This window comes from Amorphoplanes friuliensis DSM 7358 (genome assembly GCF_000494755.1).
Classification (GTDB): Bacteria; Actinomycetota; Actinomycetes; order Mycobacteriales; family Micromonosporaceae; genus Actinoplanes; species Actinoplanes friuliensis.
In genome coordinates this window covers 1,880,687-1,936,165 of record NC_022657.1, presented here as the reverse complement: position 1 = coordinate 1,936,165, position 55,479 = coordinate 1,880,687, and the positions used below count along the sequence as shown (strand labels likewise).

Annotated in this window: 61 protein-coding genes, 1 tRNA gene and 1 other RNA gene (2 of these 63 only partly in view); 29 read left to right on the top strand and 34 right to left on the bottom strand. The window is 70.5% G+C overall.

The genetic code is table 11. The features are described from left to right. The 3 genes in view from AFR_RS09055 to AFR_RS43475 are tightly spaced (at most 54 nt apart) and all read right to left on the bottom strand, a layout consistent with a single transcriptional unit that may run on beyond the window. Positions 1-1,215 carry the 5' portion of a sensor histidine kinase gene (locus tag AFR_RS09055; protein WP_023359612.1) on the bottom strand. It extends 822 nt beyond the left edge of the window, so only the first 1,215 of its 2,037 coding nucleotides appear in the window; the start codon lies at positions 1,213-1,215; its stop codon lies off the left edge, out of view. After that, positions 1,212-1,571 carry a response regulator gene (locus AFR_RS09050; protein ID WP_041840718.1) on the bottom strand — a complete coding sequence of 120 codons (360 nt, stop codon included), beginning with the start codon at positions 1,569-1,571 and terminating at the stop codon, positions 1,212-1,214. Before AFR_RS09050 ends, AFR_RS09055 begins: the two co-directional genes overlap by 4 nt. A 54-nt stretch (positions 1,572-1,625) precedes the next feature. Then, a complete protein-coding gene (locus AFR_RS43475) occupies positions 1,626-2,243 on the bottom strand; it encodes a glycine-rich domain-containing protein (RefSeq protein ID WP_148307912.1) in 618 nt (205 codons plus the stop codon). 64 nt (positions 2,244-2,307) lie between these two features. Here AFR_RS43475 and AFR_RS09040 point away from each other — a divergent pair, with 64 nt between their 5' ends. Then, complete coding sequence (locus tag AFR_RS09040) at positions 2,308-2,559, top strand: hypothetical protein (RefSeq protein ID WP_023359609.1); 252 nt, start codon at positions 2,308-2,310, stop codon at positions 2,557-2,559. 22 nt (positions 2,560-2,581) lie between these two features. Here AFR_RS09040 and AFR_RS09035 read toward each other — a convergent pair whose 3' ends face one another. The 4 genes from AFR_RS09035 to rnpB all read right to left on the bottom strand — a co-directional run bounded on the left by AFR_RS09035 (position 2,582) and on the right by rnpB (position 4,034). Further along, the gene (locus AFR_RS09035) at positions 2,582-2,989 is read right to left on the bottom strand and encodes a YkvA family protein (protein ID WP_041841939.1); all 408 of its coding nucleotides are present in this window, start codon (positions 2,987-2,989) and stop codon (positions 2,582-2,584) included. A gap of 17 nt (positions 2,990-3,006) precedes the next feature. Further along, positions 3,007-3,222 (bottom strand): hypothetical protein, encoded by a 216-nt coding sequence (locus tag AFR_RS09030; protein WP_148307911.1) that lies wholly within the window; start codon positions 3,220-3,222, stop codon positions 3,007-3,009. Positions 3,223-3,270: 48 nt separating this feature from the next. Further along, positions 3,271-3,549 carry a hypothetical protein gene (locus AFR_RS09025; RefSeq protein ID WP_023359606.1) on the bottom strand — a complete coding sequence of 93 codons (279 nt, stop codon included), beginning with the start codon at positions 3,547-3,549 and terminating at the stop codon, positions 3,271-3,273. Between the two features lie 85 nt (positions 3,550-3,634). After that, positions 3,635-4,034: RNase P RNA component class A (gene rnpB / locus AFR_RS44450), an RNA gene on the bottom strand. Between the two features lie 53 nt (positions 4,035-4,087). On the opposite strand from rnpB, the gene AFR_RS09020 reads away from it, so the two are divergent. Further along, complete coding sequence (locus tag AFR_RS09020; RefSeq protein WP_023359605.1) at positions 4,088-4,840, top strand: sulfite exporter TauE/SafE family protein; 753 nt, start codon at positions 4,088-4,090, stop codon at positions 4,838-4,840. 73 nt (positions 4,841-4,913) lie between these two features. Next, positions 4,914-5,375 carry a MarR family winged helix-turn-helix transcriptional regulator gene (locus AFR_RS09015; protein WP_023359604.1) on the top strand — a complete coding sequence of 154 codons (462 nt, stop codon included), beginning with the start codon at positions 4,914-4,916 and terminating at the stop codon, positions 5,373-5,375. 68 nt (positions 5,376-5,443) lie between these two features. Here AFR_RS09015 and mctP read toward each other — a convergent pair whose 3' ends face one another. The 8 genes from mctP to AFR_RS08975 form a co-directional block, all read right to left on the bottom strand. Further along, a complete protein-coding gene (gene mctP, locus AFR_RS09010) occupies positions 5,444-7,090 on the bottom strand; it encodes a monocarboxylate uptake permease MctP (protein WP_023359603.1) in 1,647 nt (548 codons plus the stop codon). Beyond that, positions 7,083-7,319 (bottom strand): DUF3311 domain-containing protein, encoded by a 237-nt coding sequence (locus tag AFR_RS09005; protein ID WP_023359602.1) that lies wholly within the window; start codon positions 7,317-7,319, stop codon positions 7,083-7,085. Before AFR_RS09005 ends, mctP begins: the two co-directional genes overlap by 8 nt. Before the next feature lie 163 nt (positions 7,320-7,482). Continuing rightward, entirely contained in the window at positions 7,483-8,772 is a 1,290-nt protein-coding gene (locus AFR_RS09000) for a glycoside hydrolase family 18 protein (RefSeq protein WP_023359601.1), read from the bottom strand. Positions 8,773-8,872: 100 nt separating this feature from the next. Further along, positions 8,873-9,985, bottom strand: a complete 1,113-nt coding sequence (locus tag AFR_RS08995; RefSeq protein WP_023359600.1) for a bifunctional RNase H/acid phosphatase — start codon at positions 9,983-9,985, stop codon at positions 8,873-8,875. After that, on the bottom strand, positions 9,982-10,716 hold the full coding sequence (locus AFR_RS08990; protein ID WP_023359599.1) for a zinc ribbon domain-containing protein: 735 nt from the start codon (positions 10,714-10,716) through the stop codon (positions 9,982-9,984). Before AFR_RS08990 ends, AFR_RS08995 begins: the two co-directional genes overlap by 4 nt. A gap of 12 nt (positions 10,717-10,728) precedes the next feature. Continuing rightward, positions 10,729-11,574, bottom strand: a complete 846-nt coding sequence (locus tag AFR_RS08985; protein WP_023359598.1) for a Nif3-like dinuclear metal center hexameric protein — start codon at positions 11,572-11,574, stop codon at positions 10,729-10,731. A gap of 21 nt (positions 11,575-11,595) precedes the next feature. Then, positions 11,596-12,180 (bottom strand): flavoprotein, encoded by a 585-nt coding sequence (locus AFR_RS08980; protein ID WP_023359597.1) that lies wholly within the window; start codon positions 12,178-12,180, stop codon positions 11,596-11,598. Positions 12,181-12,196: 16 nt separating this feature from the next. Further along, a complete protein-coding gene (locus AFR_RS08975) occupies positions 12,197-13,426 on the bottom strand; it encodes a helix-turn-helix domain-containing protein (RefSeq protein WP_023359596.1) in 1,230 nt (409 codons plus the stop codon). Positions 13,427-13,671: 245 nt separating this feature from the next. On the opposite strand from AFR_RS08975, the gene AFR_RS08970 reads away from it, so the two are divergent. From AFR_RS08970 to AFR_RS08960, 3 genes are all read left to right on the top strand, one after another. Beyond that, positions 13,672-14,367, top strand: coding sequence for a bifunctional DNA primase/polymerase (locus tag AFR_RS08970; protein WP_052359346.1), 696 nt, complete (start codon positions 13,672-13,674; stop codon positions 14,365-14,367). 211 nt (positions 14,368-14,578) lie between these two features. Further along, positions 14,579-15,085 carry a GNAT family N-acetyltransferase gene (locus AFR_RS08965; protein WP_023359594.1) on the top strand — a complete coding sequence of 169 codons (507 nt, stop codon included), beginning with the start codon at positions 14,579-14,581 and terminating at the stop codon, positions 15,083-15,085. Between the two features lie 26 nt (positions 15,086-15,111). Next, positions 15,112-15,945, top strand: a complete 834-nt coding sequence (locus tag AFR_RS08960; protein WP_023359593.1) for a class I SAM-dependent methyltransferase — start codon at positions 15,112-15,114, stop codon at positions 15,943-15,945. Here the strand turns inward: AFR_RS08960 and AFR_RS08955 are convergent. Further along, positions 15,942-16,523, bottom strand: coding sequence for a helix-turn-helix domain-containing protein (locus tag AFR_RS08955; RefSeq protein WP_023359592.1), 582 nt, complete (start codon positions 16,521-16,523; stop codon positions 15,942-15,944). The two genes, AFR_RS08960 and AFR_RS08955, sit on opposite strands and share 4 nt — an antisense overlap. A 47-nt stretch (positions 16,524-16,570) precedes the next feature. On the opposite strand from AFR_RS08955, the gene AFR_RS08950 reads away from it, so the two are divergent. Beyond that, positions 16,571-17,509, top strand: coding sequence for an NAD(P)/FAD-dependent oxidoreductase (locus tag AFR_RS08950; RefSeq protein WP_041840717.1), 939 nt, complete (start codon positions 16,571-16,573; stop codon positions 17,507-17,509). 244 nt (positions 17,510-17,753) lie between these two features. On the opposite strand, the gene AFR_RS08945 is transcribed toward AFR_RS08950, so the two are convergent. The 3 genes from AFR_RS08945 to AFR_RS08935 all read right to left on the bottom strand — a co-directional run bounded on the left by AFR_RS08945 (position 17,754) and on the right by AFR_RS08935 (position 20,476). Beyond that, positions 17,754-18,617, bottom strand: coding sequence for a hypothetical protein (locus AFR_RS08945; RefSeq protein ID WP_023359590.1), 864 nt, complete (start codon positions 18,615-18,617; stop codon positions 17,754-17,756). Positions 18,618-19,020: 403 nt separating this feature from the next. Beyond that, positions 19,021-19,608: a hypothetical protein gene (locus AFR_RS08940; protein ID WP_023359589.1), complete on the bottom strand. Its 588-nt coding sequence runs from the start codon at positions 19,606-19,608 to the stop codon at positions 19,021-19,023. A gap of 232 nt (positions 19,609-19,840) precedes the next feature. Beyond that, positions 19,841-20,476, bottom strand: coding sequence for a maleylpyruvate isomerase family mycothiol-dependent enzyme (locus tag AFR_RS08935; protein ID WP_023359588.1), 636 nt, complete (start codon positions 20,474-20,476; stop codon positions 19,841-19,843). Between the two features lie 41 nt (positions 20,477-20,517). On the opposite strand from AFR_RS08935, the gene AFR_RS08930 reads away from it, so the two are divergent. Genes AFR_RS08930 through AFR_RS47240 form a run of 3 tightly spaced genes read left to right on the top strand, consistent with a single transcriptional unit; the run spans position 20,518 to position 22,639 of the window. Further along, entirely contained in the window at positions 20,518-20,979 is a 462-nt protein-coding gene (locus AFR_RS08930) for an NUDIX domain-containing protein (RefSeq protein WP_023359587.1), read from the top strand. 2 nt (positions 20,980-20,981) lie between these two features. Then, positions 20,982-21,791 carry a TIGR02569 family protein gene (locus AFR_RS08925; RefSeq protein WP_023359586.1) on the top strand — a complete coding sequence of 270 codons (810 nt, stop codon included), beginning with the start codon at positions 20,982-20,984 and terminating at the stop codon, positions 21,789-21,791. Beyond that, entirely contained in the window at positions 21,788-22,639 is an 852-nt protein-coding gene (locus tag AFR_RS47240) for a class I SAM-dependent methyltransferase (protein ID WP_023359585.1), read from the top strand. Before AFR_RS08925 ends, AFR_RS47240 begins: the two co-directional genes overlap by 4 nt. On the opposite strand, the gene AFR_RS08915 is transcribed toward AFR_RS47240, so the two are convergent. Continuing rightward, the gene (locus tag AFR_RS08915) at positions 22,612-23,112 is read right to left on the bottom strand and encodes a ribonuclease FAU-1 family protein (RefSeq protein ID WP_023359584.1); all 501 of its coding nucleotides are present in this window, start codon (positions 23,110-23,112) and stop codon (positions 22,612-22,614) included. The two genes, AFR_RS47240 and AFR_RS08915, sit on opposite strands and share 28 nt — an antisense overlap. A gap of 30 nt (positions 23,113-23,142) precedes the next feature. Between AFR_RS08915 and AFR_RS08910 the strand changes: the two genes are divergently transcribed. Beyond that, positions 23,143-23,436: a barstar family protein gene (locus tag AFR_RS08910; protein ID WP_023359583.1), complete on the top strand. Its 294-nt coding sequence runs from the start codon at positions 23,143-23,145 to the stop codon at positions 23,434-23,436. A gap of 1 nt (position 23,437) precedes the next feature. Here the strand turns inward: AFR_RS08910 and AFR_RS08905 are convergent, their stop codons facing one another. From AFR_RS08905 to AFR_RS08880, 6 genes are all read right to left on the bottom strand, one after another. Beyond that, positions 23,438-24,187, bottom strand: coding sequence for an SDR family oxidoreductase (locus tag AFR_RS08905; protein ID WP_023359582.1), 750 nt, complete (start codon positions 24,185-24,187; stop codon positions 23,438-23,440). Continuing rightward, positions 24,184-24,888 carry a class I SAM-dependent methyltransferase gene (locus tag AFR_RS43470; protein ID WP_148307910.1) on the bottom strand — a complete coding sequence of 235 codons (705 nt, stop codon included), beginning with the start codon at positions 24,886-24,888 and terminating at the stop codon, positions 24,184-24,186. The genes AFR_RS08905 and AFR_RS43470 overlap by 4 nt, the downstream gene beginning before the upstream one ends. A 145-nt stretch (positions 24,889-25,033) precedes the next feature. Beyond that, positions 25,034-25,105: transfer RNA gene (locus AFR_RS08895), tRNA-Val, on the bottom strand. A 70-nt stretch (positions 25,106-25,175) separates the two neighbouring features. Then, a complete protein-coding gene (locus tag AFR_RS08890; protein ID WP_023359580.1) occupies positions 25,176-25,640 on the bottom strand; it encodes a peroxiredoxin in 465 nt (154 codons plus the stop codon). A 91-nt stretch (positions 25,641-25,731) separates the two neighbouring features. Continuing rightward, positions 25,732-26,163, bottom strand: coding sequence for a DUF3052 domain-containing protein (locus AFR_RS08885; RefSeq protein WP_023359579.1), 432 nt, complete (start codon positions 26,161-26,163; stop codon positions 25,732-25,734). A 110-nt stretch (positions 26,164-26,273) separates the two neighbouring features. Beyond that, positions 26,274-28,556 carry a thiamine pyrophosphate-dependent enzyme gene (locus tag AFR_RS08880; RefSeq protein ID WP_023359578.1) on the bottom strand — a complete coding sequence of 761 codons (2,283 nt, stop codon included), beginning with the start codon at positions 28,554-28,556 and terminating at the stop codon, positions 26,274-26,276. 131 nt (positions 28,557-28,687) lie between these two features. On the opposite strand from AFR_RS08880, the gene AFR_RS08875 reads away from it, so the two are divergent. From AFR_RS08875 to AFR_RS08835, 9 genes are all read left to right on the top strand, one after another. Continuing rightward, positions 28,688-29,155 (top strand): GbsR/MarR family transcriptional regulator, encoded by a 468-nt coding sequence (locus AFR_RS08875; protein WP_023359577.1) that lies wholly within the window; start codon positions 28,688-28,690, stop codon positions 29,153-29,155. Next, complete coding sequence (locus tag AFR_RS08870; protein ID WP_023359576.1) at positions 29,148-30,062, top strand: ABC transporter ATP-binding protein; 915 nt, start codon at positions 29,148-29,150, stop codon at positions 30,060-30,062. The genes AFR_RS08875 and AFR_RS08870 overlap by 8 nt, the downstream gene beginning before the upstream one ends. Further along, on the top strand, positions 30,049-30,846 hold the full coding sequence (locus AFR_RS08865) for an ABC transporter permease subunit (RefSeq protein WP_023359575.1): 798 nt from the start codon (positions 30,049-30,051) through the stop codon (positions 30,844-30,846). The genes AFR_RS08870 and AFR_RS08865 overlap by 14 nt, the downstream gene beginning before the upstream one ends. Positions 30,847-31,015: 169 nt before the next feature. Then, complete coding sequence (locus tag AFR_RS08860) at positions 31,016-31,420, top strand: YjbQ family protein (RefSeq protein WP_023359574.1); 405 nt, start codon at positions 31,016-31,018, stop codon at positions 31,418-31,420. A 149-nt stretch (positions 31,421-31,569) separates the two neighbouring features. Beyond that, positions 31,570-34,308, top strand: coding sequence for a pyruvate dehydrogenase (acetyl-transferring), homodimeric type (gene aceE / locus AFR_RS08855; RefSeq protein ID WP_023359573.1), 2,739 nt, complete (start codon positions 31,570-31,572; stop codon positions 34,306-34,308). Between the two features lie 95 nt (positions 34,309-34,403). Then, a complete protein-coding gene (locus AFR_RS08850) occupies positions 34,404-36,515 on the top strand; it encodes a methyl-accepting chemotaxis protein (protein WP_023359572.1) in 2,112 nt (703 codons plus the stop codon). A 76-nt stretch (positions 36,516-36,591) separates the two neighbouring features. After that, positions 36,592-37,188, top strand: a complete 597-nt coding sequence (locus AFR_RS08845; RefSeq protein WP_023359571.1) for a CGNR zinc finger domain-containing protein — start codon at positions 36,592-36,594, stop codon at positions 37,186-37,188. After that, positions 37,185-38,177, top strand: coding sequence for a winged helix DNA-binding domain-containing protein (locus AFR_RS08840; RefSeq protein WP_023359570.1), 993 nt, complete (start codon positions 37,185-37,187; stop codon positions 38,175-38,177). The genes AFR_RS08845 and AFR_RS08840 overlap by 4 nt, the downstream gene beginning before the upstream one ends. Positions 38,178-38,212: 35 nt before the next feature. Continuing rightward, on the top strand, positions 38,213-39,466 hold the full coding sequence (locus tag AFR_RS08835) for an MFS transporter (protein ID WP_023359569.1): 1,254 nt from the start codon (positions 38,213-38,215) through the stop codon (positions 39,464-39,466). A gap of 20 nt (positions 39,467-39,486) precedes the next feature. Here AFR_RS08835 and AFR_RS08830 read toward each other — a convergent pair whose 3' ends face one another. Beyond that, positions 39,487-40,857 (bottom strand): glycosyl hydrolase family 18 protein, encoded by a 1,371-nt coding sequence (locus AFR_RS08830; RefSeq protein ID WP_041840716.1) that lies wholly within the window; start codon positions 40,855-40,857, stop codon positions 39,487-39,489. Between the two features lie 144 nt (positions 40,858-41,001). On the opposite strand from AFR_RS08830, the gene gltX reads away from it, so the two are divergent. Next, a complete protein-coding gene (gene gltX, locus AFR_RS08825; RefSeq protein ID WP_084297946.1) occupies positions 41,002-42,411 on the top strand; it encodes a glutamate--tRNA ligase in 1,410 nt (469 codons plus the stop codon). A 363-nt stretch (positions 42,412-42,774) separates the two neighbouring features. Further along, a complete protein-coding gene (locus AFR_RS08820; RefSeq protein WP_041840714.1) occupies positions 42,775-43,434 on the top strand; it encodes a hypothetical protein in 660 nt (219 codons plus the stop codon). 146 nt (positions 43,435-43,580) lie between these two features. On the opposite strand, the gene AFR_RS08815 is transcribed toward AFR_RS08820, so the two are convergent. The 4 genes from AFR_RS08815 to AFR_RS08800 form a co-directional block, all read right to left on the bottom strand. Further along, positions 43,581-44,345, bottom strand: a complete 765-nt coding sequence (locus AFR_RS08815; protein WP_148307909.1) for a hypothetical protein — start codon at positions 44,343-44,345, stop codon at positions 43,581-43,583. A gap of 82 nt (positions 44,346-44,427) precedes the next feature. Next, positions 44,428-44,886, bottom strand: a complete 459-nt coding sequence (locus tag AFR_RS08810; protein WP_023359564.1) for a SigE family RNA polymerase sigma factor — start codon at positions 44,884-44,886, stop codon at positions 44,428-44,430. A gap of 47 nt (positions 44,887-44,933) precedes the next feature. Next, positions 44,934-45,497: a TetR/AcrR family transcriptional regulator gene (locus AFR_RS08805; RefSeq protein ID WP_023359563.1), complete on the bottom strand. Its 564-nt coding sequence runs from the start codon at positions 45,495-45,497 to the stop codon at positions 44,934-44,936. Between the two features lie 107 nt (positions 45,498-45,604). Continuing rightward, positions 45,605-45,823, bottom strand: a complete 219-nt coding sequence (locus AFR_RS08800; RefSeq protein WP_023359562.1) for a hypothetical protein — start codon at positions 45,821-45,823, stop codon at positions 45,605-45,607. 268 nt (positions 45,824-46,091) lie between these two features. Between AFR_RS08800 and AFR_RS08795 the strand changes: the two genes are divergently transcribed. The 5 genes from AFR_RS08795 to fabF all read left to right on the top strand — a co-directional run bounded on the left by AFR_RS08795 (position 46,092) and on the right by fabF (position 50,928). Next, positions 46,092-47,288, top strand: a complete 1,197-nt coding sequence (locus AFR_RS08795; protein ID WP_193786357.1) for a PucR family transcriptional regulator — start codon at positions 46,092-46,094, stop codon at positions 47,286-47,288. Positions 47,289-47,463: 175 nt separating this feature from the next. After that, on the top strand, positions 47,464-48,423 hold the full coding sequence (locus AFR_RS08790; protein ID WP_023359560.1) for an ACP S-malonyltransferase: 960 nt from the start codon (positions 47,464-47,466) through the stop codon (positions 48,421-48,423). A 31-nt stretch (positions 48,424-48,454) separates the two neighbouring features. Continuing rightward, a complete protein-coding gene (locus tag AFR_RS08785) occupies positions 48,455-49,405 on the top strand; it encodes a beta-ketoacyl-ACP synthase III (RefSeq protein WP_023359559.1) in 951 nt (316 codons plus the stop codon). Between the two features lie 52 nt (positions 49,406-49,457). Then, positions 49,458-49,700, top strand: a complete 243-nt coding sequence (locus tag AFR_RS08780; RefSeq protein WP_023359558.1) for an acyl carrier protein — start codon at positions 49,458-49,460, stop codon at positions 49,698-49,700. 1 nt (position 49,701) lies between these two features. Next, positions 49,702-50,928 (top strand): beta-ketoacyl-ACP synthase II, encoded by a 1,227-nt coding sequence (fabF, locus tag AFR_RS08775; protein ID WP_023359557.1) that lies wholly within the window; start codon positions 49,702-49,704, stop codon positions 50,926-50,928. Between the two features lie 46 nt (positions 50,929-50,974). Here the strand turns inward: fabF and AFR_RS08770 are convergent, their stop codons facing one another. Next, positions 50,975-51,790 (bottom strand): NADP-dependent oxidoreductase, encoded by an 816-nt coding sequence (locus AFR_RS08770; RefSeq protein ID WP_023359556.1) that lies wholly within the window; start codon positions 51,788-51,790, stop codon positions 50,975-50,977. A 122-nt stretch (positions 51,791-51,912) separates the two neighbouring features. Here AFR_RS08770 and AFR_RS08765 point away from each other — a divergent pair, with 122 nt between their 5' ends. Continuing rightward, complete coding sequence (locus tag AFR_RS08765) at positions 51,913-52,827, top strand: AraC family transcriptional regulator (protein ID WP_023359555.1); 915 nt, start codon at positions 51,913-51,915, stop codon at positions 52,825-52,827. Here the strand turns inward: AFR_RS08765 and AFR_RS08760 are convergent. After that, positions 52,780-54,510 (bottom strand): glycoside hydrolase family 3 protein, encoded by a 1,731-nt coding sequence (locus AFR_RS08760; RefSeq protein WP_438829925.1) that lies wholly within the window; start codon positions 54,508-54,510, stop codon positions 52,780-52,782. The two genes, AFR_RS08765 and AFR_RS08760, sit on opposite strands and share 48 nt — an antisense overlap. A gap of 61 nt (positions 54,511-54,571) precedes the next feature. Further along, entirely contained in the window at positions 54,572-55,063 is a 492-nt protein-coding gene (locus AFR_RS08755; RefSeq protein ID WP_023359553.1) for a DUF3145 domain-containing protein, read from the bottom strand. Positions 55,064-55,328: 265 nt separating this feature from the next. Here AFR_RS08755 and AFR_RS08750 point away from each other — a divergent pair, with 265 nt between their 5' ends. Further along, on the top strand, positions 55,329-55,479 hold the start of the coding sequence (locus AFR_RS08750) for a hypothetical protein (protein ID WP_023359552.1). Its footprint extends 179 nt past the window's final position; only the first 151 of its 330 coding nucleotides appear in the window; it begins with the start codon at positions 55,329-55,331; its stop codon lies beyond the right edge, outside the window.

The following is a 55,479-nucleotide window of genomic DNA, read 5'->3' as shown; positions in this document are numbered from 1 at the left end:
CCGCCCCTCGGGCAGCTCCGCGTTGCGGACGAGATAGTCGGCGTTCTGCACACCGGTACCCCCGAACGCCAGATGGTGCGGCATGTCCGCCTCACCGACCGGTGTGCCGTCGGCGTGGAAGAGGCCGTAGTAGCCGGGGTCGCGTACCTGTCCGGAGGGGTTGGGCCGACCGCCGAGCAGGCTCGTGGCCGCGGGATTGCGCAGCAGGAAGCCGCCCTTCTCGTCGATCACCCCCAGCCCTTCGGACATCGAGTCGATGATCGTGGTGAGCAGCTGCGCCTGCTCGGTGGCGGCGCGCTCGGACGCCATCAGCCGGTCGAGCAGCGCGACCCGCTCGTCCCGGCCGAGCGCGAGCGCCAGCCCGACGATGGCGATCGTCCCGACAAAGAGCTGCGCGACCAGCGCCCGCATCGGCAGGGAGTCGATCTGCGCGAACGGCCCGGACCCGTGCAGCGTGAACAGCACCGCGAGCGTCCCGAAGGCCAGATCGTGCAGGATGACAAAACTCGTGTGCAGCCGCAGGGCCGCCCACGCCGTCAGCCCGATCAGCGCGAACGCCACCGGCAGCCCGTCGACGACCAGGAACGCGAAGTAGTACGCGCAGGCCGAGCAGAGGACCACTGCGGCGTACTCGAAGCGGAACTTGACCTTGATCTTGGTGATCCGGTCCCGGCCCAGCAGACCGTCGAACCGCCGCGCGGCCACACCGATGAGCAGAATGCTGACGGTGTTGCGGGCGAGCCACACCGCGGCCGAGGTCCACGAGTAGTGCCCGCTGTCCAGCCAGATCCCGGTCGGACCGATCAGCGCGCTCGCCGTGGTGCTCACCGTCGCGGCCCCGACCAGTCCCCAGAGCTCGGAGAGCCGGGCGAGCGGGCGCCCGCCGGTGCTCCACAACCCGGGCACCCACCGTTCGAGCAGGTGAGCGAAGACCAGCGCCTGCACCAGATTGGCGACCACGAACACCGCGGCCAGCCGGGCCGGCGCACCCGTCTGCGTGTTGACGACCATCGTGATGACGGCCAGAACGGCGACATCGAGCCACTTCCAGCGCGACGTCCGCTGGGCCACGAACCAGAGCGCCAGCACCCCGGCGGCCGGCCACACCAGGCTGAGGCTGGTGCCGTCCATGACCGTCAGCCGCCCCAGATAGGTGGCCAGGAGATAGACAAGACCGAAGCCTGCCGTACGCGAAAGAGCCTGCCGGAAAGTCATGCCGCCAGAGCCTCACGGACCACGGCCTTGAGCCCGGCACCGGTGAACGGCTTCGCGACATAACGGGCAGCAAACTCCTCGATCCGCCCGAGAACATCCTCTATCCAGAGCGCGGTGATGAACACGGCGCGCAGCCCGGGACCGTCCTGCCGCAGCAGGCTCAGCAGCTGAAAGCCGTCCAGGCCAGGCAGGTCGACGTCGAGCACCACCGCATCCGGAAGCCCATGGGCCCGAACGAGCGCCAACGCGGTGTCCGCACTGTCCGCGGACAGCACTTCATGACCGTCTTCGCGCAACCTGCGCGCCAGAAGGTCAAGAATGTCCCGTTCGTCGTCGACAACAAGCAGACGTGCCACGTCATAAGAATCGGCAGCGGAGGGCGCGGCTTGAACACCGGCTTCTGCCGGGTCTCAGTTACCGCCTCCGCAACCCCCTCCGCAGCCCCCGCCCGGGTCGCCGCCGGCCTGCGACATGCCGCCGTCCGGAGCGTTGCGCTTGAAGTCCCAGCCACCCCCCGGTCGCTTGCCCGGACCAGCGAGGTGCTCGATGCAGACGGTGCCCTTCAGCTCGTAACAGAGGCCCCGCCCGCCGCAGTCGGCCAGATAGTGCCGCCCACCCGGTACGCCCAGGTCATGATCAACGCGGAAGATCAGCGGCAGGACGGCACCTTCCTCGTCCTGCTTCGCCAGCCTGAACGTCTCCTTCAACCCACCACTCGTGGACGCCTCAGGTGTGTGGTGCAGGAACCGCCCGAAGGCGGCATCGCAGAACTCCGCATACTCCCGTGTGTGCAGCACCAGCTCGTGCCACAGGTCGTCCACAACAACGGACGGCATCGCGAGCCGCGCCTTGGGATGCCGCGCGGCCAGGCGGAACCACTGCCGCGTACCGGCCTCGACGGTCTTGATGGTGTCGGCGGTCAGAGCAGGATGCTCGGAAGCGAACCGCTGCCGCACACTGCCCGGGAACTGGTAGGCGTCGACAACGGTGACCCGTCGCCCGCCCTGCCGTAATCGAAAAAGAGCCATCGTCACAGCGTGCGAGCCCCATCACCGAGCGTCAACACCTGTGCCAGGGTTATACAGTCCGGCCATGAGCGCTACCGAGCTGCAACTTCTCGAGGCCAAGCTGCTGGCCGCCACCTGGGCGAGCGAAATCGCCGCCATCGCCCAGCAGGCACCGACCGCGAAGGCAGCCGTCGAGGAGCTGATGACCCGCTACTCCCTGCACGTGGACCAGGCCGTCACGATCATGGACTCGCCGTTCCGCTTCGTCACCGCCGACGTCCGCGAACGCCTCGAAGCGGAAATCGCCGTCTCCAAAGCAGCACACCCAACCGAGTGACCCGCGCTCTGGGCGAGCCCGCTCAGCGGCCCAGCCCGGCGAGACGACTCAACGCGGCAAATCCCTCTTCGGTACCCGGCCAGTGGCCCCGCACCGCCTCGATCCCGGCCCGCCGCACAGTCGACCGAAGCACCGCAATCACGATGATCGCGTCGTCGGCGTAACCCAGCACCGGCACAAAGTCCGGAATCAAATCGAACGGCATCGCCAGATAAGCCAGCAACAACCCGAGCCGAACCCGTACGCCCCGGGGCAGCGCCCGATCAGCGGCCAGACGCCGCAGCAGCCGCAACAGGTCGGGCAGGAGCCGCAACGCCTCCTTCAACCGCCCGGCATCAGGCTTGACGACCAGCAGCGCAATCACCAGGGCGACCCAGGCAAGCAGAAGCGCAACCCCGACGCTGATGAGCGCCTGCCACCACCAGGCCATCCCGACTCGCCCCTCCGCTACGGCCCCACCCGCCCACGCGCCGGCACGGCGGGCCGCCCCAGTCGCCGCCACAGCAACACTCGTCCCAACCCGACCGCGTAGGCGAGGCTCACCAGGACGAGAAAGGCGGCGCTCCAGTGGCCGTCCAGCAGCAAGAACACTATGCCGAAACTCGGAAACAGAACGACCGCCACCACATACACAACCAGCGGAATCCTCAGCGTGTTGTCCACCCCGGCATCCTCCGCCAACACCACCCGACCGCGCTGCCCCGGACAGCGTCAGGCCGTAAGCGCACGCATGCCGAAGAGCAGCGCCGTCCCGGCGATCACGATCATGCTTCCGATCGCCAGGAGCCGGACCGACCGTTCCCGCTGCCCGGCGACCATGCTGCGAACGACAAACACCACCCCGACGACGTTGACGGGGCCGGCGATGAACAGCGGAACGGCCGTGCCTCCGTCGGTCACCAGCAGCGTCACCATCAACAACGGGGCGAGGGCGACAAAAACCAGTCCCAAGCCCAGGTACCAGCGCAGCTGCCGCGTCTCATCGATCACTCCGTGGCCCTGCTCCCTGATCGCGTGCCCTGGGAGGCAGCCAGCAATCGGGCAACCGATTGCTGGGCATCGCCGAGGTGGGCGACGGACGAGTCGACCTGTACGCCGGATTCTGTGTGCGGCGGCCTTGCGGTCGCCGGTGGCGGCCATCCATCTAGGCTTGCCGTTGCCGGCAAGCTCGTGCGGCCTACCCGCAGACTCGGGCGAGCAGCCCTCGAGTGCCTGCGCCGGCTTCGGTCTTGCGACGTCAGCCTTGCTTGGCCTTGCTCCGGGTGGGGTTTACCGAGCCACCCCGGTCGCCCGGGGTGCTGGTGGGCTCTTACTCCACCGTTTCACCCTTACCGGCCGTGGCCGGCGGTCTTTTCTCTGTGGCACTTTCCCGCGGGTCACCCCGGGTTGCTGTTAGCAACCACCCTGCTCTGTGGAGTCCGGACGTTCCTCGGCGGTGTTCCTGGGAACACCGACGCGGCCGCCCGGTCGACTCGTCCGTCGCGCCGTCATCTTACGTGGGGGTGGGGGACGTAGATTCTTCGGCATCATGGATGTCGGAGAGATTTTGCTGCTGGTGGGGGCGGGGCTGGCCGCCGGGGTCGTCAATGCGATCGCCGGGGGTGGGTCGCTGATCACGTTTCCTACGTTGATTGCGGTCGGGTTGCCGTCGGTGGATGCGAACGTCACCAACTCGACGGCGGTTTTTCCCGGGTACGTGTCGTCGGTGGTCGGGAGCCGGGCGGATCTGGCCGGGCAGGGGCGGCGGCTGGCGGTGATCGTGCCGACGAGTCTTGTGGGGGCGGCGCTCGGGTGTGCGTTGCTGCTGGGTACGCCGGCACGGGCCTTCGAAGTTGTTGTGCCTTTCCTCGTGCTGGGGGCGGCGGCGACGCTGTTCTTCCAGGAACGGTTGAAGGCGCTGGTCGGGTCGTCGACGCGAGACAGGACGGCGACGCTGCATGTTGTGGTGTTCGTGGGGGCGATCTACGGCGGGTATTTCGGGGCCGCGCTCGGTGTCATGTACGTGGCGGCGCTCGCGTTGGTGCTCGACGAGACGCTGAACAGGATCAACGCGCTGAAGAACGTGCTGTCCGCCTGTGTCGGGCTGGTCACCGTGGTGGTCTTTGCGATCTTTGCGCCGGTGCACTGGGGTGCGGTGCTGGCGGTGGCGCCGGCGACCGTGGTCGGTGGTTATGTGGGGGCGCGGCTGGCTCGGCGACTGCCGGCGAAGGTGCTGAAGGTTCTCATCGTCACGTTCGGGACGGCGATCGGGCTCTTACTGCTGTGGCGGGCGTTCCGATGAAGGAAACTTTCAGGAAGCCTTCAGCATCGGGCGGCAAAATGCTGCAAAAGCATAGCGACCAGGGGAAGGGCAGATGGCGGACGACGACGCGGCACTGGGCATGATCGAGACGAACGTGGCCATGCTGATGCGGCTGGGTGAGGCGACCCGGCGCTCCTCGCCGCGCCCGCACCGGGCCCTGGACCGGGCCGCCTACGTCATCCTGCGGTTCCTGCAGGAGGCCGGCCCGCAGAACGTCTCGGCGGTCGCGACCCGGCTCAACCTCGACGGGTCGACGGTGACCCGGCAGGTCGGCGCCCTGCACCGCGACGGGCTGGTGGAACGCAGCGCCGACCCCGAGGACGGCCGCGGCACGGTCATCGCCGCCACCGATAAAGGGCTGAGCCAGGTCGACAAGGTCAGCCAGGCCCGGCGAGAGCTTTACGGCAGCGTGCTCAAGGACTGGTCGCCCAAGGAACGCCGCGAGCTCGCCGTGACCCTGGAACGCCTCATCCACGACATGGACGCCTACCTGAAAGGCCGCGGCCCCGGATAACCAGGCCGGGACGGGCCGCGGCCCCGGATAGGACGTCCGGGGCCGCGGTACTCAGAGCGGGTCGAGGGTCAGGTCGAGGACGTGATCTCGTCCGGGGTGGTGCGGGCTTTCTCCAGGCGCGGGTCGCCCTCGTCGGCGAAGTAGTCGTCGGCTTCGGTGCCGTCGACGCCCTCGGGGGTCTTCATCGCTCGCAGGATCAGCGTGACGATGACCGCGACCAGCAGGTTGACCGCGACAGCGACGAAGCCGACGTAGATCGTCTTCGGGGTGTCGAAGCCGAACTTGGTCAGCGGGAACGCCGAGCCGCCGAAGTGGGCGCGGCCGGTGGCGGCGTTGGGGATCTGGTAGAGCATCCAGAAGCCGAGGCCCATGCCGGCGATCCAGCCGCCGATGAGGCCGCCGCGGTGCAGCCACCGGGTGTAGAGGCCCAGCGCCACGGCCGGGGCCGTCTGGAGGATGATCACGCCGCCGATGAGCTGCAGGTCGATGGAGAACTGCGGGTCGAGGAAGATGATGAACGCGACCGCGCCGACCTTGACCACCAGGGACGCGATCTTGGCGACGCTGGCTTCCTGGGCGTGGGTGGCGTCCTTGCGGAAGTATTCCTTGTAGATGTTGCGGGTGAACAGGTTCGCCGCCGCGATCGACATGATCGCCGCCGGGACCAGTGCGCCGATGCCGATGGCCGCGAAGGCGACACCCGCGAACCAGGACGGGAACTGCTGGTCGAAGAGCAGCGGCACCACGGTGTTGGTGTCGAGGCTGCCTTCCTTGGCGCCGGGCAGGGGTTTCACCCCCGCCGAGATCGCCATGAACCCGAGCAGGGCGATCAGGCCGAGCAGGAAACTGTACGCGGGCAGCGCCGACATGTTGCGCTTGATCACGTTGCGGTTCTTGCTGGCCAGTACGCCCGTGATGCTGTGGGGGTACAGGAAAAGGGCCAGCGCCGAACCGAGGGCGAGGGTGATGTACTGGATCTGGTTGTTGGCGTTGAGGGTGATGCCGTCACCGGGGTTGGGCGACGCGGCAAATTTGGCGCTGGCGTCGTCGAAGATGGAGCCCCAGCCGCCGAGCTTGTACGGCAGGTAGAGCACCGCCACGATGATCACGATGTAGATCAGGGTGTCCTTGACGAACGCGATCAGCGCCGGTGCCCGCAGCCCGGACTGATAGGTGTACGCCGCGAGGATGGCGAACGCCACGATGATCGGCGCGTGCCGGGCGAGCACGCTGTCGCCGGTCACGCCCATCGTCTTGAGCACGGCCTCGATGCCGACCAGCTGCAACGCGATGTACGGCATGGTCGCGACGATGCCGGTAATCGCGATCAGCAGCGCCAGCAGCGGTGAGTCGAAGCGGGTGCGGACGAAGTCGGCCGGGGTGACAAATCCGTGGCGGTGCGACACCGACCAGAGGCGGATCAGGATCAGGAAGAACAGCGGGTAGATCACCACGGTGTACGGGACCGCGAAGAAGCCCGCCGCACCCGCACCGAAGATCAGTGCAGGGACCGCGACGAAGGTGTACGCGGTGTAGAGGTCGCCGCCGACGAGGAACCAGGTGACCCAGCCGCCGAAGCTGCGGCCGCCGAGGCCCCATTCGTCGAGGTGGGCCATGTCCTTGGGCGCACGCCACTTGGCCGCGACAAAACCCATGGCGCTGACCAGCAGGAACAGCAGCGTGAAAACGACGATCTCGGTGATGTGCTCACTCATCGGTGGCCGCCTCCGATTTGACAGCCTCGCGCGGGCGGCGGGTCATCTGGTAGACGATCGAGGTCGTGGCGACGCCGACGAGGATGAACGCGAACTGCAGCCAGTAGAACGCCGGGAAGCCCCACAGCCGGGGCGAGTCGAAGTTGTACAGCGGGGTCAGCAGCGGAAGCACGATCGGGACGATCAGCAGCCAGTTCCACGGGCTGCGATCACTGCGCGGTGAAGACAATGCCGTACCTCCTCATCGGAGCGCAGACGAGGTGGTGACCGTGGTCACGGCCATCGGCCGCAGGTTACCGAGAGGTTTCGCGCCCGATGCGCCCGGGTGTGATCACCCTGCGCCGAACGGCCAGGGTGGTGCGCCGAACGGCGCACCACCCATGATCGAACAGTTACCGCCAGGGGGTCCAGAGACCCGCCGAGATCGTACGGGTGAGAGACGCCTTCTCGTCGTCGCCGTCGAGCGACCACATCATCGCGCCGCCGAGACCCTGCGACCGGATGTACGTCGTCTTCTGCAGGATCTGCGCCGGGTCGTCGTACGTCCAGAAGGTGGTGCCGTCGGTGAGCCACGAGTGGCCCGACCGCCAGTCGCGGTGCAGCTTGAAGCCCTGCGACTTCAGGTTCTTGAGCACCTTGTAGTCCTCGGTGCCGACCGCGAACTTGCCGGGGGCGCCACCGGTGGCCGGCGCGAACAGATCGCCGGTCGTGCCGGTCCAGCCCTGGCCGTAGTACGGGATGCCGAGCACGAGCTTGTTCTTCGGCGCCCCCCGGTCCTTCCAGGTGTTGATCGCGACCTCGACCGAGAAGTCCGGGTTGTCGGGCGCACCGGCCGGCACGCGCAGCGCGGACTGCTGGTTGGTGCGGGCCTCCCACGAGCCGTGGAAGTCGTAGCCCTGGACCGTACCGAAGTCGAGGTACTTGAAGATCTTCTTGGCCTCGAAGCCGGCGTCGATCTTGGCCGGGGCGGCCGGCAGGAACGCGGTGAGGTCGTAGTGCTTCCTGGTCTTGCGGCTCAGCGCGTCGAGCTGCTTGCGGAACTCGGCGGTGAGCAGCGTGAAGTTCTGCTTGTCCTCGGGGCGGATGACGTTGCCGACGTTGCCGTCCGAACCGGGCCACTCCCAGTCGAGGTCGATGCCGTCGAAGACACCGGCGGCGACACCCGTGGTCAGGCCGGGCAGGTTGCCCTTGATCCACAGGTCGACACAGGAGGTGACCAGCTTCTTGCGCGAGGCGTCGGTCAGGGCGGCGTCCGAGAAGAACGCCGAACCGGTCCAGCCGCCGAGCGAGATCAGCACCCGCAGCTTCGGGTTCTTCTTCTTGAGCTCGGCGAGCTGATTGAGGTTGCCGGAGTAGGGCTGACCGGCGACGTCGGCCACACCGTCGACGCTCTGCGCGTCGGAGAACGGCACGCCCCAGTCGGCCCAGCTGTCGGCCGAGTCGCAGACGCCGGCCGCGGTGACCGGGCCGAACGCGTAGTTGAGGTGGGTGAGCCCGGCGGCCGCGCCGGACTGCTGGACCTTCGCCAGCTGGAAGTCACGACCGTAGATGCCCCACTGCGTGAAGTATCCGACCTTGACGTACGACTTCTTCGGATGTGCCTGTGCGGCGGTGGGTGCGGCCGTGACACCGACCAGTACGGCAGCGCCGACAGCCAGCAGACGGCGGGAGAATCCGCGCATGAGCCCTCCAGGGGCGGACGGAAGTTTTATCGACGAGGAATGGTGAAGAAAGTTTCCTAATCGAGGAAGCTAAACGTCCGCACCCGGCGGGGTCAACCCTTCAGCGCAGGTGTGCCGTCTCGTTGACCGAGCGCACGGCGATGCCACCGTCGGGCCACATGTCCATGGTGGAGACGCCGGCCGCGTCCAGGAAGAGCCGGTGCAGGAAGGCGTCGCTCGCCGCGAGCGCGTCCCGCAGGATCAGCTTGATGGGCGAGACGTGCGAAACCACCACAACCGTTCCTGACGGGTACGCCGATTGCAGCGTTGCCAGCGCGCCGCGTACCCGTTTGGCCACGACCTGGAACGACTCGCCACCCGGCGGCGCGACGCTGGTCGAGTCGAGCCAGCGGTCCAGCTCGTCGGGCCAGCGCTCGCGCACCTCCGCGAAGGTCAGGCCCTCCCAGTCGCCGAAGTCGCACTCGATCAGTTCCGGCAGCACGGTCACCTTGACGTTGCCCAGCTCGGCCGCGATGAACTCGGCGGTGCGCATACACCGCAGGAGGGGTGAGGAGACGACGGCCGCGACGTCGCGGGAGATGCCGGCCACGCGCCCGGCCGCGGCCATGGCCTGGGCCTCACCCTGCTCGGACAGCGGGACGTCGCCGCGGCCGGAATAACGGCCCTGCGAGGTCATCGCGGTCTCGCCGTGCCGGACGAGGATGAGCCGGGTCGCCGTGTCGAGCGACGGCGGCGCCCAGTTCTTCGGCGCCTTGGGCTCACGGCTCTCGAACGCGGGCGTGTCCGCCGGGACCTTCTTGCCCGCGGCCTCGTCCATCGCCCGGTTGGCCAGGGCGTCCGCGAGCTTGTTGCGCTCGCGCGGGATCCAGTCGAACGTCACGGTGGTGAACCCGTCGACCAGCTTCGCCGCCTCCGCGGCGAGCGGCCGCAAACCCGGATTCTTGATCTGCCAGCGACCGGACATCTGCTCGACCACCAGCTTCGAGTCCATCCGTACGTCCACACGGGTGGCGCCCAGCTCGGCGGCGGCACGCAGGCCCGCGATCAGGCCCGAGTATTCGGCGACGTTGTTCGTGGTGGTGCCCAGGGACGCGTACCGCTCGAGGAGGACCTGGCCGGTGCCCTCCTCGAGGACCACCGCGCCGTAACCGGCCGGTCCCGGGTTTCCCCGCGAACCACCGTCGGCCTCGACCACCACCCGCAGCTCCGTCACAGGCCGGACTCCGCGGTGCGGACCATGATGCGGCGGCATTCCTCGCAGCGGACCACCTCGTCGGCCGGGGCGGACTTCACACGGTTGAGGTCGGCGCCGTAGAGCTCGATGCGGCAGCCACCGCAGCGACCGGCCCGGAACAGCGCGGCGCCCAGACCGGAGTCGGCGCGGATCTTGTCGTACAGGCCGAGCAGGTCGCCGGGCAGGTCACCGGCCAGCGGCGCCCGCGCCTGGGTCTTGAACTCCTGCTCCTTGGTGATGTCCGCGAAGGCCTCGTCACGGCGGGCCTCGGCGGCCGCACGGCGCTCGCTCGCCTCGGTGAGCTTCTTGCGGATGTCGTTGAGCGTCTGCTCGGCGGTCTCCCGCTGCTCCATCAGCTCGAGCTCGGCGTCCTCAAGCTCACCCTGCCGCCGGTTGAGCGTGGCCATCTCGTGCTGGAGACCCTCGATCTCGCGCAACGCGCCACCAGCGTCGAGGCGGGCCTGGTCCCGGGCCTTGCGGGTGCGAACCTGCTCGATGTCCTTCTCGAAACGGGTGATGTCACGGTCGAGGTCGTCGACGGCCACCTGGGCCCGGACCCGCTGGTCCTCCAGGGCGGAGAGCTCCCGCGAGATCGTGGCGATCTCGGCCAGCTCCGGCAGCGACTTGCGGCGGTGGGCGAGCTGGGCGAGGGCGGTGTCGATGGCCTGCAGGTCGAGCAGACGGCGCTGGGCTTGCGGGGCGGCCTTCACGTCAGGTACTCCTTATTTTCCGCTGACCGCGTGCACGGTCCAGGGGTCGGTGTCGAGATCGGACACGAGAGCCGTGACCGGGAACTGGGCGCGCAGGAGACCCGCCACGTCGTCGAGCCAGGGCCGCTCACTCGCCCAGTGGGCGACGTCGAGCAGCGCCGGACCGCCGGCGGCGAGATGTTCGCTCGCGGGATGATGCCGCAGATCGGCGCAGAGGTACGCATCGGCGCCCGCCCGTCCGGCGTCCGCCAGGAACGAATCGCCCGCTCCCCCGCAGACGGCAAGCGTACGCACGAGCCGGCCGGGATCACCGGCAGCACGCACCCCGGCGGCGGTGTGCGGGAGGTTGCGGGCGACGAACCGGGTCAGCTCGGCCAGCGGCATCGGTGTGGCCAGCTCGCCGACCCGTCCGGCTCCACGGCCACCACCGGCGGCCGGGCTGCCGGGAGCAGCCGGGACGAGCGGGCGCAGACCGGTCAGATCGAGCCGGGCGGCGAGCGCGTCGGACACGCCCGGACTCGCGACGTCGGCGTTGGTGTGCGCGACGTAGAGCGCGATGTCCGCCTTGATCAGGCGGTGCACGATGCGGCCCTTGTAGGTGTCGGGTGCGACCGACGAAACGCCCTTGAGCAGCAGCGGATGGTGGGCGACGATCAGATCGGCGCCCACGGCGACCGCCTCCGCGACCGTTTCCGGGACGCAGTCGACGACGCACAGCACGGTGGTGACGGGGTTGTCGAACTCTCCGAGGACGAGGCCCACCCTGTCCCACTGCTCGGCCCAGTCCCTCGGGTAGAGCGCGTCGAGGGCGGCCACCACGTCACGGACTGCAGGCGGGGCAACGGCGGTGTCGGTCACGGCCGCCAACTCTACCCAGGCTCAGGAGCGGGCCCCGGGCTCCACTCGGTTGTCGGCCGCGAATCGGGTGTGCAGCGCCTGCAGAGCACGCCGCCACGGGAACTGGCTCCGATAGCGTTCGTTCTGTCCCGGTCCGCCGAGACGGAGCACGTCATCGCCGTAAAGCACCTGGACACCCCAGTTGCGAAGTTTCGCGATGCTGTCGTGCAACGACGGGTGCAGCGCCATGACCTTGTTCGTGTACGGGACGACCACGGTCGGGATACCGAAGCCGTAGCCCTCGATCAACAGGCCGAGCACGAGGGTGTCGGTGATGCCGGCCGACCACTTGTTGATCGTGTTCACCGTCGCGGGCGCCACGATCATCGCGTCGGCCGGCGGCAGCAGATCCTCGTCGCCGGGGTTCTTGTAGTAGCTACGGACCGGGTGACCCGTCTGGGCGTGCAGTGCCGCCGCGTCGACGAATTTGCGGCCGTCCGGCGTGGTGACCACGCAGACCTCCCAGCCGTCCCGCTGGGCCAGATCGACGAGCACGCCGACGTCGCGGGCGATGGGCGAACCGCACACGAGCACGTACAGCACGCCGGGCGAGGTGTTGACGCTCATCACTCGAGAACCCACCTCATACGCCGACTCCCATCTGCTCTGCCAGCTCCGCTATCGGCGCCGGCGGTGTGCCCCGCGTGCGTCGGAGCACGTCGGAGATGACCTCGTGGGCGAGCGGGCGGCAGCGGATCTCCGCCGGGGCAAGCCTGTCACCCTCCAGCAACATCTCGCTGGCCTTCTCCACGTCGCCGAGCTGTGTGTAACCCCGGGCTATGTCCAGGAAGTGATGGGCACGCCGCTCCGGCAGCATCGCCGCGAAGCTCTCCGGGTCGATCCGGTTGTGCGTCTCGATCGCCTTGCCGCCGTCGCCGAGCTCGACCGCGGCCGCGGCCCGGTGCAGCTCCACGTTGGTCGGGCCGAACGAGGTCCAGTAGTAGTTGTAGTCGCCGCCCAGCGCGCCGGCCGCCTGCTCGGCGCCGCACACCAGGTCGCGCACGGTGGCGCTGTCACCGATCCGGGCCGCCGCCATGGCCCCCGTGAGCAGCAGCAACCCGTACACGGAGAGTCTTTCCGGGGTGGCCGCCTCGGAGGTCATCGGTGCGATGCGGTTGGCGATGTTGACGTTGACCTCGAGCGCCGAACGGATCCGGCCCAGCGAGAGCAGCGCCATGCCGACCCGGTGGCTGGCCATGCCGGCCAGGAGCTGGTCACCGGCGCGCTGCGAGACCGCGATCGAGCGGTCCGCGGCCAGCCAGGACAGCTCGTGCTCGCCGACCTTGCGCAGGGCGGACGAGGCGATCTGATAGACCTGGCCCAGCAGGTGCGCCGCGTCGCGTGCCTCTTCACCGCTCGCGTGCGCGCTGTCCGCGGCCTGCGCGTCCCGCAGCAGCTGCGGGAGCTTGCGGGCCAGGACGCCGTACTTCGCGTGCTGGTAGGTCAGCCAGGCGTGGCTGACCGCCTTGCGCATCTCCGTCAGCGGTGGCGCCACCGGCACAGGATGGAAGAACGCGCTCATCTGGTCGTACCGCTCGAGCGCCGCGCGGATCTCCTCGACCTCGACCTGGTCGATGCAGTTCTGCGTCTCCGGCCGCCGCTCGACGTCCTTGCCCAGCAGCAGCTGGACGTCGATCTGCAGCACGTCGGCGATCTCATAGACGACGGAGAACTTGTCGAGCCGGCGGACACCCCGCTCTACCTTGTCGACCCAGCTCTTGGACTTCCCCAACCGGTCCGCGAAGACCTGCTGGGACATCTTGCGACGGCCGCGCCAATAGGCGACTCGGCGGCCGATCGGCAGCTCGTCCACGGTGCCTCCCCCACTCATCCGGCGTCCAGCGCCGGTGAGCATTCCGGTGTGTCACGTGCAGTGTGGACCTCACTCGTCCAGGGAGGTCGCACAAGCTGTGTGATCGTCTGCCCACCGATGCTCGATAGTTTCTCATGCAAGTTGCAAAAGCTGATCTGCCCGGACAAACGAAGCGTGTCGAGCTTGGTGACGGCGGTCGCGGCTGGTAATGCGGCCTCCGCAGGCGAATCGAGGGTTTTCCGACCATGCAGTGGAACAGCCGACGGCCGATCGGGCCATGGGAGTACGTAGATCGGATACGACTGCGGCGTGCGGCCCTCCGCTACGCCGCGCACGGCTGGGCGGTGACACCGGGCGCGTACCTGACCGGGCACCGGTTCAGCTGCGGTCGTGCCGGCTGCCCGATCATGGGTTGCCACCCCGCGATCGAGTCCTGGGAGGACGACTCCAGCACCGACGCCGGACGGGTCGCGAAGTGGTGGCGCCGACGGCCGTACACCGTGCTCCTGGCGACCGGCGGGCGCTTCGACGTGCTCGAGGTGCCGGCCGCGGTCGGCCTGCGTGTCCTCGGTGCGGTCCGCCTGCACACCGGCGTCCTCGGCCCGGAACGCGGAGACGCCCGTGGCCCGGTCGCGGTGACACCGGCCGGGCGCTGGATGTTCCTGGTCCAGCCGGGCGAGGAACTCCGCCCCGAGCTGGCGTCCTGCCTGGACGTGCTGCGCCACGGTCGCGGATCGTGGATCCCCGCCGCACCCAGCCGTACGCCCGAAGGCCCGGTCCGCTGGGCCGTCGCGCCGGAACAGACCGGCTGGCACCTGCCCGCGTCCACCACCGTGCAGGCGATGCTGCTCGACGCGCTGGACGCCCTGGGCCGCCGTCCCCGACCGACACTGCCGGTGATCGTGCCCCGGCAGATGTCGACCGCCCGCCGGGCCGCCTGAACCGTCCCCTCCGGACGTCGGCCACCCACCGGCCGCGGGATCGGCAGCGGACGGCGGTCGTGCATGGTCGTGGGTACACATGTCAGCTGACAACGTATTTGCCTACCTTGCGGTAGTCGAGTCAGCCGAATGGGTGAACGACTGATCACGCTTCGCATGCACTGTTAAACCTGTGGCCGGCTCTCGAGTGCCCCTGGCACGATCCAGGCCCATGATCACAATCCGTACGGTCGCGGCCGACGCCCCGGACGCCGTGGCGCTGGTCCGGTCCTACCTGGGCGAGATGGTCGACCGGTACCACGGGCGCCCGATGCCCGGTTCAGCCGTGGACGCGGCGCTGGCGGACGAGCCTGCCGACGATGTGGCGGTGCTGCTGGTCGCGTACCGGATGATCGCGGACCGGGCGGTCTCGGGCCAGACGGTCTCGGACCGGGGTGGGGAGCCGGTGGGCTGCGTCGGCCTGCGGCCCGCCGAGGCGGGGACCGGCGAGATCACCAAGATGTACGTGCGCCCGGAGGCGCGGCGGCTCGGCATCGGCCGCCGGCTGCTGTCCGCAGTGGAGGACGAGGCGCGCGCCCGTGACCTGCACACCCTGCGCCTCGACACCCGCAACGACCTGACCGAGGCCCGCGCGATGTACGCGGCCGCCGGTTATGTGGAGATCCCGCCGCACCGCGACCGGCTCTACGCCGACCACTGGTTCGCGAAGAGCCTCTGAGGCCGCCGCTCGGGCAGGATGGCGCCATGACGCACACCCACGACGTGGACTGGGCCCGGTTCGGCCCCGACCTGATCTCCGACGGTGAGGTCAACGCCCCGATGATCGACCAGGCGTTGCACTGGCTCGCCGGACGCCACCCGGGCGCCACCCGCGTCCTCGACGTGGGCAGCGGACCGGGCGTCGCGGCCTGCACCTTCGCCCGGTTGCTGCCGGCCGCGGAAGTTGTGGCCGCGGACGGTGCCGCCCCGCTGCTGGCCCTCGCCCGGGCCCGTGCGGAGGAGCTCGGTGTGGCCGGCCGTTTCACCACCCGTGAGGTGCGACTGCCCGAAGGTCTGGCGGATCTGCCGGACGCCGACGTGATCTGGGTCAGCGGAGTTGCGCACCATCTGCCTGATCCGGCAGAAGGGATCCGGGCGTTTGCTGCGCTTTTGCGCCCCGGCGGTGTCCTGGCCCTCCGCGAAGGCGGCCTACCGCTGAAGTTCCTGCCGCCACACGCGGACGGTGGCCTGAGCGCCCGCATCGACGCGGTGGACAGCGCCCTCTCCCGCGACCACGCCCACCCGATGGGCGCGATCAACGCACCACGGTCCTGGCCCGCACTCCTGGCCGAGGCGGGCCTGAGCAACGTGTCGAGCCGCAGCTTCATGCTGGACCTGCCCGAACCCCTCGGCGACGCGCCGCGGCAGAACCTGGTACGGCTGCTGCGGCGTACCCGGGAATCGCTCGACGGCCACCTGGCCGCCGCCGACCTGGCCCGGCTGGAACAGCTCATGGACCCCACGGACCCGGAAAGCGTGCTGAACCGCCCCGACGTCTTCATGCTGCGCGCAACGACGATCTACACCGCGGTGCGCTAACGGGTTGATCGGGCGCGGACGTGCATGCGTTCGCCCTGGCTGCCGAAGATGCTGAGGAACTCGACCGCGTCACCCGACGCGCTCCCGAACCAGTGCGGGACGCGCGTGTCGAACTCCGCCGCCTCCCCCGCCGGGAGCACGATGTCGTGCTCACCGAGCACCAGGCGCAGCCGTCCGCTGAGGACGTAGAGCCACTCGTACCCCTCATGGGTCTTGGGGTCGGGTCTCTGCGTCGGCCCGGCGGGGATCAGGTGCTTGAACGCCTGCAGCCCGGTGGCCTGCCGGCTGAGCGGCAGGATCGTCTGCCCGCTGCTGTGCTTGATCGGCCGCGCGTAGATCCGCGGATCACCCGTCGGCGGCGCGCCGACGAGCTCGTCCAGCGGCACCCGATAGGCCCTGGCCAGCGGCAACAGCAACTCGAGGGTGGCCCGGCGCTGCCCGGACTCGAGCCGCGACAGGGTGCTGACCGAGATGCCGGTGGTCTCGGACAGCCCGCTGAGCGTCGTCCCGTGCTCCTGCCGCAACGCCCGCAGCCGAGGCCCGACCGCGGCCAGAACGTCATCCTTTTTTGCCACCATGGCAAAGAAGTTTGCCACCTGACCCGATCCGGGGCCACCGTGTCCCCATGACATACGACGTGATCGTGATCGGCGGCGGCCCCGCCGGAATGAGTGCTGCGGTAGCCCTGGGACGGGCGCTCCGCACGGTGCTCCTGGTGGACGCGGGCACGCCCCGCAACGCCCCCGCCGACGGCATCCACAACTACCTGACCCGCGACAACATCACCCCGGCGGACTTCCGCACGGCCGGCCGGTCCGAGGTCACCCACTACGGCGGCGAACTCGTCGACGGCACCGTCGCCTCCGCTTCATCTTCCGAGGGTTCGCTGACCGTGACGCTGGAGGACGGGCAGACGTTCACGGCCCGCCGCCTCCTGGTCACCACCGGCCTCACCGACGAACTCCCGTCGATCCCCGGCCTCCGCGAACGCTGGGGACACGACGTCATCCACTGCCCGTACTGCCACGGCTACGAGGCCCGCGGCCAGGCCATCGGCATCATCGGCTCGTCCCCGATGTCCCTGCACCAGGCCCTGATGTGGCGCCAGTGGAGCGACAACGTCACCCTCTTCCTGCACGAGGCACCCGCCCCCGACCCCACCCAGGCCGAGCAGCTTGCGGCCCGCGGCATCAAGGTCGTCACGGACAAGGTCACCGAAGTGGTCGTCAAGAACAACACCCTGACCGGGGTACGCCTGGAAGACGGCACCGTCATCGACCGCGAGGTGCTCGTGGTGGCGCCCCGCTTCATGGCCAACGCCGAACCGCTGCCGTCACTGGGCCTGACCGCCACCGAGAACGACTTCGGCAGCGTTGTCGTCGCCGAACCGAACGGCAAAACGTCGGTCCCGGGCGTCTGGGTCGCCGGCAACGTCTCCGACCAGATGGCGCAGGTGGTCAGCTCGGCGTCGGCGGGGTTGCTCGTGGCCGCCCAGCTCAACGCCGACCTCATCCAGGAAGACGCCAACCTGGCAGTCGCCGCCCACCAGGCCACCACCAACTGACGCTCCCCAGCGCCGGCGCAGGGCTCGCGGTAGGCGGCAATCACTGCGGCCGCGCGCTCGGCCGGCTGGTCGCGGCCAGCAGCCGACGCTCAACTCGCGGTAAGCGACGGCCGGCGCCCGGCTCGCGGCAAGCGGCGGTCAGTGGCCGGCGCCCGGCTCGGGGGCGAGCGGCGGTCAGTGACCGGCGCCCGGCTCGGGGCCAGCAGCGGTCAGTGACCGGCGCCCGGCTCGGGGCCAGCAGCGGTCAGTGGTCGGCGGCGAGTTCGCGGTAGGCGGCGATCACGGCGGCGGTGCGTTCGGCCAGGTCGGGGCCGGCGTCGGAGGATGACGGGCCGGTGGCGGTCAGGCGGGAGATGGCGAGTTCGGCCTGGCGGGCCGTTTCGCCGATGCGTTGTTCGCGGATGAGGTTCTCACCCGCGATGGCGGCGGCGTTGATGCTGGCCAGGATGCGGTTGGCGTCGGCCGCCGTCAGGCGCCACAGGCCTTCGACGCGGAGGCGCTGCTCGGCGAGGGCCTGCACGGCCGGGCTGTCGGCAGGAAGGTCGTGCTGGGTGGCGTCGGCGAGTTCCTCGCGGAGGCGGCGGATCTGCTGGCGGCGGGACATGATGGCGGCCAGCTGGGCCAGGGCGGTGGTCAGGCTGCGGTCCGCGTCGTCCGGGTCGATCATGTGGCGCAGGGCAGGCCAGGTGCGGCGGACCCGGCGGGCCACGACCACGGCACGCTCGTAGGCGGTGCGTTCCTCCGGCGCGTGCAGGACGTGCGCCTGGTCGCCGCGGGGCAGAGCGATGCTGCCGACCCGGGCGGCGCGCGCCTGCTCCACGACGAAGAAGGCCACCAGAGCGACCGAACCAGCCGTCGAAGCCCACCAGGCGATGCCGAGCGCACCGAGAACCGCCGACAGCAGCACGAGGACCAGCGCGAGCTGTGAGGCCGCCCGCAGGCGTTCCTCCCGGGTGCGCCCGCTGGGCTCGGCGGGCACCAGCTCGGTGACCGAACCCCAGCGGGAACGCTTGGCCCGCCCGGTGCGCATCTTCAACGGTGACGGCGACACGACGATCTTCTCGGTGTCGATGCCGATGTGCAGACCCTTGGGCCCCGGTGCGATCACGGCGCGCCCTTTCCGCCTGCGGGAAGCTGAGCGGGCCCGGACGCCGAGGGGGTTACGCCCGGGCCCGCTCACCGGCGGAGCCGTCCGCCGGTGCCTGAAGGAATCGGGTGGACGGCCTCCTACATGAGCAGGTCCCGGGTGCAGCGAGGGTGCATCCGTTCCGGCCCCGAAGCCACGCCCGACCGGGGCGGGCGCAGCCTGCGGACGGGCCCGCCCCGAACGGAACGCGTCCGTGATCAGGGCGGAGGCCGTCCCCGAGGACAGCCACCCGAGCGGAACCCGGACACGACCAGAGCAGAGGCCGCCCCGAGGACGACCACCCGAGCGGAACCCGGACACGACAAGGGCGGAGGCCGTCCCGAGGACAGCCAACCCCGAGGCAGACGCGGACCGGGAGGACTGCTCAGGCGGCCTCGATGGCGCCCTCCTTTCCGTCAGGCTCGCTGTCGGCCTCGGCCGGGAGGTTGCTCTGCGAGGAAGAAGGTCCGCGCACGGTCAGGAGGCGCTCGGAGGGGAGGCGGCTCGTCGGGGCGTCTTCCGGGGCTATCAGGCCCAGGTGCACGAGGCGGGAGTTGATGCCGCCGCGGCTGCGGCCGAACTCCTCCATCAGAACCTTCGGGCTCGCCCCGTCGCGGAAGCGTGTGACCAGACGTTCGTCATCGGTCGCCGACCAGCGGGCGCCCTGGTGGGGGTGGCGTCGGGCCGGTTCGGGCTTGGCGGGCTTGAGGCGCTGCCGGCGGAGGGTGCCCAGACCGGCGAGGGTCGAGGTCAGGGCGTCGGCCACCGCGGTCAGGTCGTCGGGCGAGATCCCTCCGCTGAGCTCGCTGACCACCTCGCCGCCGGGGCTCCAGCCGACCACGGTGAGGTTGACGCGGTCCTCGCCGGTGCCCGAAGCGGTGAGCTGGTAGACGTGCCGGCCGACCGTCAGGTGTCGCTCGAGGGCGAGGTGCGGGCGGCGGTCGTCGTCGGGCAGGTGCTCGTTGTCATCCATGCGGCGAAGGTAGGACCGCCCACCGACACTTTCCCGCCCGGCGTGGCGCGGCCCTCAGCAACTTCCGGCATGTCGGCCCAACGCCCGTCTAATCAGGACTGCGCCGTCCCGTCGGGCATGCCGGAGCCGCGCGACGCAGGAGGGAGGAGGCGGAGTCGGCGGCGCGCGGAGGCAGGCGAAGACGGAGGCGGATCCAGGCGGTGGCGGGCGGAGGTAGGAGGACCGGACCGAATCAGGAGGACGAGGTGAGGCGGTTGCGGAGGATGGGGACGCCTGGTCCGTCGAGTTCGCTCAGCGCCACCTCCCGCCCCGTCATCGCCAGCATCAGCGCCTCCCCCGGGCCCGTGACCAACGGCCCTTCCCCCCATGACCAGTCCAGGTCGGACGCCTCGAAGCGCAGCTTTGCCAGCCGGCGGCGGGGGGCGAAACCCACCGCACGCCCTCCCACCAGGAAGTCGAGCGACACGCGAACCCGGTCGTGCACCAGCCCGTGCGGCAGGCCGAGCGGCCGCCGCATGTCCTGGCCGTGCACCTGCAGGTCGGTGAGCTGGCCGGGATAGCCGACGATCGGCGGGCGGAAACTGCTGTCGGCGTGGTCGCGCAGGCCTTGGGCGAGGGACGACGGTGGCTGGTCGGCGACGAGCGCCGCCAGCCGGGCGTTGGCTTTGTGGATGTTGAAGCCGCTGCGGGCGAGCAACGGGAGTACGGGTGTCACCGGTTTGGAGATGGCCGCGAGCAGGTGGCCGGCGACCTGGCGGATGGTCCAGTCGCCGCACAGGCTGGGGGTTTCCAGCTGGGCCGGGGTGAGCGAGTCGACCAGGTCGGCGATGCGGCGCCGTTCGTCGGCGATCGCGGGGAGGACTTCCACCGCGTCAGGCTAGCGGAGTCGCAGCCCCTAGTCTGACCCGTGTGACCAGCGACTGGACCGCCACCCTGCCCCGCAAGCGGATGGGTGCCGGTGTGCTGTTCCGCGACGGCGGTGACCGGATTCTGCTGGTGGAGCCGACGTACAAGCCGGAGTGGGAGCTGCCCGGCGGGGTTGTCGAGGCCGACGAGTCACCGCGTGCGGCCGCTGCGCGGGAGGTCACCGAGGAGCTGGGCCTGACCGTCGTTCCGGGGCGCCTGCTGGCCGTCGACTGGGTGCCCGCGCGCGATGGGCGTACCGAGGGCTTGATGGTGGTATTTGATGGCGGCGTCCTGGCCGATCCTGGCAGGATCCGGCTGCAGGAGAGCGAGTTGCGGAGCTGGGCGTGGTCGACGCCCGCGGAGGCGGCAGCGCGCCTCCGTGGCCTGGTCGCCCGGCGGTCGGAGGCGGCCCGGCGGGCCGCGCTCACCGGCACCACCGCCTATCTCGAGAACGGACATCCCTGACGATGGCTGAGCTGCCACCCCCGCCCGAGGTTCGTGCGGCTTTCGGTGCTCAGGGCGATCCGGTACGCCTGGCAGGCGGCAAAGGCGGCACCTGGCGGGTCGGCGACGTGGTGCTGAAGCCGTCCGAGGGCGACGACGAGGTCCGCTGGCGTGCGGGAGTGCTGCACTCCTTGCCCCGCTCGCCGCATTTCCGGGTCGCGCGTCCCGTGCGGGCTGCGGACGGGGACTGGATCGCCGGAGGCTGGGAGGCGACCGAGGCGGTTGCCGGTCAGCCCGATCAGCGCCGTGTCGACGATGTCATCCGGGCGGGGGCCGCGTTCCACGAGGCGCTCACGGCGGTGCCGCGTCCCGCGTTCCTGGACACCAGGCAAAATCCCTGGGCGTACGGGGAGTGGCTGGCCTTCGAGGACGAGTCTTTCCCGGGGCAGCGGCGGCCGTCGAAGCTGTTGGACGAACTGCTGGAGCTGCGCCGGCCGGTGCTGTCGGCGGAGCAGATCGTGCACGGTGACCTGCTCGGCAATCTGCTCTTCGCCGACGGCCGGCCGCCCGCGGTGATCGACTGGCCGGCCTACTGGCGGCCGCCCGCCTGGGCGTCGGCGGTCGCGGCGATCGACGCGGTGGTGTGGCACGGGGTCGGTCCGGAGCTTCTGGACCGCTGGGCGCACCTGCCGGAGTGGGACCAGATGCTGGTCCGCGCCGCGATCTACCGCCTGGGCACCTGGGACGCGGCCGGCTGGTCGGGCGAGCCCGAGGACGCCTACCACCCGGTCGTCGAAATGTGTCGTACGCGGGTCCTAGGGTCCGGAGCGTGACTGAGGCTTACCTGGATTTCGACCGGCACGAACGTGAGATGTGGGCGGGGCGTGCCTCGACCTACGAGCGCAGCTTCGCGCCCCTGTGCGCCGGGGTCCGTGACCAGGTGCTCGACCTGGCCGGGGTGTCGGGTGGCAAGCGGCTGCTCGACGTCGGCACCGGTCGGGGCACGCTCGCCGCGGCCGCCGCGGGTCTGGGTGCGCTGGTCACCGCCGTCGACGCCGAGCCGAGCATGGTCGAGGCCGCGGGCCGCAATGTCCCCGGTGCCGAGGTGCGGGTGGCGAGGCTGCCCGACCTGCCGTTCGAGGCCCGGTCGTTCGAGGCGGTGACGGCCAACTTCGTGCTCAACCACGTCGGTGATCCGGCTGCCGCGGCGCGTGAGCTGGTGCGTGTCACCGCGACCGGTGGCCGGGTCGCCGCGTCGATCTGGCCGTTCCCGGCGCCGCCGCTGCAGGCGTTCTGGGGTGAGGTCGTCGCCGGTTCGGGTGTGGTGCCGCCGGGCGGCTCGCCCCGGGTCGAGGAGGCACTGGACTTTCCGCGTACCGCGGCCGGGCTGACGACGCTGCTGCACGACGCGGGCCTCGACGGGGTCCGGGTCGAGACGGTCACCTGGACGCACCACTTCGACCCGGAGGACTGGTGGTCCGGCCCGGCCGGCGGTCTGAGCACCCTGGGCACACTGCTGCGGTCGCTGCCGGCCGAGTCGGTCACCCGGATCCGGGCGTCGTACGACCGGGCGATCGACAGCCGCCGGGACAGCAACGGCCGGGTCGGTCTCTCCACCACGGCTCTGCTGGGCAGCGGCACGCGGCTCGAGCATCACACCCGGGCCAGCCAGGTGGTGTAGTGCAGACCGAAGGGTTCCTCCCGGGCGCGGCAGGCCGCGGTCACCTCCTGCGCCGCCGCGGACGCCTGCCGGACCGTCTCGGCCGGATAGCCGTAACGGAGCTGGTGCACGGCGAATTCGTCGGCGTCGAGCAGCTCGACGTGACCGTCGTGCCGGCGGGTCACGTCCAGATCGAGGTCGACCAGGGTCACCCGTTCCCGGTTTTTCCACGTGGCCGGGGCGGTGATGTCGCAGTACATCTCGAGGTCCCAGGTCGGTGCGAAGAACAGCGCGGTCCACCAGCCCCCGTGCGGGACCAGACGCACACCGCGGTGCTCGTCCTTCCTGCGGAAGCCGGACGAGACGTAGTCGACCTCGGTGCCGACCGGGACACCCAGCCAGGTCCCCCAATCGTCCTCACCGAGGAACCGTTCGAAGGCCCTCCGGTGCATGCTCCCGTCGAACTTGCGGAAAACCACGTCCACGTCACCCATGGGGCGCAGAGTAGTTTCCGGAGGTAGAGCTTGAACGTCGTCATCGACGGCCGGTTCGTGCTGAACGAGGCCGACCTCCAGCAGCGTCTGGCCGGCGCGTTCGGCTACGGCCCGTACTACCGCCACGACCTCGACGACCTGCGCGATCACCTGGCCGCCGGCGATCCGCGCCCGGTGCAGCTGGTCTGGATCCACGCCGAAGCAGTCCGCCTGGCCCTGGGGGCGGCACTGTTCGACAGTTATGTGGCCGTCCTCGAAGCGATCGCGGCACAGGACGAGGAGCGGGACTGGAACGACCGTTTTGTCTTCCGCCTTCTCGACTGACCTACTTGGCGCCGCCGTTGCTGTAGAGCAGCTGGCCGTTGATCCAGCCGCCCTCCGGCGAGCACAGGAAGCCGGCCAGGTTGGCGACGTCGGCGGGAGTGCCGAGCCGGCCCAGCGGAGTGAGACCGACCATCGTGTCGATCAGCTCCGGCCCCATCCACCCCGTGTCGACCGGCCCCGGATTGATCACGTTGGCGGTGATCCCCAGCTGGGCCAGCTCATGTGCGGCGGCGAGGGTGATGCGGTCGAGGGCACCTTTGCTGGCGCCGTACGGAAGGTTGCCGACGGTGTGGTCGCTGGTCAGCGCGATCACCCGCCCGCTCCCGTGCTCCCCGGTGAACCGGCGGCCGAACTCCCGGATCAGCAGCCAGCTCGCCCGCGTGTTGACGGCGAAGTGCCGGTCGAAACTCTCCACGGTGGTGTCCAGCAGCCCCGAATCGACGGACTCGGCATGCGAGAGCACCAGCGCACCCACCGCCCCGAGCTCGGCACCGACCCGTTCGAAGATCGCCTCGGCCGCGCCGGCATCCTCCAGATCCGCCTCCACCGCCAGCGACCGCACCCCGGCCCGGTCGAGCCGCCGCACAAGCTCGGCCCGCGACTCGGCGTCCCGCCCCCACGGCATCCGCTCGTCGTACGGCTGCCAGTAGTTGAACGCGATGTCCCACCCGTCGTTCCCGAGCCGCTCCGCGATCGCCGCCGCGATCCCGATCCGCCGGCCGACGCCGGTCACCAGGGCCACCTTGCTCATCCGAAAACCACCAGTTCGAGTTGCTCGTCGAGCGGATAGGTGAGACCGGGCGCGTCCTGCTCCAGCGCCCGCAGACCGTCCGCAAAATGGTCGTCGGCCAGCACGGCCAGGTTGCTCAGCGACCGGGTGCGTACCTTGTCGACCAGCTCCTGCGCGCTGTCCGCATATCGCTGCCCCACCTCGATCCGCGCGGTCAGCGTCAACCCGACCTCGGCCAGCCGGGCGGTGACCACGCCGAGCAACCCCTCGGCGTCGGCGGCAAAAGCCTCCGGGAACCACCGCGTAAGCGGAAGCTCACCGAACCCTCCCCGCAGCAGCAGATGACCGCCCGGCTTGAGCACCCGCCGGACATTCCCCGCGAAAGCCTCGAGGTCCTTCACGTGATGGACCATCTGCGACGCCCACACGGCCTCAAAACTGGCCGCCGCCAGCGGAATCGCCTCCGCGGATCCACCGACCAGCAACTGACCGCCCGGGAAAACAGCCCGCATGGCCGCGGACGGTTCACACGCGATCACCGTCGCGACCTCCCCGAGCGCGGCGGTGAACCGCCCGGTGCCGGCACCGAGATCAAGAATCCGCCCACCCGGTCCAGGCAGAAAGGGCGCAGCCGCAGCCAGCCAGGCACTCATGTCCTCAGCCCGCAAATTCCGCCCGCGCAGGTACGCCTCAGCCATGGTCGACCCGTAAACAGTGGACACACCGGGCACGCTATCGAGCCCGAGTGACGAGGTCACCCGGATAACAGCCGTCCAGAGGCTAAACACCGCTCTGACCAGGCCGGAAGCACTCTGCGGGATCACCGCACCGTGGGGAGTCCGGGGGTCGCCCCCGGAGCCGGCAAGGTGGGCGCGGTAGGTTTCGAACCTACGACCCCTCGCTTGTAAGGCGAGTGCTCTCCCACTGAGCTACGCGCCCGGTTCCGTGGTGGGAAACCGGAGTGGTCATCGTACCTTGCCCCGCCGGGGCGTCCGGCGGCGGCGAGGGGTCAGAAGACGATCTTTGCCAGGGTGTCTCGCCAGGTGTTCTGGTCGCGGGGTTCGCCGGGGCCCTGCATGTGGGCGTATCGGACCACGCCCTCCTTGTCGATGACGAAGGTGCCGCGGTTGGCGATGCCGGCCTGCTCGAAGAACACGCCGTAGGCCTGGGCGACGCCGCCGTGGGGCCAGAAGTCGGCCAGCATGGGGAAGGTGAAGCCCTCGCGGTCCGCCCAGACCTTGTGGCTGTACGCGGAGTCGACGCTCACCGTCAGCACCTGGACGTAGTCGTTCTCGTACTGGCTGAGGTTGTCGCGGATCTCGGCCAGCTCACCCTGGCAGGTGCCGGTGAAGGCCAGCGGGTAGAAGACCAGGAGCACGGCTTTGCGGCCCTTGAAATCAGCCAGGCTGACCTCCTGGTTGTTCTGGTCCTTTAGGGTGAAGTCAGGGGCCTGGGTTCCCACGTCGATCGGCATGTGATCAAGCCTAAGGCAGAAAAGGCCTGACCGCGCGCATGGCAAATGGCCGGTCGCCCGTCGGTGGGGCGCCGGCCTGGACTGGGCGCCGTTACTTCTTCTTGGCGCCTCGGGGTGAGACCAGCCGTGCGGCTGTCCAGTCCTTGCCCGCGTTCACCGTGGAGGTCTGCTGGAGGCCGGCGGTCGGCGCGGATTCACTGACTTCGCTCGGTTCGACGTGGCCGTCGCGGCCGGCCTTCGGAGTCAGCAGCCACACCACGCCGGTGTCGGCGAGCGGCCCCAAAGCATCGGTGAGCAGTTCGAAGAGGTCACCGTCGCCGTCGCGGTACCAGAGCAGTACCGCGTCGACCACCTCGTCGGTGTCCTCGTCGACCAACTCGCCACAACGTTCGGCCAGGGATTCACGGAGGTCTTCGTCGACGTCGTCGTCGTAGCCCATCTCCATGACCACCATGCCCGGTTCGATCCCGAACCGGTCCGCCGGGCTACGTACGCCGTCGGCCTGACCAGCGGTCGCGCTCACTGTCGAATGCCTCCTTGTTCCGTGGTGGGGCCGGCAAGCCGGCCCTTCGTTCCGGGTAGTCCACACAGTTGCGGCTCTGCGCGCAAGTGGCGCACCGAGTGTGTGGCAATTTACCGCGCCAGCAGGGCGTGGGCACCCTGTGTGATGGCATCTTCCCCGATCAGGACCTGTTGTGCTGCCGGACCCAGCGGAACCAGGGAGTCCGCGGAGGCGATCCGGCGGGCGGCACCGACAAATCCGCCGTCCACCAGGGCAGCAAGAATGCCCTCGCCGACACCTCCGGAGCGCCGGGTCTCGTCGACGATCAAGACCCGGCCGGTGGCCTGCGCCTCGCGGACCAGATCGGCCGTGGGCAGCGGAGACAGCCAGCGCAGGTCGACCACGCGGGAGCCGTAACCCTCCGCGGCCAGGCGGGCCGCGACCCGCAGTGACATCCGTACGCCGTTGCCGAACGTGAGAATCGTCAAGTTGTCAGCGGCGCCGACGGGGTACGTGCGCGCGCGACCGATCGGCATGTGCCCGCCGGGCCAGTCGCCGGGTCCGGCGTACGGCGCGAGCCACTCGTTGTCGCCCGGTTCGTACAGATCGCGGGTGTGGTAGAGCGCGATCGGTTCCAAAAAGACGCAGACGCTGCCGTCGACGGCCGCCGCCGCCAGGCATGCCCGGAGCATCGGGGCCGCGTCCGCGGGCCGGGCGGGCACCGCCAGGACCAGGCCCGGGATGTCGCGGAGCACCGCCACCGAGTTGTCGTTGTGGAAGTGGCCGCCGAAGCTCTGCTGGTAGGCGAGGCCGGCGACGCGGACGACCATCGGGTTGCGGAAGGCGCCCTGGGAGAAGAACCCCAGGGTGGCGGCCTCGCCGCGGAGCTGGTCCTCGGCGTTGTGCAGGTAGGCGAGGTACTGGATCTCGGGGATCGGCAGCATCCCGGCCAGCCCGGCGCCGAGGCCCAGCCCGAGGATGGACGTCTCGTCGAGGAGCGTGTCGAAGACCCGGTCGGCGCCGAACCGGTCGCGGAGGTTCTTGGTGACGCCGTAGACGCCACCTTTCACGGCCACGTCCTCCCCGTAGAGGATCGCGCCCGGATGGGCCAGGAGGGCGTCCGTGAGGGTCGCGTTGATGGTCTGCGCCAGCGTCAGGGGGCCGCCCTGCTCCGGCAGTTTGCCGCCGAAGGCCTGGGAGCGGGCGGCCGCACCCGGTCCGGCGGCGCGGGTGGCGGCGTCGGCGACGCTGCGGGCCGTCCGTACCGGGCGGCGCGGGGCCAGCGGGGCGACGACCTCGGCCGCGCTGGTCAGCTTCGGCTCGCCGAGGACGTCCTCGGCCACCTTGCGGACCTGCCAGCCCACCTCGTCGTACCGGGTGATCAGGTCCTCGGGGGTGGCAAATCCGCCCTCGACGAGGAGCCGGGCGGTGCTGACGAGCGGGTCGCGGGCCAGGTCGCGGGTGATGTCCTCGCCGGTGCGGTAGGCGACCTCGGCGTCCGCGCCGGCGTGGCCCATGAGCCGGACCATCGTCAGGTGCAGCACGGCGGGGCGGCGGTGCTCACGGATCCAGTCGACTGCCTCGCGGGCCACGTCGTAGGTGGCGGCCAGGTCGCAGCCGTCCGCCTCGAAGTAGCGGAGGCCGGGCCGGGACTTCAGGGCCGCCGCGGTCCAGCCGTCGGGTGAGGGGACGCTGATGCCGTACCCGTTGTCCTCGCAGACGAGCAGGAGCGGGAGGCGCTGCCCGGTGTGGTCCCACCACCCGGCCGCGTTGAAGGCCGCGGTGGCGGTCGCGTGGTTGGCGGAGGCGTCGCCGAAGGAGGCGACCGCGACGGCGTCGGGCGCCCAGGGCCCGCGCGGGTTGCGGGTGATGCCGAAGGCCAGGCCGACGGCCCGGGGCAGGTGCGAGGCGATCGTGGACGTGGTCGGAATGATCTGGAGGTCGGCGCGGCCGAAGACCTTGTGCCGGCCACCGGCGATCGGCTCGGTGGCGGCGGCCACGACCCCGCGCAGGACGTCCCGTGCGGCCTCGACCAGCGGGTCCTTGGCGGACTCGTCGTCGCCGGGCGTCCCGGCCTGCAGGGCGCGGGCACAGTAGAACGCGCCGGACCGGTAGTGCAGCAGGGCCGGATCGTCGGGGCGCAGCGCGGCGGCGACCGCGGCGTTTCCTTCGTGGCCGGACGATCCGATCGTGTAGAAGCCCTCGTTGAAACTGCGCAGCCAGCGCGCGGCGAGGTCGAGGTGACGGCTGGTGAGCTGGGCGTCGAACAGCTCGCGGGCGCTCGCGCCGGACAGGGCTGAGCCGTCGCGGACCGGCTCGTCGGGCGTTCGCCGCTGCTCGCCCGGCTGCAGGGCCGAGACCGCGTCGCGGAAGCGCTCGTCGAGGTTCTGCGGGGTGGTCACGCGAACCAGCATTACCGACCATGGCGAGCGCCGCCACCGCCCGTGAGTGCCTTAGGACACTCGGTCGGATTTATGGCTGGACTTCGATCTCTGGCGGACGTAAGTTCAGAACGTACTGAACATTCAAAAGATCGAGGGAACAGATGGACATCAGCGCCGAGCGCCGGTACGCCGAGGAGGCCGGCGTCGTGCTGGCCGGCATGGGCATGCCCCTGGCGTACGGGAAACTGCTGGGCTGGTTGTTGATCTGCACTCCTGCCGCACAGAGCGGCGCGGAGCTCTCCACCGCACTCGGGCTCTCCAAGGGCTCGGTCAGCGCGGGCCTGCGGACGCTGGAGAGCAGCGGCCTGGTCCGGCGCGTGGCCATGCCCGGGCGCCGCGGCTCCTTCTACGAGATGACCCCGGACGCGATGACGCAGGCCGCGGGCTCGGAGAAGTTCACCCTGTTCCGCGAGCTGATGGACCGCGGACTCGAGGTGATCGGCGGCGAGCAGGCACCCGGTGCCGACCGGCTCCGCACGACACGGGACTTCTACGCCTTCATCGAGGCCGAGATGCCCAAGCTGATCGACCGGTTCAGAACCGAACAGAGAGGACGGAGCGATGGCTGACACGGCCATCTCCACCGAGGACCTGGTCAAGACCTACGGGCGCGGCAGTCGCGGTCTCGCGGGGCTCGATCTCGAGGTCAGGACCAACGAGGTGTACGGGTACCTGGGCCCCAACGGCGCCGGCAAGTCCACCACGATCCGCATCCTGCTGGACCTGATCCGGCCCACCGGCGGCAGCGTCCGCGTCCTGGGGCTGGACCCGCGCACCGACGGCGTGGCGCTGCGGCGGCGCGTCGGCTACCTCGCCGGCGACTTCGTCGTGGACGGCCGGCAGACGTCACGGCAGCTCCTCGCGTACCTGGGGAAGTTGCGGGGTGGTGTCCCGGCCGCGCGGATCACCGGGCTGGCCGACCGGCTGGGTCTCGATCTGGACCGGCCGATCCGGGGTCTGTCCAAGGGCAACCGGCAAAAGGCCGGGATCGTGCAGGCCTTCATGCACTCGCCCGAGCTGCTCGTCCTGGACGAGCCGACCAGCGGTCTCGACCCGTTCCTGCAGCAGGAATTCGTGCACCTGGTGCAGGAGGCGCGGCGTGAGGGCGCGACGGTTTTCATGTCCTCGCACGTGATGAGCGAGGTGCAGCAGACCGCCGACCGGGTCGGCATCATCCGCGACGGCCGCCTGGTCGCCGTCGAGAGTGTCGAGTCGCTGCGCGCGCACGCCCTCCGCAGCGTCACCCTGACCTTCGACGGCGAGTTCGACGCCGCCGTCTTCGACCGGCTGCCGGGTTTCACCGACCTGTCCGTGACCGGCGCGACCCTGCACGGCCGGCTCTCCGGGCACACGGACGAGCTGCTCAAGGCCGCCTCGCGCTACACCGTGCTCGACCTGCTGTGCGAGGAGCCGGACCTCGAGGAGATCTTCTTCCACTACTACGCGCTGCCGGAGGCGGGCCATGTCGCAGCCTGACGTCCTCACCCGTTCGCTCTGGGACGCACGACGCTCGCTGCCGGGCTGGACGCTGGCGATCGCGGCGGTCGCCCTGATGTACGCGGCGTTCTGGCCGACCGTCAACTCGCCGGAGATGGCCGACGCGCTGGCCGCGTACCCCGAGGGCATGATGGCGGCTTTCAACTCCGGTGATCTCGGTACGCCGCAGGGCTACCTCGGCGGAGCCGTCTACGGCCTGCTCGTGCCGCTGCTGGTCGCGGTCTTCATGATCGCCGCCGGGACCCGCAGCATCGCGGGCGACGAGGAGGCGGGCACCCTGGACCTGGTGCTGGCCCACCCGGTGAGCCGCCCGAGCCTGGCCCTGCAGCGTCTCGGCGGTGCGCTCGCCGGCATGGCGGTCGTCGCGGTCGTGCTGTTCGCGCTGATGGTGGCCCTGCGCCGGCCGTTCGAGCTGGACGCGGTCTCGATCGGCGGTTTCCTCGCGGTCAACGTGCAGCTGGCACTCTTCGGCGCGCTGTTCGGGACGCTGGCGTTCGCCCTGGGCGCCGCGACGGGACGCAAGGCGGTGGCGCTGGGGGTCAGCGCCGCGACAGCCGTCCTCGCGTACCTGGCGAACAGCGTCTTCCCGCAGGTCGAGGCGCTCGGCTGGACGCGGACGATCTCGCCCTTCCACTGGTACCTGGGCGGTGATCCGCTGACCAACGGTCTGCAGTGGCCGGGGGTGCTGGCGCTGACCGGAGGTGTGGTCGTCCTGGCCGCGGCCGGCACCTGGCTCTTCACCCGCCGGGACCTGACCGCCTGACAAACGGCGGAATCGCTGCGGACGGGCCACCACCGGTGCTGAAGTCGGATCATGGCGGTGGTGGCCCGGGTCGCGCAGTGCGGCTGCTGGTTCGTGATCGTGGGTGTGGTCTTCCTCGTGCTGGACCTCTACACGTAGCGCTACGACGCGGATGGCAGACTTCCCGGTCATGGACACCACGGTGATCACTGTGCGGACCGGGGACCAGCCCGTCGTCCGGGACATCACGGGCGAGGCCGAACAGTTCGTGAGCGGCCGCGGCGACGGTCTCCTGCACGTCTTCGTGCCGCACGCGACCGCCGGCGTCGCCATCATCGAGACCGGCGCCGGGTCGGACGAGGACCTGCTCACGGCCATCGACGACCTGCTGCCCGCCGAGGACAAGTGGCGGCACCGGCACGGTTCGAAGGGGCACGGCCGGGACCACGTCCTGCCGGCCTGGATCCCCCCGTACGCTTCACTCCCGGTCATCGACGGGCGCATCGCACTGGGCACCTGGCAGTCGATCTGTCTCGTCGATCCGAACGGCGACAACCCGCAGCGGCAGGTCAGGTTCAGCTTTCTCGCAGGTTAAGCCAAAGTTACTGCTCAGTACGTGTGTCGAGCGTCGCGTAGCCGGACGGTAGGCGTGACGACAGACACCGGCAGGGGGCAGGATGGAACCATTCCCGTGCGGTTCACACAATGGGGCGCACGGTCCGACACCGACCCAGAGGAATGCCTGTGGCCACGGAACGCAAGCGCCCGGTGATCAGCGACGGCCTGCCGAGCCAGCTTCCGGACATCGACCCCGAGGAAACAGCCGAGTGGGTCGAGTCGCTCGACGGAGTCATCGACGAGGGCGGCGCCAAGCGCGCCCGCTACGTGATGTTGCGGCTGCTCGAACGGGCGCGCGAGCGACAGGTCGGTGTCCCGCCCCTGACCTCGACGGACTACATCAACACCATCTCGCCCGAGCAGGAGCCGTGGTTCCCCGGCGACGAGTTCGTCGAGCGGCGGATCCGGGCGTACATCCGGTGGAACGCCGCGATGCTGGTGCACCGCGCGCAGCGCCCGGAGATCGGCGTCGGCGGCCACATCTCGACCTACGCGTCGTCCGCCAGCCTCTACGAGGTCGGCATGAACCACTTCTTCCGGGGCAAGGACCACCCCGGCGGCGGTGACCACATCTTCTTCCAGGGCCACGCCTCCCCCGGCATGTACGCCCGGGCGTACCTCGAGGGCCGGCTCAGCGAGAACGACCTGGACGGCTTCCGCCAGGAGCTCTCGCACCCGGGTGGCGGCCTGCCGTCCTACCCGCACCCGCGGCTGATGAACAACTTCTGGGAGTTCCCGACGGTCAGCATGGGTCTCGGCCCGCTGAACGCGATCTACCAGGCGCGCTACAACCGCTACCTGCACAACCGCGGGATCAAGGACACCAGCCAGCAGCACGTCTGGGCGTACCTCGGCGACGGCGAGATGGACGAGGTCGAGTCGCTCGGCGCGATCGGTCTCGCGGCCCGCGAGGAGCTCGACAACCTGACCTTCGTCATCAACTGCAACCTCCAGCGCCTCGACGGGCCGGTCCGCGGCAACGGCAAGGTCATCCAGGAGCTCGAGGCGTTCTTCCGGGGCGCCGGCTGGAACGTCATCAAGGTCGTCTGGGGCCGCGAGTGGGACACCCTGCTCGCCAAGGACACCGACGGCGCGCTGGTCAACCTCATGAACGTCACGCCCGACGGCGACTTCCAGACCTACAAGGGCGAGTCCGGCGCGTTCGTCCGGGAGAACTTCTTCGGCCGCGACCCGCGTACGCGCAAGCTCGTCGAGGGCATGACCGACGACGAGATCTGGGGTCTCAAGCGCGGCGGCCACGACTACAAGAAGCTGTACGCGGCCTACAAGGCGGCCACCGAGCACACCGGCCAGCCGACGGTCATCCTGGCGCACACCATCAAGGGCTGGACGCTGGGCTCGCACTTCGAGGCCCGCAACGCCACGCACCAGATGAAGAAGCTGACGCTGGACGACCTCAAGGGCTTCCGCGACCGCCTCTACCTGGAGATCTCCGACAAGCAGCTCGAGGAGAACCCGTACCTCCCGCCGTACTTCCACCCGGGTGAGAAGTCCGACGAGATGCAGTACATGCTCGAGCGCCGCCGGGAGCTGGGCGGTTTTGTGCCGACCCGGCGCACCAAGCACAAGTCGCTGGCGATCCCGGAGTCGAAGACCTTCGGCGACATCAAGCGCGGCTCGGGCAAGCAGAAGGTCGCCACCACCATGGCGTTCGTCCGCCTGCTCAAGGACCTGATGCGCGACAAGGAGTTCGGTGCCCGCTGGGTGCCGATCATTCCGGACGAGGCGCGCACGTTCGGCATGGATTCGCTCTTCCCGACCAAGAAGATCTACTCCCCGCACGGCCAGACCTACACGTCGGTCGACCGGGAGCTCTTCCTGTCGTACAAGGAGTCGACGACCGGGCAGATCCTGCACGAGGGCATCAACGAGGCCGGGTCGACCGCCAGCTTCATCGCGGCCGGCACCTCGTACGCCACGCACGACGAGCCGATGATCCCGCTGTACATCTTCTACTCGATGTTCGGCTTCCAGCGCACCGCCGACGAGCTGTGGGCGGCCGCGGACCAGATGACCCGTGGCTTCCTGCTGGGCGCGACCGCCGGGCGGACCACGCTCAACGGTGAGGGCCTGCAGCACGAGGACGGGCACTCGCTGCTGATCGCGGCGACGAACCCGGCCGTGGTGGCGTACGACCCGGCGTTCGCGTTCGAGATCGCGCACATCATGGAGAACGGCCTGCACCGGATGTACGGCGAGCACCAGGAGAACGTCTTCTACTACCTGACGATCTACAACGAGCCGATCCTCCAGCCGGTCGAGCCGTCCGACGTCGACGTCGAGGGCCTGCTCAAGGGCATCTACAAATACTCTCCGGCCCCGGAGACGACGGGTCCGAAGGCGCAGGTCCTGGCCTCCGGCACCGGCATGCAGTGGGCGCTCAAGGCCCAGCAGCTGCTGGCCCAGGACTGGGGTGTCGGCGCGGACGTGTGGTCGGTGACGTCCTGGACCGAGCTGCGCCGCGACGCGATGGAGATCGAGGAGCACAACCTCCTCAACCCCGGTGACAAGCCGCGCAAGCCGTACATCGAGACCAAGCTGGAGGGCTCGGAGGGCCCGGCCATCGCGGTCAGCGACTGGATGCGGGCCGTGCCCGACCTGATCAGCCGCTGGATCCCGAACGACTACACGTCGCTCGGCACCGACGGTTTCGGCATGAGCGACACCCGGCACGCGCTGCGCCGCCACTTCCACGTGGACGCGGAGTCGATCGCCGTGGCGACGCTGCGCCAGCTCGCGCTCCAGGGCAAGGTGCCGGCGCACGTACCGGCCGAGGCGGCCAAGAAGTACGCGATCGACGACGTCAACGCCGCGCCCGTGGGCGAGACCGGCGGCGACAGCTGATCCGCAGCTGAGTGAGAAGGGGGAAGCCTGCGGGCTTCCCCCTTTTTTTCGGCCCTGATGCTCAGCGGAATCCCGATCGTGCCGAACTGTCGGACATGGGGTTCCAGATCAGCCACAAGTTGCTCGCGCTCGGTCTGGGAGGGGTGGTCAGCACGGCCGCCGTCCTCGTCGGGGTCGGCGCCTGGCAGAGCGACGCTTTTGCCGACCGGACCAACGCGCAGGTGTCCCGGCTCAACGCCGAGGACCTGAGCCAGACCACCGCGAACGTGACCCGGCTGGTCAGCTCGGTCGGTGACGAGGTGCAGAGCGGCGTCGACGGCGACATGCGGGCCGCCGGCACCCTGCTCGGCCAGCGTGGCGGGATGCGGCTCGACGGCGACACCGCCACCTGGACGGCCACCAACCAGGTGTCCCAGGCCAAGCGCTCGGTGACGCTGCCGCGAGCCACCGTCGACGGCACCTGGCTGGGCCAGAACACCGACACGAAGGCCCGGACACCGTTCGTCGACGACGTGAAGTCGCTGCTCGGCGGGGCGGTCACGGTCTTCCAGCGGATGAACGACGCCGGCGACCTGCTGCGCGTCGCGACAACCGTGCAGGCCAAGTCCGGCAACCGCGCGATCGGCACCTACATCCCGGCGGTGGGCGCCGACGGTACGCCGAACGCCGTGGCCGCCGCGATCAAGGCGGGTAAGCCGTACCGGGGTGTGGCCCAGGTCGTGGACACCTGGTACATCACCGCGTACGACCCGATCAAGGACGCCGGCGGGCGGGTCATCGGGGCACTGTTCGTGGGTGTGCCGCAGGCGGACGCGCTGAAGAACCTCACCGAGGCCATCACCGCCACCTCGGTCCGCGAGAACGGCTGGGTGACCGTCTACAGCACCGCCAAGGCCGACGCGGGCCGGGTCATCTCGTCGAGCCTCGACGGCGCCGGCGGGCTGGACGCCACCGACGCGGACGGCACGAAGTACGTCGAGCAGATCGTGGCGCAGGCACCGAAGCTCACCGGGGGCACCACCTGGGCCGCGACCTACCGGCTCCCGGGATCAGGCGGCGCCCCCGCCGGCCCGACCACCACCACCGTGGCCTTCTACGCGCCCTACTCCTGGGCCATCGCGATCGGCGGGTACGACGCCGACGCCGCGGGTGCGGTCGAGGCCGTCCACGACGGGCGCCGGAGCATGCTGACCGCGTTCCTGATCGCCGCCCTGCTGCTCGCCGTGGCCGGCGGGCTCATCGCCGCCTGGCAGGCCCGCCGGATCTCGGGCCGCCTGGGCGGACTGACCCGGGCACTGACCCGGCTCGCCGGGCGGGACCTGACGGTGTCGGTGCCGCCGAGCGGTTCGGACGAGATCGGCCGGGCGGGTGCCGCCCTGAACACGGCGGTCGCCGAGCTGCGTGGGGTGATCGTCGAGGTCTCCGGCGCCTCGGAGGGTGTCTCCCGGTCGGCCGGTGAGGTCGCCGCGACCGGTGGTGAACTCGCCTCGTCGGCGCAGGACGCCTCGGGTCAGGCCCAGGCGGCCGGTCTTGCCGCCGAGGGCATCACCCACGTGGTGCAGACCGTCGCGGCCGGTGCGGAGGAGATGGGCGCGTCCATCGGCGAGATCTCCAGCAACGCCCAGGACGCGGCGCAGGCCGGGCGTGACGGTGTCGGGCTGACCGAGACCGCCACCGGTGTGATCAGTGAGCTGCGGGTCTCCACCACCCAGATCGCCGACGTCGTCCGCCTGATCGCCGGCATCGCCGAGCAGACCAACCTGCTGGCGCTCAACGCGACGATCGAGGCGGCCCGGGCCGGCGATCTCGGCAAGGGTTTTGCGGTCGTCGCCGGCGAGGTCAAGGAACTGGCCCAGGAGACGGCCCGCGCGACCGGCGACGTCACCGCCCGGGTCGCCGCGATCGAGGGTGACACCGCCCGCGCGGTCGAGGCGATCAACGCCATCACGGCGACGATCGGGCAGGTCAACGACTACCAGACCGCGATCGCGGCGGCCGTGGAGGAGCAGGCGGCGACAACCGCCGAGATGGCCCGCAACATCAGCGAGGTGGCCACCGGCAGCCAGGACATCTCGATCGGCATCACTGCGGTCAGCGGCGCCGTGGACAGCACCCGCTCCGCGGCGGACGTGTCGCACCGGGCGGCGGACGAGCTGAACGCGACCGCCCACCGCCTGACCGAGCTCGTCGGCCGCTTCACCGTCTGAGAACGCCGGCGATCAGGCCTCCGTGAGGGTTGCCCTGCTGCCGGGCGGCCGGACGGTAACTGATAGAACCGGTTACATGCGTGTGCGACATCCGGACGGTCAGGTCTTCTCGTTCGACGCGGGAGCGTTGTGCCTCGAACTGTCCAGCATCAGCGGCGGCGAGGGCTTCCGGGCCCGGTTCGAGCTGTTGCACTCCCCCGGCGACTTCGTGCGCTGGGCCTTCGCCGGCCGGCTCGACCTCGCCGGCTGGGGCCTGCGGCCGGAGGACGTGGTGGCGACCGAGGAACACCTGGCCCTGGTCAAGCGGCTGCGCGAGGCGATCTGGGCGGGTGCCTGGGCCACCGCCACCGGATCGGCGATCGCCCGGGTGGACGCCGACGTGCTCAACGAGGTGGCGGGCGGCGCTGTGCCCGTACCGGAGATCGGTCCTGAGCTGAGGAGGACCTGGCAGCGGCCGGTCCGGGCCGATCAGCTCGCCACCCTCTTCGCGCGGGACGCGGTCACCACCCTGACCCCGCCCACCGCCACCCGGGTACGCATGTGCGCGGCTGACAACTGCGCCCTGATCTACCTCGACACGTCCCGTCCGGGGAACCGCCGCTGGTGCTCGATGGAGCGCTGCGGCAACCGGGCCAAGGTGCGCAGCCACCGGTCGCGGGAGGACCGGCCGTGACCCTCGAGGATGTCCTGCGCCGCCGGATCGAGCGGCAGCATCTCGGCACCACCAAGGCCCGGACCGTGGTCGACGCAGCTCGGCGCATCGGTGGCTTCCACGCCCAGGTCGCCTCGTCGGCGCTCGCCTCGGCGACACTACGGCTGCCGTCCGCACCCGACCTCGACAAGGCGCTCTACGAGGAGAAGACGCTGGTCCGGACGTGGGCCGCGCGGGGCACACTGCATCTGCTGCCGGCCGAGGACCTGCCGCTGTGGGTGGCCGCGATGAGCACCCGCACCCGGGAGACGACCGGCTCGTGGTTGAAGTACCACGGCGTCACGGCCGCGCAGATGACCGACATCATCGCCGCGGTGCCCGACGTGCTCGGCGCCGAGCCGCTGACCCGGGAGGAACTGGCCGGCGCGATCATCGGCGCGACGCGGCACGAGGATCTGCGCGGGCCGCTGACGCAGGGCTTCGGGGCGATCCTCAAGCCGCTGGCCTTCCGCGGGCTGCTGTGCTCGGGGCCGCCCCGCGGGCGCAACGTGACGTTCGTGGCTCCGCGCGCCTGGCTGGGCGAGTGGGCCGAGGTGCCGGCCGACGACGCGATCGACCAGCTGGCGTTGAACTACCTCGAGACGTACGGACCGGCCGAGGCCGCGGAGTTCGCTCGCTGGTTCGATCTCAAACCGGCCCTGGCGAAGAAGGCTTTCGCTCGGATCGGGGACGGGCCGGAGCCCGAGACCCCGGCCGGCGAGGACACGGTGCTGCTGCTGCCGGCGTTCGATCCGTACGTGGTGGGGAGCCTGCGACAGCTCGACCAGGTGAGCAGCGGACCCAAGTCGGCGGTTTCCCGGCCGCAGGGCTGGATCTCCCCCACGCTGGTGGTGAACGGGCGCATCGAGGGGGTCTGGGAACCGGGCGGCGACGGCCCGGTGATCACCGCCTTCGGCAAGCTCCCGGCCGCTGTCCGGACGGCTCTTCCCGCGGGGGCCACCATCATCTAGGGTCCGAGGATCTTTCGCGTTTCCCCGGGGGTTCCATGAGCGTCACGCAGGGTGCACCGGCCGCGCTGGCCGAACCGGTGGTACCCGTCCGGCGCTCCTGGATCGGCCTGCTCTTCGCGGCGAACCTGGGCCTCTGGATGGCGTTCTTCACCCCCGTCCAGGTGCTCCTGCCCGAGCAGATCAGCGAGATCGGCATCGTCGGCAAGGAAGCCGCGCTCGGCTGGGTCACCGCCCTCGGCGCGCTGGTCGCCATCGTCGTCAACCCCGCGGCCGGCGCCTTCTCCGACCGGACGCGCCTGCGGATCGGGGGCCGCGCGTACGGCCGCAGGCACGTGTGGACGCTCGGCGGCGCCGCCATCTCCTGCGCCTCGCTGCTCCTGCTCTCCGGTCAGCAGACCATCGCCGGGGTCGCGCTGGGCTGGGCCGGTACGCAGCTCGGGCTCAACATCATGCTGGCGACGCTGACCGCCGCGGTGCCGGACCGGGTGCCCGTCGGCCAGCGGGGTGCGGTCTCGGGCTGGATCGGCATGCCGCAGGCGCTCGGCCTCGTGCTCGGCGCGGTGCTGGTCACGGCCGTCGTCACCGGCGTCGCTTCGGGGTACGTGGTGATGGCTGTGGTCCTGGTCGTGCTCGCGGTGCCGTTTGCGCTGCTCACACCCGACGACCCCCTGCCGGTGGAGGCGGAACGCCCCCGCTCGAGGACGAAGATCTGGCGTGTCTTCCGCGAGAACCCCGACTTCGCCTGGGCCTGGGGCACCCGTTTTCTCGTGCAGCTCGGCAACGCCCTGGGCACGCTCTACCTGCTGTATTTCCTCACCGACCGCGTCAAATTGGCTGACCCGGACACCGGGCTGCTCATCATGATCCTGCTCTACACGCTGGGCATGGTGGCGACGGCGGTGATCGGCGGGCGGCTCTCCGACCGGTCCGGCAAACGCAAGATCTTCGTGATCTGGTCCGGTGTGGTCATCGCGGTCGCGGCGCTGCTGCTGGCGATCTGGCCCACCTGGCCGGCCTCGATGGTCGCCGCGGTGCTGCTCGGCGCGGGTTACGGCGTCTACCTGGCCGTCGACACCGCCCTCATCACGCAGGTCCTGCCCGCGGCGGTCGACCGGGCCAAGGACCTCGGTGTCATCAACATCGCCACCGCGGCCCCCCAGGTGCTGGGCCCGGCGATCGCGGCACCGCTGGTCACCCACCTCGGCGGTTACCCCACCCTGTACGCCCTGACGGCCGTCGTGACCCTGCTCGGCGCCGTGATGGTGGTGCGGATCCGCGCGGTCGACTGACCACGCGGATCCGCCTCACGTCACGCCGGAAGGGTCCAGCGCTGGTTCGTGCCGGCGAAGCACTCCCAGATCTGCAGCCGGGTGCCGTTCGCCGAGCTGTTGCCCGACGCGTCCAGGCACTTGTTGCTCACCGGGTTGCGCAGCGTGCCGTTGCTCTGCGCCTGCCACACCTGGGCGCCGGTGCCGTTGCAGTCGTAGATCTGCACCAGCGAGCCGTTCGCCGTACCGGCGGCGGCGATGTCCAGGCACTTGCCGAGCGCGCGCAGGGTGCTGTCGGACGCGACGGTCCAGTTCTGCGCGGTGGTGCCGTTGCAGTCGTACAGCTGCACGGCGGTGCCGTTGGCCGACGACGCCGCGGCGATGTCGACACACTTGCCGGCGATCCCCGTGATCGGCCCGGTACGCCCGGCCGGCGGCGGGGTGGTCGGCGGCGTCGAGCCACCGGTCGCCGTGGTGAAGATGGCACTGACCAGCGAGTTGGCGCCGGTCGCGTCCTGGGAGAGCTCCCAGTTCATCATGCCGCCGGCGTTCGCCATGGCCCACTGGGTCTTGCGGCGGACCGTCGGGAGGCCGTTGTAACACTCGTTGACACCACTGATCGTGGCGCAGTCCTGGTTGGCGAAGGCCGGGTTGGTCGCGACGATCTGGGCGTACGTCTTGTAGCCGGGACGGCTGTAGAACGGCACACCGAGGACCGCCTTGGACGCCGGCAGACCACGGTTCTTCCAGAAGTTGACGCTGGCGATCGACCAGTCGTAGTTGGCGTGGGGGCTACCGCCGTCGTACGCCATGATGTTGAGCCAGTCGACCATGCCGAAGACCGCTGGCTGGACGCCGTTGGCCGTACCGCCCTCGGAGACGACCGCGGCGGTGAGCAGCTTGCCCTGGCCGTGCAGGGCGGTGCTGAGCTGCTGCATCAGGGCCGTGTAGTTGTTGCCGGAGGTGCCCGGGTCCGGGTACTCCCAGTCGATGTCGATGCCGTCCAGGTTGTACTGGCCGACCAGGCCCATGACCGCGTTGACGAACGTGGTGCGCGAGCCGGAGTTGCCGGCCAGCGCCTCGAACGCCGAGTCGTTGCCGTCGTTCCAGCCGCCCAGGGCCAGCGAGACCTTGACGTTGTTCTGGTGACCGAGCGAGACCAGCGACTGCAGCTTGCCCGGATCCGGTACGCCCTGAAGCGTGCCGTTGGCGTTGGGCAGCACAAACGCGTAGTTGATGTGGGTCAGCTTGCTGTACTGGATGCTGTTGACGCTGCCGGCCCAGGACGGCATGTAACCGACACTCTTGAAGTTGTTCGGCAGGACGGCCGCCTCGGACGTGCCCGCGAAGGCGACCGCGCTCGTGACGACCACAGCGAACGCTGCTGCGGCTGCGGCCAGTTTTCTTTTCATGGAGACCTCTCAGTCCGGCGTGGGGGCGCCGTCGGGGATGACATCGGGCCGCCAAATCTTAAGAAGCCTTACTAATAGTCGTCAATATATGGCGTGATAAAAGGTCGCTGAAAACCGTCTCGACGAGCGCCGTACGCTGGTCGCGTGACAGTACGCGTACGCTTCGCCCCTTCTCCGACCGGAATGTTCCACGTGGGCGGTGCCCGCTCGGCGCTGCAGAACTGGATCTACGCCCAGCAGACGGGTGGGGTCTTCGTCCTGCGCATCGAGGACACCGATGCGGCCCGCAACCGTCCCGAGTGGACCGAGGGCATCATCTCGGCACTCGACTGGATCGGCATCGAACGCGGCACCTACGAAGGCCCCTACTACCAGTCGACGTACGCCGATGAGCACACCGCCGCCGCGACCCGCCTCTACGGTGAGGGCCGCGCCTACTACTGCGACTGCACCCGCGACGACGTGGTGGCCCGCTCGGGCAACAAGCACACCGGGTACGACGGCTTCTGCCGCGACCGCGCTCTCGGCCCCGGCGAGGGCCGCGCGCTGCGCTTCCGGACGCCCGACGACGGCGAGACCGTGGTGACCGACCTGGTCCGCGGCAAGCCGACCTTCGAGAACAAGCTGATCGAGGACTTCGTCATCGCCCGCAGCGACGGCTCCGCGGTCTTCCTGCTGGCCAACGTCGTCGACGACATGACCATGGGCATCACCCACGTGATCCGCGCCGAGGAGCACCTGCCCAACACCCCCAAGCAGCAGCTGCTGTGGGAGGCGCTCGGGGCCGAGCCGCCCATCTGGGCGCACGTCCCCGTCATCGTCAACGAAAAACGCCAGAAGCTCTCGAAGCGCCGCGACAAGGTCGCCCTGGAGTCCTACCGCGACGAGGGTTACCTCGCCGCCGCCATGCGCAACTACCTGCTGCTGCTCGGCTGGGCACCCTCCGGCGACCGCGAGATCGTGCCGTGGTCGGTCATCGAGGAGGAGTTCCGGCTCGAGGGGGTCAGCCACTCCCCCGCGTTCTTCGACGTCAAGAAGCTGCGCGCGTTCAACGGCGACTACATCCGCGCCCTGGACGCCGAGGAGTTCGCCGCGGTGTGCGCACCCTGGCTGGGCGGCACCGACACCATCCCGGCCCCGCCGTGGGACCCGGCCGCCTTCGACTCGACCGTGTTCGCCGCGGTCGCGCCGCTCGCCCAGACCCGCATCGCGGTGCTCAGCGAGATCGTCGAATACGTCGACTTCCTCTTCCTCGACCAGCCCGTCACCGACGAGCAGTCCTGGAACAAGGCGATGAAGGAAGGCGCCGCCGAGATCCTCGACGCCGCCGGCGCCGCGTTCGGCGCTCTCGACGAATGGGCCGCCGAGCCCCTCAAGGCCGCCCTCGAACGCGTCGGCGAGGAGCGTGGGCTCAAGCTGGGCAAGACCCAGGCACCCGTACGCGTGGCCGCCACCGGCCGCACCATCGGTCTCCCCCTCTTCGAATCACTCGAAGTGCTCGGCCGCGAGCGGACCCTGGCCCGCCTGGCCACCGCCCGCACCAGACTCGCCTGAGGTTTCGTGACCATTTCGGTACGCGTGCGCCGGGATTTCGGCGCGCGCGTACCCCACCAGGCAACATTTGGCCAGGCGCAGACGTCATAGGGGTATGAACGTCAGCAGCACGGGTGACCGGACACCCCGGGACTTGCGACGCCTGGGTACTATTCGCCCGCTGATCAGCGGCCGCCGTTCGCCACTGCAGTCGATCCCAGATAGCTCCAATTCGTCCCGGTCCGAGATGCGGCCGAGACCATCTGAGGGAAGGCTGTGAGGACTGGGCCGTGCCGGCGACGGGCCTCCACAGGCCGTGCCGACACGACCAGCGCACGTCGTACATCCACGGGGCGGGGAGGCCGGACAGTGGTTCAAGGGGTGATGGCTCGATTTCTTTCGGCGACCGGAGTGTTGGCAGCAGGTCTCGCGCTGAGCGTCGGGCTCGCCCCGGCGGTCGCCGCACAAGCTGCACCGGCCGCGCCCAAGGCGCCGGCCAAACCCACGGCGGTGCAGATCGCCGGCAAGTTCCCCGGCGACAAGATCGTCGTCCAGCAGGCCGAACGCGCTGACCTGTTCAAGCGCCTGCTCAGCGAGGTCAACTGGCTCGCCAACACCAGCCCCACCACGTCCCGGCCCCAGGCCGACAAGATGGGGCCGAAGTTTGTCGTCACCGTCCTGATCAAGGACAAGGCCAACCAGGTCTACGACCTCTACCCGAACGCCGCCGGCGGCCCTCGCGCGTACCGTCCCGCCAAGCAGCCGACGGGCAAGAAGGCCGCGGGCTGGTTCTACGGCCGCCTGACCATGTCGGAGTCGTTGCGCCTGAGCGGCGTCCCCCTCAAGGCCAAGCCCGACGTCGTCCAGGGCGGCATCGGCGGCGGCGTGGGCGAGGACGTCGCGGTGGACGAGGTGGACCCGGTCAAGAACGTCAACGGCGTGATCTCCGACTTCCGGCGGCTGTTCCTGCTGAACACCGCGGTGCTGGTGGTCATCCTGCTCGGGCTGGGCGGCATCGCGTTCCTGATCCGCCGCCGCGTCTGACCCAGCCGCACCTCACACCGGCCCGGACCGCTTTGCTGGTCCGGGCCGTTCTGTGTCCGGCCCGCACTCAGCCGGACCGTTCCGGGTTCGAGCGGCTCTTGCCGGGGGCCAGGGCCGGGGCCGGGGCCGGGGCGGCTTTGAGGATGTCAGTCGATCGGGCGGACGGGGATCTTGAAGATGGGGCAGGCGGGGGCCGGGGTGTTGCAGCGTTCGCCCACGCCGAAGGCGTCCGGGAGGCGGCGGTCCGTCGCGGCGTCGGCGGCCTCCGCGGTGCTCAGCGGTGGCTCACCCGCCTCCGCGTCGCCGGTCCCGCGTTCGCCGGTGGCCATGACCGCGACGGTGCGGCCGTCGACCACCCGGCGGGCGATCACCTCGTTGACCTGCCAGTCCACATCGTCCGTGTCGGCGTAACGGGCATATTCGACACCCGTGTCGGTGCGGTCCGGCAGGGCGCAGGCGGCCGGGTCGGCGAGCACCGGCAGGCACAGACCCGACTGTGCGTCGTAGACCGCCACCTCGACCAGTCCGCGCGGCTCACCCGCCTCGTTCAGCACGGCGTACTGCCGCCAGCCCGCACCCGAGAACGGCTCCCGCGGCACGATCCGGTAGCCCTTCGCGTCGACCTGAGGGGCCAGCACCGCCAGGACGGGATCAAGAACGTTCGACGGCCGGGGCTGGGCGACGGCCGCGGCGGCCGTCGAGCGCGCCTTCGGACCGGGCAGCAGGACCGTGGTCAGGGCATACCCGAGCAGGATGACGATGACCACCGCGGCCAGACCGGCGAGCACCACGTTGCGGGCCCGCCGACGGCGCAGCCGCTCGGCCCGCACGGCAATGTCAGCAACGGCGTCACCGGCCGGCGGCTCCCCCTCGCAGGCGCGCTGCAGGACCTCGGTCAATACGGCACTCATCGCACGCCCGTCAGAGAAGATGCCGCCGAGCGGGAAGTCGCGGTCCGGAACGCGGCCGTGCCGGTGGGTTCCGGGTGGGTGGTCATCGCACGCCTGCTGTGCGGGCGGCGTTGAGGAGGGACTCGAAGGCGCCCAGGCCCTCGGCCTCGAAGGCGAGGACGCGGCTGTCGTCGAGGTCCAGGGCGTCGGCGGTCTCGTCGATGGCCAGGCCGCAGAAGTGCCGCAGCACCAGCACGGCGCGGCACCGGGGATGCAGGCCGTGCAGGGCGTCGAGGACCAGGACCGTGTGGAGGTCACCGCCGGTTGACGTGGCCGGGTCCGATGGGGCGACAAAAACGTGCTCACGGCGGCCTCGGGGTTTTTTGAAGGCCGACATCAGGTCCGCGTAGGACCACAGTTCCGGATCGGTGACGTCGAGTTCGGTGAGGACGCGGGCCAGGGTGGTGCGGGCGAGGTCGTCGGCGAGCGCCCAGTCGCCGCACATCAGGAACGCCGCGCGACGCAGGTGGAGGTAGCGCTCCGTAACGAACCCGTCGGACATACCTGTCTTTATAGGCCACCGCGGGGCACCCTGGACGGGGAACGGCGTCAGGCGACGCTAACGGTGACCTCCACCAGCCGGACCAGGTCGTCGAGGTCCGCGTCGAACTCCGCCGCGTCGTCGTCGTGCCCGGCGGCCTCGTCGGCGGGCAGCCCGCCGGTCACCTCGCCGACGGTGTAACCGAGCAGGAAGGCGCAGATCATCCTGGTCAGCCGGGGCACCTGCCCGTCCGGCACGCCCGCGTCGTGGAGGCACCCCCGCAGGGCCGCGGTCAGCCAGGACGCCGAGGCGCCGGCGGCCGGGCGGTTCAGGAGCAGGGGGTACGCGCCGGGGTGCGCCCGGGACAGCGCCCGCACCGCCCGGCCGAGCGCCCGCAGCCGCTGCCGCCAGTCGATGCCGGCCGGGTCCTCGCCGTACTCGCTGCCGAGTTCCAGGTGCAGCAGGTCGACGAGCCCGTCGAGCATCGCGTCCTTGCCACCCACGTACGGATAGAGCGCCATCGAGGTGAGGCCGACACGCTCGGCGACCGCGCGCATGGACATGGCACCGAGGCCGTGTTCGTCGACCAGTGCGAGGGCCTGGTCGAGGATGAGCCGTCTTTTGTCGTCCACCTGTTCACGGTGTCGGGAGGCGGCGCCGGGCGTCACGGAACGCGCTCGCCACACCGCAGCCGGTCACTCGATCGGGTGGGCCGGCCGCCGCGGAGATCAGTGGGAGATCAGCACCAGCGGCCCGGCGGGCGGCCGCGGCTGACCGCGCGCCGGCGCGGGCGGACCGCGCCGTGGAGGTGGGCGCCGGCCCAGCCGCGGAGCTCGGTGCGGCAGCCGACCCGGTGCGGGATGTCCCCGGCCGGCTCGTCGGCGGGCGGGGTGAGCGGTTCCTCGGCGGCCACCTGCTCCGCGTCGGCGCACAGCTGGCCGTCCTCGCGCTCCGTCATCCCTGCCTCCTTCCCCTGCCGGTCAGTTCGGTACCCGGACTCATCGGCACCGCGGTGCCCGTCATTACCCCTCCGGCGGGGCGAGTACGGGTCGCACTAGGACGACACCCTGCCAGGTCACCGACCGGAATCGCGGGGAAGGCGCACCGCTATTACGGACATATTTCCCAAAAGGTGCAGAACCGAGACACGCGCGTGACCGGGCGGAACGGTACAACCTCGAGGCCCGCCCCGACCACGGGAAAGCGGATCGTGACAGGCTGGACGCGTGGCACAGGCAGCAAAATCCGCAGGCGCGGCCAAGCGTCCGCCGCTGGCTGCCACCCTGCGCCGGGTCGAACGCCACGCGGGCGCCCTGGCCAGCTCCAGTGTGGCCCGCATGGACGAGACCCTGCCGTGGTTCCGCGCCCTGCCCGCCGACCAGCGTTCCTGGGTGATGCTCGTCGCCCAGGCCGGCGTCCGCTCGCTGGTCGAGTGGCTGCGGTCCGGCGGCACCGCGGCCGGCACGCAGGAGATCTCCGACGAGGTCTTCGCCGCCGCGCCGCGAGCCCTGGCCCGGTCCATCACGCTGACCCAGACCGTGCAGCTCATCAAGGTCACCATCGACGTGGCCGAGTCCGAGGTGGCCAACCTCGCCGCCGCGGGCGAGGAAGGTGCGCTCGCCGAGGCCATCCTCAAGTTCTCCCGGGAGATCGCCTTCTCCGCGGCACGGGTCTACGCCCGCGCCGCCGAGTCGCGGGGCGCGTGGGACTCCCGGCTGCAGGCGCTGCTGGTCGACGCCCTGCTGCGGGGCGACTCGTCCGACGTGCTGGCCAGCCGCGCCGCCGCGCTCGGCTGGGCGGACGCCCCGCCCGTGGCCGTCGTGGTCGGACGCTCCCCCGGCGGCGACATCACCGCCGTCCTGCACAGCGTCTACCGGGCCGCCCGGCGCGCCCGGGTCGAGGTCATCGGTGGTGTGCACGGCGACCGGCTCGTGGTTGTCATGGGCGGCGCCGCGGATCCGCTGGCCACGGCCGGGCAGCTGGCCGCCAGCTTCGGCGAGGGACCCATCGTGGTCGGGCCGGCCGTGCCGTCACTCGACCACGCCACCGAGTCGGCCCGCGCCGCCCTGGCCGGCTTCCGCGCCGCACCCGCCTGGCCCGGCGCCCCCAACCCCGTGGCCGCCGACGACCTGCTGCCGGAGCGTGCGCTGGCCGGCGACTCCGAGGCCCGGCGGGCGCTGCGTCACGACGCGTACGGCGCGGTGGTCCGGGCCGGTGGTGGACTGCTGGACACGCTGGACGCGTTCTTCGCCGCGGGCGGTGTGCTGGAGAGTGCGGCCCGCGAGCTCTTCGTGCACCCGAACACCGTGCGGTACAGGCTCAAACGGGTCGCCGAGGTGACCGGATTGTCCCCGCTGGACGGGCGTGACGCCTTTGCGCTGCGACTGGCGCTCGCCATCGGCCGGCTGGACCCTGCGAGCTAAATCACCCGTCCCACCAGCAACAAAACCGAGATCAACACCGGTTTACAGGTGCCGTGATTGCCTCGCTATCGGGACAAAACACGGGGGTACTTGTAGGAAAGTGACAACGCGGGTCGTAGGGTTTGGTCCCGTGCAGCAACCCCGGAACGTGCCTCCATCCGGAAGAGTCAGGACCGTGCTCGCCGTACTCTCGCCCGGCCAGGGCTCCCAGAAGCCCGGCTTCCTCTCCCCGTGGCTCGGCCTTCCCGGCGCCGAGGCGCGCCTGCGCTGGTGGTCGGCGCTCGCCGGGGTCGACCTGATCCACCTCGGCACCGAGGCCGGTGCCGACGAGATCAAGGACACCGCGCGCACCCAGCCCCTGCTCGTCGCCGCCGCCCTGCTCGCGGCCGAGCAGCTCCCGCTGCACAACGTCGACGTGGTTGCCGGTCACAGCGTCGGTGAGCTGGGCGCCGCAGCGATCGCCGGTGTGGTGCCGGCCGAGGCCGCCATCGCCCTCGCCGGTCTCCGCGGCCGCGAGATGGCCGCCGCCTGCGCCCTCGAACCCACCGGCATGAGCGCCGTCCTCGGTGGTGACGCCGACGAGGTGGTCGCCACGATCGAGCGCCACGGGCTCTTCCCGGCCAACCGCAACGGCGCCGGTCAGATCGTCGCCGCGGGCTCGCTCGACGGGCTCGCGAAGTTCGCCGCCGAGCCGCCGGCCAAGGCGCGGGTCATCACCCTCCAGGTCGCCGGCGCGTTCCACACACCGTTCATGGCTCCGGCCGAGCAGGCCCTGAGTGCCGTCGCCGGTGGTGTCACCGTCACCGACCCGTCCCGCGTCCTGTTGTCGAACCTGGACGGCACCGCGGTCGCCGACGGCGCGGAGATGCTGCAGCGCCTGGTCCGGCAGGTCACCGCCCCGGTCCGCTGGGACCTGGTGATGGGGACCCTGCGCGAGCTCGGTGTCACCGGCGTTCTCGAGCTGCCCCCGGCCGGCACCCTGGCCGGGCTGGTCAAGCGTGAGCTCAAGGGCGACGGCGCCCCCGAGATCGTCACGCTGAACACCCCGGACGACCTGGACGCCGCCCGCGACCTGATCGCCCGGCACGGCACCGCCGCCGGTCCGGCCGCCAGCACCAGCGGGCAGTCGCAGTGATCCAGTCCGTCGCGATCGAAGGAGCAACACGATGACCGCGGGTTCCCGCATCGTCGCGATGGGCCACTACCAGCCCTCGCGTGTAGTCACCAACGACGACCTCGCCAAGATCGTCGACACCAACGACGCCTGGATCCGGGACCGCGTCGGCATCGCCGAGCGCCGGGTCGCCGACGCCGAGTCGGTCGCCGACATGGCGACCTTCGCCGCCGAGAAGGCCCTGGCCGGCTCCGGCCTGTCCGCCGCCGACATCGACATGGTGGTGGTCGCGACGTGCTCGTCGATCGACCGCTGCCCGAACGTCGCCACCCGCGTCGCCGCCAAGCTCGGCATCAACGCCCCGGCGGCCATGGACCTCAACACCGCGTGCTCGGGCTTCTCGTACGCCCTGGGCACGGCCGACCACGCCATCCGCGCGGGTGCCAGCCGCAACGCCCTCGTCATCGGCGCGGAGAAGCTGTCCGACCTCACCGACTGGACCGACCGCACCACGGCGGTCCTGTTCGGTGACGGCGCCGGCGCGGCCGTGGTCTCCGCCGTTCCCGACGGCGAGCAGTCCGGCGTCGGGCCGGTGCTGTGGGGCTCGGCACCCGAGAAGGGCGACGTGCTCCGGATCGAGGGCTGGCAGCCGTACATCAAGCAGGAGGGCCAGAGTGTCTTCCGGTGGGCGACCACCGCGCTGGCGCCGTTCGCCCTGCAGGCCTGCGAGCGGGCCGGCGTCCGGCCGGAGGAGCTCGCGGCGTTCGTGCCGCACCAGGCCAACACCCGCATCATCGACGGCATCGTGAAGCGCCTGGGCCTCGGCCCGGACGTGGTCATCGCGAAGGACCTGGTCGAGTCCGGCAACACCTCCGCGGCAAGTGTGCCGCTGGCCCTGTCCAAGCTGGTCGAGCGGCGCGAGGTGCCCGCGGGCGCCCCCGTCCTGCTCTTCGGTTTCGGCGGCGGCCTCACCTACGCCGGACAGGTCATCCGCTGCCCGTAAGACGGCCGCAGTACTGTCCGGGAGTTTCCCACCATCGAGAGGAACCACCGCAATGGCAACCCGCGCTGAGATCACTTCCGGCCTCGCCGAGATCCTCGAGGAGGTCGCCGGGGTGAACCCGGACGACGTCGCCGAGGAGAAGTCCTTCACCGACGACCTGGACGTCGACTCGCTGTCCATGGTCGAGGTCGTGGTGGCCGCCGAGGAGAAGTTCGGCGTCAAGATCCCCGACAACGAGGTCCAGAACCTCAAGACCGTCGGCGACGCCGTGTCCTTCATCGAGGCGAATCACTGACATGAGCACCACAGACGTCGTCGTCACCGGGCTCGGCGCGACGACCCCGCTCGGCGGGGACGTCGCGTCCACCTGGGACGCCATGCTTGCCGGCCGCTCCGGGGTGAGGGCTCTCACCCAGGAGTGGGCCGCGCAGTTGCCTGTCCGCATCGCCGCCCATCTCGCGGTCGATCCCTCCGAGGTCATGGAACGCGTCAAGCTGCGCCGGCTCGACCGCTCGGAGTCGATCGCCCTGATCGCCGCGCACCAGGCCTGGAACGATTCCGGCCTCAAGGACTCGGGTCTCGACCCCGAGCGCCTCGCCGTCAGCTTCGGCAGCGGCATAGGGGGTGCGCAGACCCTGCTCAACCAGGACGACATCCTGGAGGCTTCCGGCCCGCGGCGGGTCAGCCCGCACACCGTGCCGATGCTGATGCCCAACGGCCCCGCCGCCTGGGTCGGTCTCGAGCTCGGCGCCCAGGCGGGCGTTCACTCGATGGCCAGCGCCTGCGCGACCGGCGCCGAGGCCCTCTCCCTGGGTCTGGACCTGATCCGCTCCGGCCGGGCCGACGTGGTCATGGCCGGTGGCACCGAGGCTGTGATCCACCCGCTGCCGATCGCCGGTTTTGCCTCGATGCGGGCGATGTCCACCCGCAACGACGAGCCCGAGAAGGCCTCCCGGCCGTGGGACAAGGGCCGCGACGGTTTTGTGCTCGGTGAGGGCGCCGGTGCGCTCGTGCTCGAGCGGGCCGACCACGCCGCCGCCCGCAGTGCCCGGGTCTACGCCCGGCTCGCCGGCGCCGGCATCACCTCGGACGGCTACGACATCGTGCAGCCGCACCCCGAGGGTCTGGGCGCGATCCGGGCCATCACCAAGGCGCTCGCCGACGCGGGGGTGTCGAAGTCCGACATCGTGCACGTCAACGCGCACGCCACGTCCACGCCGGTCGGTGACATGGCGGAGATCGCCGCGCTGCACGCCGCGATCGGTGATCACCCGGTCCTCACCTCGACCAAGTCGATGTCCGGGCACCTGCTCGGCGCGGCCGGGGCGCTGGAGTCGATCGCCACGATCCTGGCGATCCGCGACAGCGTGGTGCCGCCGACGATCAACCTGGACGACCCCGACGACGCCCTGTCGCTCGACGTGGCCGCCCACAAGCCCCGTCAGCTCGACATCCCGGCCGCCCTGAACAACTCGTTCGGCTTCGGTGGCCACAACGTCGCGCTGGTCTTCACCCGGGCGTAATTCCCCCAAGGACCTCATCGACGGCCGGACCGGTCGTCGATGAGGCCTACGGAACCGTCACCACGACCTTGCCGTGCAGGCCGCCCGACTCCGCCAGGCGGTGGAGTTCCGGCAGGTCGTTGAGGGTGCGACGGCCGGTGATGGTCAGCCGGAGTGCACCCTCGTCGACCATCTTGACCAGTGCGGACAGGTCGGCTGGGTCGTTGCGGACGACAAAGTGCCGCCCACCGGGCACCGGGGTCGCGACCGTGACGATGCGGGCGCCGGGCCGGGCGAGCGCCGGTAGGGCGGCTGCCGCCCCGGCGCTGATGGCCGCGCAGTTCAGCACCACATCGACCGGCTCGTCCACCGCGAGCGGACCGGCCGTGTAGTCGAGCAGCTGGTCGGCCTCGATCGCCGCCGCACTGCGCGGACTCGCCGTGGCGATCACGTGAGCACCGGCGTGGCGGGCGAGTTGCACCGCGAAGCCGCCGATGCCACCACCGGCGCCGTTGATCAGCACCCGCTCGCCCGGCGCGACCCGGGCGTGCTCGAACACCGCCTGCCAGGCCGTCATCCCCGCCAGCGGCAGCACCGCGGCGTCGGCGAGCGGCACGGTGGCCGGGGCGGGGACGAGGGCCGCAGCCGGCGCCACGGCATACTCAGCGGCCGCGCCGCCGTCCAGCATCGCCAGGACCGGGGCGCCGTCCACCGTGCCCGCCACGTCCCAGCCCAGCGTCAGGGGCAACTCGATCGGCAGCAGCGCGGCCAGGTAGCCCGCGCGCAGTGCTGCCTCCGTCGGGTTCATCGACGTTGCCACCACTCTGATCAGGACCTCGCCGGGGCCCGGGGCCGGGACGGGGACGTCCTCTGTGCGGATCACGCCTGGGTCGCCGTACGAATGGATGCGCGCAGCTCTCATGCCCACCGACGCTAAGCGGACCGGGCAGGACGACCTATGCTTCTGGGTCCCGGAAACCTTCGTGATCGTCTCGGGAGGTGCGCGTGGACGTGCTCAGCGACGTGCTGGCGGTGCTGCGGACCGGGCGGCCGCAGTCGATGCTGCTCGGGCACGACGCGCCGTGGGGGCAGGAGTTCGCCGAGGTGCCGGGTGCGATGGGCTTCCAGGTGATCCTGCGGGGCGAGTGCTGGCTGCTGCCCCCGGGCGGCTCCGAGCCGGTCCGCCTGTCGCCGGGTGACGTCGTCTTCCGTCCGCACGGTCGCGCACATGCCCTGGTCAGCGCGCCGGGCATCGTCCCGGAGCCGTGCTCGGCGCCGGTGGCACGGCCCGCCGGCCAGGAGATCGTCACGCTCTGCGGCGCTTACGAGATCGATCCGGTACGGACACACCCACTCGTCCACGATCTTCCGGAATGGATCCACCTGGCCCCGACCGACGAACTGCGATCGGCCGTGAGCCTGCTGACCGCCGAGCTGGAACAGCCCCGGCTGGGCACCGGCGCCGCGGTGCCCGCGCTGCTCGAGATGCTCCTGCTCTACCTGCTCCGCTGCTGGTACGCCGGACAGCCCGCCGCCACCACCGGCTGGGTCGCCGCCCTCAACGACCCGGTGACCAGCGCCGCGCTGCACGCCATGCACGAGCAGCCGGGCGAACCGTGGACGGTGGCGTCCCTCGCGGCCCGGGCGGGACTGTCACGGGCGCCGTTCGCCCGGCGTTTCACGGCGCTGGTGGGCCGGCCGCCGCTCGGTTATCTGACCTGGTGGCGGATGACCGTGGCGGCGCGGCTGCTGCGTTCGTCGGACGCGACCGTGGCCACGGTCGCCCACCGGGTGGGTTACGCGTCCGAGTTCGCCTTCGCGACGGCCTTCCGCCGGCACCACGGCACGGCGCCGGGCCGCTACCGCCGCGGTCTACTTGCCGCAGGCGCTGCGCGGGAGCTTGTCGACCGCGACCGGTGACTTTCCCGGCGCCTTGGCTTTCCCGGCGAGGACGTTGGCCAGGGCGGTCAGCGCCAGCGGGCTCGACGAGTAGGTCGCGAGCAGCACCGGCGACCGCGAACCGGCCAGCAGGTACGGCGTGTCCATGACGACCGTCACCGCCGCGTCCATGCTGAGGTCGGTCTGCCGGTCGCCGTACCCGACGAGGTGCACAACCGTGCCTCCCGCGGCCTGGACCTTGACGCCCGTGTCCTGCAACGCCTTGACCAGCGCGATCCGCGCCGCCTCGCGCCCACCGGAGGCGGTGACGGTGACCGGTCCGGTGACCAGTGGCCCGGTGCACGAGCCCTTGAGCAGGGTGATCGCCGCCGCGTCGGCGTCGTAGACGGCCTTTTGGTGCGCAGCGGAGCCGATGGTGTCGAGCGCGGGCTGCTGCTTGGCGGCATTGCGGTATTTCAGGGTGAGGACCCGGGTGACCGCCTCGACGAGCCGCTCGCGTTTCAGCGTGCCGTCCTTGAGCGCGGCCAGGATGCCGTCGCGGGCGCCGGCCAGGTTCGGGGGCATGAGGAGCATGTCGTTGCCCGCGTTCAGGGCCCGGACCGCGGCCTCGCCCGGGGGCCACTTCATGGCCGGCGGCATGTTCATGGCGTCGGTGATCGCCACACCGGTGAACTTCAGGTCGGTCCGGAGCAGATCCGTCATGATCTTGCGGGAGAAGGTGGCGGCGACACCCTTGTCGAGCGCCTCGACGTCGAGGTGGCCGGACATGACCACACCGGCGCCGGCGTTGATGCCCGCGCCGAACGGGGGCCGGTCCTCCTCGGTCCACTTCTGCAGCGACTGGCGGACGATGGGCAGGTCGTCGTGGCTGTCGCCGGTCGTGTGCCCGTGTCCCGGGAAGTGCTTGAGGGCCGCCGAGATGCCGGCGCCCTGGATGCCCCGGACGGCCGCCTGGACCTGGGCGGCGTTCGCCTTCGGGTCGGCGCCGAAGGAGCGGGAGCCGATCACCGAGCTGCCCTGCGACCCGAGGGTGTCGGCCACCGGCGCGAAGTCGAGGTTGATACCCATCGCGGCCAGTTCCCCGCCCGCGGCACGCCAGGCGCCCTCGGTCAGGTCCGGCTTGCCGGCGGCACCGAGGGTCATCGCGGACGGCAGCAGCGTCACGCCCTCCTTGACGCGCGTGACCACGCCGTACTCCTGGTCGGTGCCGATCAGGAGCGGCGCCGCGCCGGGGAGCTGGGTGGCGGCCTGCTGCAGCCCGTCGGTCAGCGCCCGGACCTGCTTCGGGTTCTCCACGTTGGTCGCCGGGTTGGTGGCGCCGGTCGGGTCGTCGGGTGTGAAGCCGACCAGGATCAGGCCGCCGAGCCGGAACTTCGTGATCATCTCGGCCGGGGTGTTCACCCCGGCGAGGTTCTGGTTGCCCGCGGCGGCGGCCTTGTCGACCCGGTCGGCCGCGTCGCCGTAGGCGTAGGGCATCAGCACCTGACCGGCCAGGTCGGCGTCGGTGAAGGTCTTGACCGCCTCCCGCGCCCGCAGAGCCGGATCACCGGCCGGGCTCGGCGGCACGCTCACCGACGGTGCCACGCTCGCCGCCTGCGGCGCCGCCGGGCTGGGTGCCGTCCCGGGCTGCGGGGGCGCGTCACTGCCGCACCCCACGAGCAGAGCCAGGGGTACGGCGGCAGCAACGCGGAGAGCCCTTTTCACGGCCGCCATTGGATCAGCTCCCGACACCATCGACAAACCGGCGCCGGTGCGGAGTGACCTCTTACCCCACGCGCGTCAGCAGCGTCACCGGCGCACCGTCCCCGGCATAGCGGTACGGCTCGAGCTCAGCATCCCACGCGGTGCCCAGGGCCTTCTCCAGGGCGTGCGAAAGCGCCTCGGGAGCTTTGGCCGAGGACATGATCGCCCGCAGCCGGTCCTCACCGATCTGGATGTCACCGGACGCCCCGATGGTGCCGCGGAACAGCCCGCGACCGGGGACGTGCATGAACCGCTCCCCGTCGACGCCGGGACTCGGTTCCTCGGTGACCTCGAAACGAATCATGGGCCACTGCCGGAGGGCAGCAGCGAGCTCCGCGCCGGTCCCGGGGCGTCCGGTCCAACTGCACTCGGACCGCCGCAGGCCGGGGTCGACCGGCTGTGCAGTCCAGTGCAGATTGACCGCCGCTGTCAGGACGCGCGCGATCGCCCACTCGACGTGCTGGCACACGGCGAGTGGGGTCGAGTGGACGTATACGACGCCACACGTTGGCACGGTGACCTCCCGGAGACCGAGGTGCGTCTTCCCCTACGACCTCGACCGCGGTTGATCGTGCTCCATGATGCCGGGTGGTACGGATGGTGCGCCAGAGAAACCGCAATATCGACATGTGAATGGCCGTAGTGGCACACCTGGCCTAACGGTCCGACCTGCTCCGGCGGTGCGGCCAAACAGCGGTCGTGTAGGCTTGGTGCGGCATTTTCTGCCACCAAACTTGCGTTGAAACATCAGCCGAGAATCATCAGCTAGGAGTACCGCCGTGGCAGCCAACACCTCAAAGACCGCCCGCGCTTCAGTCCGCGCCGGCCAGGCCGGTCAGGGCGGCGCCCTGAGCGTCCTCGGCGAGTTCAAGTACCTGATTCCGCTGGCCCAGGGCCGTTTTGCGTACGTCCGGAACCTGACCAACGGCA

Excerpts from the sequence above, each read along its gene's own strand:
- AFR_RS43475 (WP_148307912.1), bottom strand. The coding sequence starts at position 2,243 with ATGGCTCTTTTTCGATTACGGCAGGGCGGGCGACGGGTCACCGTTGTC.
- AFR_RS08780 (WP_023359558.1), top strand. The coding sequence starts at position 49,458 with ATGGCAACCCGCGCTGAGATCACTTCCGGCCTCGCCGAGATCCTCGAG.
- AFR_RS09035 (WP_041841939.1), bottom strand. The coding sequence starts at position 2,989 with ATGGCCTGGTGGTGGCAGGCGCTCATCAGCGTCGGGGTTGCGCTTCTG.
- AFR_RS08905 (WP_023359582.1), bottom strand. The coding sequence starts at position 24,187 with ATGAGCAAGGTGGCCCTGGTGACCGGCGTCGGCCGGCGGATCGGGATC.
- AFR_RS08940 (WP_023359589.1), bottom strand. The coding sequence starts at position 19,608 with ATGGATGACAACGAGCACCTGCCCGACGACGACCGCCGCCCGCACCTC.
- AFR_RS08835 (WP_023359569.1), top strand. The coding sequence starts at position 38,213 with ATGAGCGTCACGCAGGGTGCACCGGCCGCGCTGGCCGAACCGGTGGTA.
- AFR_RS09000 (WP_023359601.1), bottom strand. The coding sequence starts at position 8,772 with ATGCGCGGATTCTCCCGCCGTCTGCTGGCTGTCGGCGCTGCCGTACTG.
- AFR_RS09020 (WP_023359605.1), top strand. The coding sequence starts at position 4,088 with ATGGATGTCGGAGAGATTTTGCTGCTGGTGGGGGCGGGGCTGGCCGCC.
- AFR_RS08880 (WP_023359578.1), bottom strand. The coding sequence starts at position 28,556 with ATGCTGGTTCGCGTGACCACCCCGCAGAACCTCGACGAGCGCTTCCGC.
- AFR_RS08845 (WP_023359571.1), top strand. The coding sequence starts at position 36,592 with ATGCGTGTGCGACATCCGGACGGTCAGGTCTTCTCGTTCGACGCGGGA.
- AFR_RS08925 (WP_023359586.1), top strand. The coding sequence starts at position 20,982 with ATGGCTGAGCTGCCACCCCCGCCCGAGGTTCGTGCGGCTTTCGGTGCT.
- AFR_RS09015 (WP_023359604.1), top strand. The coding sequence starts at position 4,914 with ATGGCGGACGACGACGCGGCACTGGGCATGATCGAGACGAACGTGGCC.
- AFR_RS08915 (WP_023359584.1), bottom strand. The coding sequence starts at position 23,112 with ATGGGTGACGTGGACGTGGTTTTCCGCAAGTTCGACGGGAGCATGCAC.
- AFR_RS08955 (WP_023359592.1), bottom strand. The coding sequence starts at position 16,523 with ATGGTGGCAAAAAAGGATGACGTTCTGGCCGCGGTCGGGCCTCGGCTG.
- AFR_RS08865 (WP_023359575.1), top strand. The coding sequence starts at position 30,049 with ATGTCGCAGCCTGACGTCCTCACCCGTTCGCTCTGGGACGCACGACGC.
- AFR_RS08800 (WP_023359562.1), bottom strand. The coding sequence starts at position 45,823 with ATGACGGAGCGCGAGGACGGCCAGCTGTGCGCCGACGCGGAGCAGGTG.
- AFR_RS08870 (WP_023359576.1), top strand. The coding sequence starts at position 29,148 with ATGGCTGACACGGCCATCTCCACCGAGGACCTGGTCAAGACCTACGGG.
- AFR_RS08875 (WP_023359577.1), top strand. The coding sequence starts at position 28,688 with ATGGACATCAGCGCCGAGCGCCGGTACGCCGAGGAGGCCGGCGTCGTG.
- AFR_RS08890 (WP_023359580.1), bottom strand. The coding sequence starts at position 25,640 with ATGCCGATCGACGTGGGAACCCAGGCCCCTGACTTCACCCTAAAGGAC.
- AFR_RS08980 (WP_023359597.1), bottom strand. The coding sequence starts at position 12,180 with ATGAGCGTCAACACCTCGCCCGGCGTGCTGTACGTGCTCGTGTGCGGT.
- AFR_RS09040 (WP_023359609.1), top strand. The coding sequence starts at position 2,308 with ATGAGCGCTACCGAGCTGCAACTTCTCGAGGCCAAGCTGCTGGCCGCC.
- mctP (WP_023359603.1), bottom strand. The coding sequence starts at position 7,090 with ATGAGTGAGCACATCACCGAGATCGTCGTTTTCACGCTGCTGTTCCTG.
- AFR_RS08810 (WP_023359564.1), bottom strand. The coding sequence starts at position 44,886 with ATGTCCGACGGGTTCGTTACGGAGCGCTACCTCCACCTGCGTCGCGCG.
- AFR_RS08815 (WP_148307909.1), bottom strand. The coding sequence starts at position 44,345 with ATGAGTGCCGTATTGACCGAGGTCCTGCAGCGCGCCTGCGAGGGGGAG.
- AFR_RS08785 (WP_023359559.1), top strand. The coding sequence starts at position 48,455 with ATGACCGCGGGTTCCCGCATCGTCGCGATGGGCCACTACCAGCCCTCG.
- AFR_RS08830 (WP_041840716.1), bottom strand. The coding sequence starts at position 40,857 with ATGAAAAGAAAACTGGCCGCAGCCGCAGCAGCGTTCGCTGTGGTCGTC.
- AFR_RS08965 (WP_023359594.1), top strand. The coding sequence starts at position 14,579 with ATGATCACAATCCGTACGGTCGCGGCCGACGCCCCGGACGCCGTGGCG.
- AFR_RS08820 (WP_041840714.1), top strand. The coding sequence starts at position 42,775 with ATGGCTCGATTTCTTTCGGCGACCGGAGTGTTGGCAGCAGGTCTCGCG.
- fabF (WP_023359557.1), top strand. The coding sequence starts at position 49,702 with ATGAGCACCACAGACGTCGTCGTCACCGGGCTCGGCGCGACGACCCCG.
- AFR_RS08860 (WP_023359574.1), top strand. The coding sequence starts at position 31,016 with ATGGACACCACGGTGATCACTGTGCGGACCGGGGACCAGCCCGTCGTC.
- AFR_RS08970 (WP_052359346.1), top strand. The coding sequence starts at position 13,672 with ATGCAGTGGAACAGCCGACGGCCGATCGGGCCATGGGAGTACGTAGAT.
- AFR_RS08850 (WP_023359572.1), top strand. The coding sequence starts at position 34,404 with ATGGGGTTCCAGATCAGCCACAAGTTGCTCGCGCTCGGTCTGGGAGGG.
- AFR_RS08960 (WP_023359593.1), top strand. The coding sequence starts at position 15,112 with ATGACGCACACCCACGACGTGGACTGGGCCCGGTTCGGCCCCGACCTG.
- AFR_RS08950 (WP_041840717.1), top strand. The coding sequence starts at position 16,571 with ATGACATACGACGTGATCGTGATCGGCGGCGGCCCCGCCGGAATGAGT.